General features: G+C 49.8%; 45 protein-coding genes (1 of these 45 running past the window's edge). 23 read left to right on the plus strand and 22 right to left on the minus strand.

Going from position 1 to position 57671, the window contains the following annotated elements:
* The coding region (locus L4C36_RS10995) for a phosphoribosyltransferase (RefSeq protein WP_428477844.1) at positions 1-891 on the plus strand (891 nt) is incomplete at its 5' end.
* Between the two features lie 168 nt (positions 892-1059).
* On the opposite strand, the gene L4C36_RS11000 is transcribed toward L4C36_RS10995, so the two are convergent.
* Entirely contained in the window at positions 1060-1485 is a 426-nt protein-coding gene (locus L4C36_RS11000; RefSeq protein WP_428477845.1) for a hypothetical protein, read from the minus strand.
* Positions 1486-2099: 614 nt separating this feature from the next.
* Between L4C36_RS11000 and L4C36_RS11005 the strand changes: the two genes are divergently transcribed.
* From L4C36_RS11005 to L4C36_RS11020, 4 genes are read left to right on the plus strand one after another with little or no spacing between them, the layout of a single operon-like run.
* Positions 2100-3596: a TolC family protein gene (locus L4C36_RS11005; protein ID WP_428477846.1), complete on the plus strand. Its 1497-nt coding sequence runs from the start codon at positions 2100-2102 to the stop codon at positions 3594-3596.
* Positions 3593-4585, plus strand: a complete 993-nt coding sequence (locus L4C36_RS11010) for an HlyD family secretion protein (RefSeq protein ID WP_428477847.1) — start codon at positions 3593-3595, stop codon at positions 4583-4585. The genes L4C36_RS11005 and L4C36_RS11010 overlap by 4 nt, the downstream gene beginning before the upstream one ends.
* Entirely contained in the window at positions 4582-5910 is a 1329-nt protein-coding gene (locus tag L4C36_RS11015; protein WP_428477848.1) for an ABC transporter permease, read from the plus strand. The genes L4C36_RS11010 and L4C36_RS11015 overlap by 4 nt, the downstream gene beginning before the upstream one ends.
* The gene (locus tag L4C36_RS11020) at positions 5907-7067 is read left to right on the plus strand and encodes an ABC transporter permease (RefSeq protein WP_428477849.1); all 1161 of its coding nucleotides are present in this window, start codon (positions 5907-5909) and stop codon (positions 7065-7067) included. The genes L4C36_RS11015 and L4C36_RS11020 overlap by 4 nt, the downstream gene beginning before the upstream one ends.
* 123 nt (positions 7068-7190) lie before the next feature.
* Here L4C36_RS11020 and exaC read toward each other — a convergent pair whose 3' ends face one another.
* Entirely contained in the window at positions 7191-8711 is a 1521-nt protein-coding gene (exaC, locus tag L4C36_RS11025) for an acetaldehyde dehydrogenase ExaC (RefSeq protein ID WP_428477850.1), read from the minus strand.
* 255 nt (positions 8712-8966) lie between these two features.
* On the opposite strand from exaC, the gene L4C36_RS11030 reads away from it, so the two are divergent.
* The gene (locus L4C36_RS11030; protein ID WP_428477851.1) at positions 8967-9872 is read left to right on the plus strand and encodes an AraC family transcriptional regulator; all 906 of its coding nucleotides are present in this window, start codon (positions 8967-8969) and stop codon (positions 9870-9872) included.
* 68 nt (positions 9873-9940) lie between these two features.
* On the opposite strand, the gene L4C36_RS11035 is transcribed toward L4C36_RS11030, so the two are convergent.
* The 11 genes from L4C36_RS11035 to L4C36_RS11085 all read right to left on the minus strand — a co-directional run bounded on the left by L4C36_RS11035 (position 9941) and on the right by L4C36_RS11085 (position 22214).
* A complete protein-coding gene (locus L4C36_RS11035; RefSeq protein ID WP_428477852.1) occupies positions 9941-10420 on the minus strand; it encodes a CreA family protein in 480 nt (159 codons plus the stop codon).
* Between the two features lie 82 nt (positions 10421-10502).
* On the minus strand, positions 10503-11591 hold the full coding sequence (locus L4C36_RS11040) for a hypothetical protein (protein WP_428477853.1): 1089 nt from the start codon (positions 11589-11591) through the stop codon (positions 10503-10505).
* 66 nt (positions 11592-11657) lie between these two features.
* Positions 11658-12110: an META domain-containing protein gene (locus L4C36_RS11045; RefSeq protein WP_428477854.1), complete on the minus strand. Its 453-nt coding sequence runs from the start codon at positions 12108-12110 to the stop codon at positions 11658-11660.
* Positions 12111-12254: 144 nt separating this feature from the next.
* Positions 12255-12602 (minus strand): hypothetical protein, encoded by a 348-nt coding sequence (locus L4C36_RS11050; protein WP_428477855.1) that lies wholly within the window; start codon positions 12600-12602, stop codon positions 12255-12257.
* Positions 12603-12658: 56 nt separating this feature from the next.
* A complete protein-coding gene (locus tag L4C36_RS11055) occupies positions 12659-12964 on the minus strand; it encodes a DUF1289 domain-containing protein (RefSeq protein ID WP_428477856.1) in 306 nt (101 codons plus the stop codon).
* A gap of 94 nt (positions 12965-13058) precedes the next feature.
* Entirely contained in the window at positions 13059-15200 is a 2142-nt protein-coding gene (locus L4C36_RS11060; protein WP_428477857.1) for an ATP-binding cassette domain-containing protein, read from the minus strand.
* Positions 15197-16819 carry an ATP-binding cassette domain-containing protein gene (locus L4C36_RS11065; protein ID WP_428477858.1) on the minus strand — a complete coding sequence of 541 codons (1623 nt, stop codon included), beginning with the start codon at positions 16817-16819 and terminating at the stop codon, positions 15197-15199. Before L4C36_RS11065 ends, L4C36_RS11060 begins: the two co-directional genes overlap by 4 nt.
* A gap of 12 nt (positions 16820-16831) precedes the next feature.
* Positions 16832-18193 (minus strand): TolC family protein, encoded by a 1362-nt coding sequence (locus L4C36_RS11070; RefSeq protein ID WP_428477859.1) that lies wholly within the window; start codon positions 18191-18193, stop codon positions 16832-16834.
* 46 nt (positions 18194-18239) lie between these two features.
* Entirely contained in the window at positions 18240-20498 is a 2259-nt protein-coding gene (locus L4C36_RS11075; RefSeq protein WP_428477860.1) for an ATP-binding response regulator, read from the minus strand.
* 16 nt (positions 20499-20514) lie between these two features.
* Complete coding sequence (locus L4C36_RS11080; protein WP_428477861.1) at positions 20515-21852, minus strand: HlyD family type I secretion periplasmic adaptor subunit; 1338 nt, start codon at positions 21850-21852, stop codon at positions 20515-20517.
* A gap of 29 nt (positions 21853-21881) precedes the next feature.
* Positions 21882-22214 carry an Hpt domain-containing protein gene (locus L4C36_RS11085; protein ID WP_428477862.1) on the minus strand — a complete coding sequence of 111 codons (333 nt, stop codon included), beginning with the start codon at positions 22212-22214 and terminating at the stop codon, positions 21882-21884.
* Positions 22215-22616: 402 nt separating this feature from the next.
* Between L4C36_RS11085 and L4C36_RS11090 the strand changes: the two genes are divergently transcribed.
* Positions 22617-31421, plus strand: coding sequence for a tandem-95 repeat protein (locus L4C36_RS11090; protein ID WP_428477863.1), 8805 nt, complete (start codon positions 22617-22619; stop codon positions 31419-31421).
* A gap of 150 nt (positions 31422-31571) precedes the next feature.
* Here the strand turns inward: L4C36_RS11090 and ovoA are convergent, their stop codons facing one another.
* Positions 31572-33686, minus strand: coding sequence for a 5-histidylcysteine sulfoxide synthase (gene ovoA / locus L4C36_RS11095; RefSeq protein WP_428477864.1), 2115 nt, complete (start codon positions 33684-33686; stop codon positions 31572-31574).
* Between the two features lie 189 nt (positions 33687-33875).
* On the opposite strand from ovoA, the gene L4C36_RS11100 reads away from it, so the two are divergent.
* Positions 33876-34463 carry a hypothetical protein gene (locus tag L4C36_RS11100; RefSeq protein ID WP_428477865.1) on the plus strand — a complete coding sequence of 196 codons (588 nt, stop codon included), beginning with the start codon at positions 33876-33878 and terminating at the stop codon, positions 34461-34463.
* Between the two features lie 98 nt (positions 34464-34561).
* Here the strand turns inward: L4C36_RS11100 and L4C36_RS11105 are convergent, their stop codons facing one another.
* From L4C36_RS11105 to L4C36_RS11120, 4 genes are all read right to left on the minus strand, one after another.
* Positions 34562-34870 (minus strand): hypothetical protein, encoded by a 309-nt coding sequence (locus L4C36_RS11105; protein WP_428477866.1) that lies wholly within the window; start codon positions 34868-34870, stop codon positions 34562-34564.
* A 502-nt stretch (positions 34871-35372) separates the two neighbouring features.
* Complete coding sequence (locus L4C36_RS11110) at positions 35373-35945, minus strand: GNAT family N-acetyltransferase (protein ID WP_428477867.1); 573 nt, start codon at positions 35943-35945, stop codon at positions 35373-35375.
* Between the two features lie 146 nt (positions 35946-36091).
* The gene (locus L4C36_RS11115; protein ID WP_428477868.1) at positions 36092-36544 is read right to left on the minus strand and encodes an SRPBCC family protein; all 453 of its coding nucleotides are present in this window, start codon (positions 36542-36544) and stop codon (positions 36092-36094) included.
* A gap of 915 nt (positions 36545-37459) precedes the next feature.
* Entirely contained in the window at positions 37460-37999 is a 540-nt protein-coding gene (locus L4C36_RS11120) for a hypothetical protein (protein ID WP_428477869.1), read from the minus strand.
* Between the two features lie 220 nt (positions 38000-38219).
* Here L4C36_RS11120 and L4C36_RS11125 point away from each other — a divergent pair, with 220 nt between their 5' ends.
* The 4 genes from L4C36_RS11125 to L4C36_RS11140 all read left to right on the plus strand — a co-directional run bounded on the left by L4C36_RS11125 (position 38220) and on the right by L4C36_RS11140 (position 43015).
* A complete protein-coding gene (locus L4C36_RS11125) occupies positions 38220-38603 on the plus strand; it encodes a hypothetical protein (RefSeq protein WP_428477870.1) in 384 nt (127 codons plus the stop codon).
* A gap of 102 nt (positions 38604-38705) precedes the next feature.
* Positions 38706-39329: an NAD(P)H-dependent oxidoreductase gene (locus L4C36_RS11130; RefSeq protein ID WP_428477871.1), complete on the plus strand. Its 624-nt coding sequence runs from the start codon at positions 38706-38708 to the stop codon at positions 39327-39329.
* Positions 39326-41278, plus strand: coding sequence for a monovalent cation:proton antiporter-2 (CPA2) family protein (locus L4C36_RS11135; protein WP_428477872.1), 1953 nt, complete (start codon positions 39326-39328; stop codon positions 41276-41278). Before L4C36_RS11130 ends, L4C36_RS11135 begins: the two co-directional genes overlap by 4 nt.
* A gap of 528 nt (positions 41279-41806) precedes the next feature.
* A complete protein-coding gene (locus L4C36_RS11140; protein WP_428477873.1) occupies positions 41807-43015 on the plus strand; it encodes a NupC/NupG family nucleoside CNT transporter in 1209 nt (402 codons plus the stop codon).
* A gap of 116 nt (positions 43016-43131) precedes the next feature.
* Here L4C36_RS11140 and L4C36_RS11145 read toward each other — a convergent pair whose 3' ends face one another.
* Positions 43132-44013 (minus strand): NAD(P)-dependent oxidoreductase, encoded by an 882-nt coding sequence (locus tag L4C36_RS11145; protein WP_428477874.1) that lies wholly within the window; start codon positions 44011-44013, stop codon positions 43132-43134.
* Between the two features lie 233 nt (positions 44014-44246).
* On the opposite strand from L4C36_RS11145, the gene L4C36_RS11150 reads away from it, so the two are divergent.
* From L4C36_RS11150 to L4C36_RS11165, 4 genes are all read left to right on the plus strand, one after another.
* Positions 44247-44846: a hypothetical protein gene (locus tag L4C36_RS11150; RefSeq protein ID WP_428477875.1), complete on the plus strand. Its 600-nt coding sequence runs from the start codon at positions 44247-44249 to the stop codon at positions 44844-44846.
* A 217-nt stretch (positions 44847-45063) separates the two neighbouring features.
* Entirely contained in the window at positions 45064-46878 is a 1815-nt protein-coding gene (secD, locus tag L4C36_RS11155; protein ID WP_428477876.1) for a protein translocase subunit SecD, read from the plus strand.
* Position 46879: 1 nt separating this feature from the next.
* A complete protein-coding gene (secF, locus tag L4C36_RS11160) occupies positions 46880-47776 on the plus strand; it encodes a protein translocase subunit SecF (RefSeq protein ID WP_428477877.1) in 897 nt (298 codons plus the stop codon).
* A gap of 156 nt (positions 47777-47932) precedes the next feature.
* Positions 47933-49126 (plus strand): cystathionine beta-lyase, encoded by a 1194-nt coding sequence (locus L4C36_RS11165; protein ID WP_428477878.1) that lies wholly within the window; start codon positions 47933-47935, stop codon positions 49124-49126.
* A gap of 91 nt (positions 49127-49217) precedes the next feature.
* Here the strand turns inward: L4C36_RS11165 and L4C36_RS11170 are convergent, their stop codons facing one another.
* Entirely contained in the window at positions 49218-49886 is a 669-nt protein-coding gene (locus L4C36_RS11170) for an HD domain-containing protein (protein ID WP_428477879.1), read from the minus strand.
* Between the two features lie 64 nt (positions 49887-49950).
* Between L4C36_RS11170 and L4C36_RS11175 the strand changes: the two genes are divergently transcribed.
* Positions 49951-50388 (plus strand): hypothetical protein, encoded by a 438-nt coding sequence (locus tag L4C36_RS11175; protein WP_428477880.1) that lies wholly within the window; start codon positions 49951-49953, stop codon positions 50386-50388.
* 198 nt (positions 50389-50586) lie between these two features.
* Here L4C36_RS11175 and L4C36_RS11180 read toward each other — a convergent pair whose 3' ends face one another.
* Positions 50587-50871 (minus strand): hypothetical protein, encoded by a 285-nt coding sequence (locus L4C36_RS11180; protein WP_428477881.1) that lies wholly within the window; start codon positions 50869-50871, stop codon positions 50587-50589.
* A 382-nt stretch (positions 50872-51253) separates the two neighbouring features.
* Between L4C36_RS11180 and L4C36_RS11185 the strand changes: the two genes are divergently transcribed.
* The 6 genes from L4C36_RS11185 to L4C36_RS11210 all read left to right on the plus strand — a co-directional run bounded on the left by L4C36_RS11185 (position 51254) and on the right by L4C36_RS11210 (position 57013).
* Positions 51254-51850 (plus strand): DNA-3-methyladenine glycosylase I, encoded by a 597-nt coding sequence (locus tag L4C36_RS11185; RefSeq protein WP_428477882.1) that lies wholly within the window; start codon positions 51254-51256, stop codon positions 51848-51850.
* 90 nt (positions 51851-51940) lie between these two features.
* The gene (locus tag L4C36_RS11190; protein ID WP_428477883.1) at positions 51941-52864 is read left to right on the plus strand and encodes a cation diffusion facilitator family transporter; all 924 of its coding nucleotides are present in this window, start codon (positions 51941-51943) and stop codon (positions 52862-52864) included.
* A gap of 206 nt (positions 52865-53070) precedes the next feature.
* Positions 53071-54231 carry a chemotaxis protein gene (locus tag L4C36_RS11195; protein WP_428477884.1) on the plus strand — a complete coding sequence of 387 codons (1161 nt, stop codon included), beginning with the start codon at positions 53071-53073 and terminating at the stop codon, positions 54229-54231.
* Positions 54232-54430: 199 nt separating this feature from the next.
* Entirely contained in the window at positions 54431-54811 is a 381-nt protein-coding gene (locus L4C36_RS11200; protein WP_428477885.1) for a hypothetical protein, read from the plus strand.
* A gap of 274 nt (positions 54812-55085) precedes the next feature.
* Complete coding sequence (gene astB / locus L4C36_RS11205) at positions 55086-56420, plus strand: N-succinylarginine dihydrolase (RefSeq protein ID WP_428477886.1); 1335 nt, start codon at positions 55086-55088, stop codon at positions 56418-56420.
* A 71-nt stretch (positions 56421-56491) separates the two neighbouring features.
* On the plus strand, positions 56492-57013 hold the full coding sequence (locus L4C36_RS11210) for a DUF2058 domain-containing protein (RefSeq protein WP_428477887.1): 522 nt from the start codon (positions 56492-56494) through the stop codon (positions 57011-57013).
* A gap of 112 nt (positions 57014-57125) precedes the next feature.
* Here the strand turns inward: L4C36_RS11210 and L4C36_RS11215 are convergent, their stop codons facing one another.
* Positions 57126-57671: the 3' portion of an alpha/beta hydrolase gene (locus L4C36_RS11215; RefSeq protein WP_428477888.1), read on the minus strand. 567 nt of this gene lie beyond the right edge of the window; only the last 546 of its 1113 coding nucleotides appear in the window; its start codon lies off the right edge, out of view; it ends in the stop codon at positions 57126-57128.

A 57671-nucleotide genomic window follows, 5' to 3' on the forward strand; every position in this document is an offset into this window, starting at 1 on the left:
CTGTATAATGATAAAGAATTACACATATATTCATTTTTTGATGGGCATATGTATGTTGATAATATTGAGAATGGAAACCGGATTAATGCTATGGCTACTGAAAACCGTTCAGTTAGCGATGGATTAATATTCCTAAATGCTTCATCATTTCAAATTAACAAGAACATTACTAAAGACAACCTGACTAAAACTCGTTGTCGAGACTTGAAAAGCAGAAAAAAGCTTAAAGAACTCTCTGAAATTGAGTTTCAAGCAGCGGAAGATTATTGCTTAAAACACAATCTTCATTTTGGTTATTTAAACTCTACCGATGAAAATGGTGAATTTGTAAGTAAGCGGTTCTCTGATGTTACGTTTTTGAATAGCTATTTATTACCTCAAAACAATGAGTTAAGAGATAAATACAGAGCCCAATTTAATTTCGACCTAAAACCTTCAAACCTGAGAGATCGTCACCTTGATATTGGTCGTCTAATTGAAAACGCTTTCCACTCTAAGGTAAATATTAGTAAAGAGAACTACCAAGTAATTTCTATGGATAGGTCTGGTAACTTCATAGCAAATGGCTTTGTCCATAACTTCGATGGTCAATACTCAACATATCACCAAGATTGTAGTGGCATCGATTTGATTTCCATGGATAAGGATGTTGTTATCATCGACTCAGTTATTGATACTGGTGCAACGATTGAAGACATTGTTGGGAAAATGCCAAGTAATTACAACAAACATATTCACGTTATCTGTCTATGTATCAATATCAAATCACTTTCTAAACTGAAAACTTTATGCGGCAAAATTACTTTCCATTGTTTAGGCTTTTCTAACAAGGAAGACCGACCAACTGGAAGAAAAGATATGGGAGCTCGTCTCTATGGTACTATGAACTAAATACATTACTTTCTTAATGTTAGTGTGCTCTGATCCCGCTTACACGATCTCGTCATGGCTAGCCACAAGCGAATAGGTAAGGTCGAGTATGGGATATGACATGTTATCCGCGCAGATCTGACGCTCACAATACACTGTGAGCGTCAGGTTCAGAATGTCAGCGCGTGCTTACATCACACATTCTTTAGCGGCTTGTGCCTTTTCAACGCCCTGTTCGATCAAGGTTTTGGTTTCTGGGTTACCGATGGCTTCCATCACTTTCGCCATCATCTTTTCTGCGGTCGATTCAGACGACACATCTACCAAACACTTGTACGCGTTGGCGATGTGGTCTTGCGCGTCAATCAACATGTCAGGATCGCTGAAATCCGCATTCAGGGCCTCATCAACCGCTTCCACCAGTGCTTGTGCTGATTTTGATGCATCGCCCAGTGTATCCAGTTTCAGTTCGCTTAAATCGACCGAATCCATTTTTTCTTGCATCGTGTCTACCGCGCTGTTCGCGGCATCTTGTGCTTTATCAATCGCTTGGTTGGCTTCTTCACAACCGGTCAATGCTGCTACCAGCATCAGTAATGAGAGGGTCTTTTTCATCATTCTTCTTTTCTACAGCCGATAAGGAATGGCGGGGCAGGTCACTACGTGAGCAATGTCTGTATCACCCTCGTTCGGCTCACCCCCACCTGTTGCGGTGGCATTATCATGCCGTACCGCGAATAGTCGCTATGCTATTTCACTCTTATTCATCACACAATCAGTAAAATGTAACTTATTGGCAAAAGTGCATAGTTGTTCTCGATCGCTCATCGGGTTTTCACGCTCGTCAGGCGTTCTGAGGGGAAAATGTTTTGAGTACGATGGATTCGTCGCTATGTATGTGATCAGCTTCACACTTATTATACCGTCGCTTGTTCTGTATATGTGTGCTTGTTACGCTTCGTCCTGTAATGATTCTCCGCAACAAGGACGTTGCACTACTTTTCTTTTATTTTCTTAGCGGCGGGCTGATAACAGCCCGCTTTTTTTACGTTTTTATACCCGTCTCCATACTGCCCACAGATTTCCCCTTAAAATGCCCATAAATCCTTTCGTACTCACAGTTTTTTATTTCATGAGTTAGGATTATTTTAGCTTGTATGTTGAGTTTTAGAGTTAATACTCTAGAATTGGGCTATCTGGCCAATACCTCATGGCTTAAAGGGTTCATAATGAAAATAAAACCAGTCGCAGCACTCATAGGCTGCATGATGATATGGGCGCCGCTCGTCAGCCACGCGGCGACGATGTCTATGTCTTCCCCTGTGCATGATCCTGCGCCTTCCCCTGTATTGAGCTCTGATGCTGCGGTGACCGCGGCCAGCCATCCCGTGAGTTTTGTTGATGCCTGGCAAGCCGTGGTGACCGGTAACGATGGCCTCGCCGCAGATCGTGCCAATGTGGATCGTTACCGCCATATGCAAGATGCCGCCAGCGATCTCTACCTGCCGAACATCAGCGCCACCGCCAAATACACCCGTTTTGATCAAGCGGTGGAAGTGAAACCGACCGATTTGATTGAGAGCATGCCCGCTGGCGATGCTATTGCCAATTTGGCGGCCGCATTAGGGGTTAATGGCTCCAACCTTGATGCGCTGTTTACCTCGCAACTGACCGACCGCGATGTGTTCACCAGTTCTATTCGTGCTATTTGGCCGATTTTTACCGGTGGCCGTATTAATGCGGTGCAAGATATTGCGCAAGGCCAAACCGAAGAAGCCCAGTACCAGCTCGCCATGAAGCAGCAGGGCACCTTTGAAGATCTCGCTAAATTTTATTTCGGTGTGGCGTTAACCCAGAAAGTGCTTGATACCCGTATTGAGGTGGAGCAAGGCTTGAAGAAACATTTCCACCATGCGCAGCAATTAGAGCAGCAAGGGCAAATTGCCAAAGTGGAACGCTTGCAAGCGCAAGTCGCTTACGATAAAGCCCGCGTTGAACGCCAAAAAGCCCAGCGTGAAATGGAAATTGCCCAAGTGGCACTGACCAAGCTGTTGCAGCTGGATACCCCAGCAGTGCCGTCAACCGCGTTATTCATTAACCCGTCGTTGCCACCGATGAGCGCCTTCATTGACAAGACGCTGGTGGATTACCCAGGCTTGCACATTCTTGATGCCAAGAAGAAACAAGCCTCCGGCATGATGACGGCCGAGAAAGGCAAATATTACCCAGAGGTGTACCTGTACGGTAACTATAGCCTGCACGAAGATGACACCTTAGCGGCGAAAACTGCGCCAGATTGGGCGGTGGGCGTGGGGGTGAACATTCCACTACTGGATAACTCGGGCCGTTCGGGCAAGGTAAAAGCCGCGCACAGTGCGATGAAGCAGGTCGATTATTTGCGTGCACAGGCGGAGCAAGATCTGACGGTATTGGTGGAAAAAACCTACCGTGAAGCGATGCAGGCACTGGAAGAGTACAACGGTCTGGCGTCGAGCTTGTCGTTGGCCAGTGAAAATGTCTTATTGCGCGAAAAAGCGTTCAACCAAGGCTTGTCGACCTCGTTAGATGTGGTCGATGCCGAGCTGTATCTGGCGAGCGTGAAAACACAACGCGTGGTTGCCGCTTATCAATATGTGATCTCCCTGACGCGCTTGTTGGCCATCAGTGGCGAAATTAATCAGTTCCATCACTATCAGCAATTCCAAGGTATAGAGGTACAGTCATGAGTCAGTTAACGTCAAAAGCCGCTAAGTTAGCCGTTATTGTGCCTGTCGCCGTGGTGGGGTGGTTGGGTTATCACTTCTGGCAGGCGTACCAGCCAGAGCCCGTGCGTTTGCAGGGACAAATTGACGCGCAGCAATACAGCGTGTCGTCGAAAGTGTCGGGACGGATTGATCAGGTATGGGTACGTAAAGGCGATCAGGTTGAAAAAGGCGATTTGATTTTCTCGCTACTGAGCCCGGAAATTGATGCCAAGTTAGAGCAGGCTAAAGCCGGTGAACAAGCGGCGGATGCGTTAGCGGAACAAGCTGAGAAAGGCGCGCGCAGTCAGGAAATTGCGGCGGCACATGATCAGTGGCAAAAAGCCAAGGCGGCGGCACGTTTAATGAATAAAACCTATAAGCGCGTCGATAACCTGTATAAAGACGGTGTGATGGCTGAGCAAAAACGCGATGAAGCCTTTACCCAGTGGCAAGCGGCACAGTACACCGAACAAGCGGCGTATCAGATGTATGCGATGGCTAAAGAAGGGGCACGGGTAGAAACCAAACGTGCCGCGCAAGAGAAAGCCCGTATGGCGGCCGGTGCCGTGGCAGAAGTGGAAGCGTACGCCGCGGATACTAAAATTGTGAGCTGGTTTGAGGGTGAAGTGTCACAGGTGTTGTTGCATGCGGGCGAATTAGCACCGCAAGGCTTCCCGGTGGTGAGCGTGATGGACATGAATGACGCGTGGGCGGTGTTCAATGTGCGTGAAGATGCGCTGAAAAGCTACTCAGTGGGCACCACGTTTAATGCCGTGATCCCGGCGTTGGGTGAGGCGGAACATGCCTTTACCGTGACCCATGTGGCCGTGATGGGCGACTTTGCTACGTGGCGCACGACCGATCCGGCGCAAGGGTTTGACATGCGTACCTTTGAAGTGGAAGCGCACCCGGTTGAGCCGATTGCCGGTTTGCGTGTGGGCATGAGTGTGTTGGTTGAGTCTGCACAATGAGTCAGACGCCCATACGAGAGTCATTGCCTGAGCCGGACTCAAGCCCTGCCGCTTCACACGCCGCGCTGACGCGGGGTGTGTGGGGCAACGCATGGCGGGAATGGCGGTTACTGTGGCGAGATCGCTGGATAGCCGCCATGGTGTCGTGGTTGCCGATCCTGTTGTTTGTTTTGATGTGGGGCGTTTTCTCGGCGGGGATCGCCCGCGACTTACCGATTGGGGTGGTCGATTTGGATCACAGCGCCCTGTCGCGGCAGTTAGCGCGTGATTATGATGCCAGCCCGACATTGGCGGTGACCGCGTCTTATGCATCGGTGGCACAGGGCAGTGACGCGCTGCGTGGCGGGGACATTTACGCGCTGGTGGTGATCCCGACACAACTGGAAACGCAGACCTTGCGCGGGATGGCACCGACGGTGACAGCGTTTTATAACAGCCAATTTGTGTTGATTGGGAAACTGATCAATTCCGCGGTACAGCAAGCGCAAGGGACGCTCAACGCGAAGATCAATACCTTGCAAAACATGGCATCTGGTGTGGATGTGCCGCTGCAAGCCCTTGGCCAAGCGGTGCCGGTGCAATCGCAAATTACCCCGCTGTATAACAGTAACAGCCATTACGGCCAGTTTCTGGTGCCTGTGGCGATCCCGGCCATTTGGCAAATTGCCATTGTGATCACCACCATTTTGGCGCTCTCGGCAGAACAACGTCGTGGTCATGGCGTGGGCACAACGGGAGGCAAGAGTGGGATCCGTGGCATCACGGAATGGCTAGGCTGTACGCCGGTCCGTGCGCTGGTGGGGAAACTGCTGCCGTATACCGGCCTGTTCATGTTGCAAGGCGCGCTCTTTTTGTGGGCCTTGTATGTGTGGCTGGGCTGGCCGATGCACGGTCACTGGGGCATCTTGTTACTGGCGCAGTGCTTGATGGTACTGGCGTGTCAGGGCGTGGCGTGTTTACTGTTCCTGTTCCCGTTAGATGCCACCAAAGCCATGAGCTTTGCGGCGGGCTTAACCGCGCCAGCGTTTGCCTTTGTCGGGGTCACATTTCCTGCGACAGACATGCCGGACTTTGCGCTGTTCTGGCGTGCCTTGTTACCTGCCACGCACTATGTGGATGTGCAACTCCATCAGGTGAACCATGGTCAGGATTGGTCTCAAGCCTTGCCACAATTGGCCGCTTTGTTGGTGTTTGGCGTTACTTTGATCATTGCGATGTACCGCGTGAAGCAACTGGCACACGATAACGGGCCAGCACAAGGCCTTGCAAAAGGTCAGACAGAAGAACAAGAGAACAGCCCAACCCCGAAGGAGAATAATGCATGACATGGGGAACCTTGTGGCGTGATGAATTACGCGCGATTTTCACCAACACCTCGCTGTTATTTACCGTGTTTGGTGGGGTCCTGATTTACTCCTTTCTTTACCCCATGCCGTACTTGCATCAATTGCCGCGTGAGCAAGCTATTGTGGTGGTCAATCTGGATCATTCCACATTGAGCCGTGATTTGGTGCGCATGGTGGATGCGACACCGCAAGTGCGCGTGGCCCAACAGGCGGGCAGTTTAACAGCGGCCAAAGCACTGATCACCGCAGGGCAGGTAGAGGGCTTGTTGCTGATCCCTGAGCATTTCAACCGTGATGTGTTGTTGGGTAAAAGCCCGACCTTGGCCTATGCCGGTGACGCGGCGTATTTCTTGGTATACGGCACCATTGTGGAAGGCTTGGCGAGTGCAGGCGGTACCTTGGGCGCACAGATCAAAGTGGCGCGGATGGTGATGTCGGGTGACAGCATGGTGCTGGCGGCGGATCAATACACGCCGATAAAGCTGAATGCGCAGCCGGTGTTCAACCCGACCATGGGTTACGTGAATTATGTGGTACCGGCGGTGTTTGTGCTGATCTTGCATCAAACCTTGTTAATCGCGGTAGCGTTGCTGGGGGGCGGGCAAAATACCAGCCGCTTGGCGGGAGAAACGGGGTATTGGTTGCAGCAACCCGCATGGCGAGTGTGGCTGGTGCGCACCACTATTTTTGCCCTGATGTACGTGCCGTTGGTGATGTATTACTTTGGCTTTAGCTTTACGTACTACCAGATCAGCCGGTTAGCGACGATCCCGGATTTGCTGTTTGTCACCGTGCCGTTTTTACTGGCGGTGATTAGCTTGGGGATGATTCTGGGTCAGCTGATCACGCGCCGTGAACTGGCGACCGTGGTGGTGTTGCTTAGCTCGTTGCCGTTGGTGTTTTCTGTCGGCTTTATCTGGCCGGTGGAAGCGCTACCGACAGCGATTTATGCGCTGTCGCAATTGGCACCGTCGACCCCTGCGATTAACGCCTTTTTGCGTTTGAACCAGATGGGAGCGGATCTGTCGCAAGTGATGGACTATGTTGGTTTGCTTTGGCTGCAAGCGGTGGGTTACGGCTTGATAGCGTATTGGCTCATGGCGAGACAGACGATTCACCATCCCAAAACCGTGTAAGAAAAAGCGCCATCAGGCGGAAACCTGATGGCGCTTTTTGTTGAGTGTTTAGCTTCGCCTAGTGAGTTTGATTTTGCCGAGTTAGCGAGGCTCGATTAGCTGGCTGAGCTGAGCAGGGGCGCGTTAAAAGAAACCCAGCGCATCATCACTGTAACTGACCAAGAGGTTCTTGGTTTGCTGGTAGTGATCCAACATCATCTTATGGGTCTCACGCCCCACGCCGGATTTTTTATACCCCCCAAAGGCCGCGTGTGCCGGATATTGGTGGTAGCAGTTAGTCCAAATGCGCCCCGCTTCAATCGCTCGCCCCATGCGATAGGCCAAATTCATGTCTCGTGTCCACACCCCCGCACCTAACCCAAACTCCGTATCGTTGGCAATCGCCACGGCTTCTGCTTCGTCTTTGAACGTCGTTACTGCGACGACAGGGCCAAATATTTCTTCTTGGAAAACGCGCATGCCGTTGTGGCCTTTAAGCAGGGTGGGCTGAATATAATAGCCCGCTTCTGGCGAGCCGTTCCCCACATCCACGCCGCCGCCAATTAACACTTCTGCGCCTTCTTCTCGGCCGATTTTTAAGTAATCCAAAATCTTATTGAATTGCTGCTCTGATGCCTGCGCCCCCACCATGGTGTCGGTATCCAGCGGGTTGCCACGTTGAATTTGCTCGATGCGACCAATCACACGGGCAATGAAGGCATCGTAAATGACTTCTTGGATCAATAAGCGCGAGGGACAGGTACACACTTCCCCTTGGTTGAAGAAAGCCAGCACCGCGCCTTCCACACATTTGTCGATGTAGGCTTCGTCGTGATCCATCACATCCGAGAAGTAAATGTTCGGGGATTTCCCGCCCAGCTCGACGGTGGAAGGAATGATGTTCTCAGCGGCGGCTTGCAAAATTTTCGCGCCAGTTGGCGTCGAGCCGGTAAAGGCAATTTTGGCAATACGGGTGCTGGTGGCCAAGGCTTGTCCTGCTTCTGCCCCTAACCCATTTACCACATTGAGCACGCCCGGTGGTAGTAAATCACCGATCACTTCCACCAGTTTGAGGATAGACGCGGGGGTTTGCTCCGCCGGTTTTAAGATCACGCAGTTACCTGCGACCAGTGCCGGTGCTAACTTCCATGCCGCCATTAAGAGCGGGAAGTTCCACGGGATAATTTGGCCAACCACACCCAGCGGTTCATGGAAATGGTAAGCGACCGTGTGCTGATCTATTTCCCCAATCGAGCCTTCCTGCGCACGGATACACCCCGCGTAGTAACGAAAATGGTCGACGCAGAGGGGCAAATCGGCGGCCAGTGTTTCACGTACCGCTTTGCCGTTATCCCACGTTTCGGCCACGGCCAGCATGGCCAGATTGGCCTCAATGCGGTCAGCGATTTTCAGCATCAGATTCGAGCGTTCAGTGACCGACGTTTTGGCCCAAGCCGCTTTGGCGTTGTGCGCGGCGTCTAACGCCATATCGATGTCTTTGGCGCAAGAACGCGGGATTTCACAAATCACTTCCCCATTGACCGGGCTGATATTGTTGAAGTACTGGCCTTCAATGGGGGCGATCCAAGCACCGTTGATGTAGTTACCGTAACGGCTGTTGAATTCGACAATGCTACCTTCCTGACCGGGACATGCGTAAATCATCGTTTCTTTCTCCTTGCTCGACGTATTGGATAAGCGAACCGCGCACGGTGTGCCTATAAACCGCGTTGTCTTTCGACGTATTGTTATAAAAAGAGGGCTTACTGACGCTGCTGTTTCTGTGTTGTTTGTGTTGCGTGGTGTAAATGTAGTGTTAATTTTGTGGGCGTTCTTTCATCTGTGTACAGAATGTTTGACTGAGCGTACAGAATTTCCCAGTATGGAGAGATGCGTAATTAACAAGTGGTTAACAGCACGATGACGACATTGCTATCCGGTTTACCGAAAACCTTGGTGGAACACCGTACTGCCGTGACAGGGGAGCAGGCGCAGGTCTGCCGCTATGATACGTATTTGCCAGAAGACGCGGTGAGGTTCTCTGTGAGTGAGTTGACGGTGTGTGCCATGCTGACGGGTACCAAAGTCATGCACCACGGTGACAGTGCGCAGGCGCGGGTGTTTCAACCGGGCGAGTCCTTCGTGTTGGCGGGCGGGGAGTCAGTGAAAATTGATTTTCCGGATGCCCGTTTAGCCCAGCCAACACAATGTTTAACGGTGGAGATTGCGCGGGAAAAAGTCCAACAGGTTGCGCAGCAGCTTTGCATGCAGGATGTGACCCACGCGTATGCGAGTGAATATTTGCCCGCCACCTTGCATACGGCTAATGCCCCGCAAACCCAGGCGTTAATTGCGAAAATGAGCCTGATTTTCGATGAGCATGTGCGTGATCAAATGCTGATGGCTGATCTTACGGTTACCGAATTGGTGTTGCGTTTATTGCGGCAAAATACCGCGCAGTTTGTCTTGCGTCACAGTCAGGCGCAACCGGATGCCAATGGCGTAAATGCCGCTATTGCCTTGATCCGCGAAAACATCACCCAATCGATAGAGATAGAAGCGTTGTGTAAAGCGGCGTGCATGAGCCGAACCAATTTGTATCAGAAATTCAAACAGCTGCTCGATTGCACACCCGCGGAATTTATCATCAATACCAAATTAGACGCAGCCACGCGGTTATTTGCCGAAGGCCGCACGATCACGGATGTGAGTTATACGCTCGGTTTTCGTCACCCAAGCCATTTTACCCGTCGATTTAAGCAGAAGTTTGGGGTGAGTCCGCGTCAGTATGTGCAGGCGACGTCGGTCGGGGAGCGGTTGCGATAAGGGCAGAATAGCGCGTCATTCATCGCCTTGTGAGAGAAGGCGATGAATGGACGAGCAAGCAGCGGGGATTATTTCTGTTCGGGCGCTGGCATAGTATAGGCTTTGGTGCCCCACAATGGCACGGTCGACAAGCTGTGCTTGAAGCTGCCTTCGGTTTCTTTGGTAGTGTATGACAAATAAAGCAGCGTCTGATCTTTTGGATCGTAAATACGTCGTACTTTCATGCTTTTGAAGAAGATGCTTTTTGATTGCTTGAAGACCACTTCCCCTGACGCACTTTTGTCGATTTTCGCAATCATGTCGGGGGTGATGTCACCGGTTTGGCGACAAGAAATCGAGCTGTCGCTAGGATCAGACAGGCTCAAATTCGCTTCAATGGAAGCAATGTGACAGGTCACGCCGGTGACTTCTTCATCTTGCAGTGATGAAATTTTGATGTCTTTAAGCGTAAACATACCTAATGATACGTCACCCACTTCGTTGTCTGAACACCCGGTGAGCAGGGTGGTAGCGGCGAGTGCGCCGGCCAGTAATAACGTTGATTTCATTCTTTTTCTCCCTGATTTTCCATCATGATAACAGTAATCCTACATATTGAGGTAGTGGGGTTATCGTGCCTGATGGGGTCCGTTAATCGTTGTCTTTTTCCGTGGTGCTTTTGTTCGTCGTGTTTTTTTCCGTCGCCGCTTTGTTCGCCTGTTGCTGCGTCAGTTGCCATAACTGCTCGGCGCGCGATCCAATGAACCAGAAACTGAGGGCCAATAAGGCAAAAAACACGGTTTTATGCAGGCTGTCCCAGAAGTATTCAAAAAAGCGCGTGTACAAGTTAAGCAGCAAAAAGATCATACCGAAGCTGCGGGCGACCGTATCATCCTGACGAATACCGTAGCCAATCGCCCCGAGGCAGATCACCCCTGACAGTACTGCCCAATGGATAAAATTGAACTGTGAGACGTTCGCCCACGCGGCGGCGCTGGTGTAGTTGCCGATGATGGAAATTAACCATAGCGCACTTAATAGGTATAACCAACCCATAAAGCGGGTCGCGTCTTTTAAGTAGAGCGGCAGCGCATGGCGCGTGGTGGCACCTAATACGAGTGCGCCGATAATGGCCAAACGCCAAGCCATGTTCAGGCCCAGAAAGTACCCGTTGGGATCGGCCCAGAAATCGGTCAGCTCAATGCCCCAACCTGCCAGACTGAGCAGGGCAAATAACCAGATCAGTAAGCTATTTAGGCGTAAGCCGACCGCCCCGTAGACGAGCATCAGTAAGCCTAAAAAGAAGGAGAGATGGAAGCCATCAAACCACGCGGTTTCACGCAAGAAACCGATGGAGACCGCGCTCATAAGCACGCCGAAGAAATATACCGCTTCATTGCTAAAGCGTTTTTCTGGGTGTTTGAGGCGGCGCTTGGCCCCGAAATAATAGGCGAGGGCAGCAATACCTGCACTGATCACGGCTAAGACGCTGGCTGGCGTATCAATCAGTTTTGCCAGCAGTTGCATCAAGTAATCATCAGCCAACAGCACGCCGACAGAGATCACGCAGCAAGTAATGGCAATCCAGAAGGAATAGACAGCCAGCAGTTTCCAATCAAACCCGACCACCACGACACTGTCGCGCAGGGATTGGGCGTTGTCGTGACTGAGCAATTGTTGCTTCTCCCAGTCATCAATAGCGTGATAGACGGTTTTTGCTTGGCGTTTGGTGATTTTCATGGCGGCATCTTTCTTAAACAAAATACGCAGCCAGAGGCTGCGTATTGGGAGAGCTTCTTTGCCTGATTAAGGCTGTTTTGGTGTGTCTTCGGCAATGGCTTCTGGCACAAAGGTCAGAATATGTTGCTCAGAGGTCAAGGTTAAGATGTTGTTTTCCAACGCTGCGTTGTTCCACACTTGCAACGATTGAGTCATCACTGATTCCACGGTCGCTTGATCGTCCTGAATACAGGCCATTTTGGTCGAGCCCATGTTGGTGACGCGGAACTTGTTTTTGTCTGCGACTTCGGCTTGGCCAAAGAAACGGTTACAGCCGCCAAAACCAGAGACTTTCAGATTGGCATCAATCGCCATGCCCGGCACGGTGCGCGGTTCGCTGATTGAAATGTCTTTACCGTCGACTTTGGTTAATACCCAGCTTTGCTGAATGTTTTTGGCGGAAAAGCCGGTGTTTGTCTCGGCCTCACAGCCGGTCAATAAGAGGGTTGCGGTGGATAATGCGATAAGCCACTTTTTCATGAATGTCACCTTAAACCGGTTAGGCATTGTTCGATATGTCAGCCTTGTCGAGGCTGGATTCTGGCTATAATAGTAGCACTTTGTAGGTGTTATCATAACCTTAACTTGTTTTTGGGGGCGGTTATGCGGGGGGCAGGACGGCCGTTACAACATACTGCGCCCAAAATAGTTAATTTCGCCTTTCTTTAGCTGGCGAACATTTTCTTCAGCAGGGTTCATCGACAGTAAGGCGGTGCGCGCTTCGCAATAGCTGCTGTTTTTATTGAAGGCACGGCGGCTCACATCAATGGCACGCTCGGCCAAACGGCGCACTTCCGGTTTGGTTTGGCTATCACTAAAAATCATTTGTTGCTGACTCAGGAGGACTTCCATGTCCTTCATGCATTTTCTTTCATCCGCAGCGGCGGCGGTGGCACTTGCGACAGGGAGGAAGCACGCAAGCCACAACGGCATCAGACGGGAAAGCACGCAACGCGAAGGACGAATTAACATGTAACAATCACTACTTCAGGTAAAAATGCGAACGAATGAATGGATAAAACAAGGCGTTATAATAATGGCAGTTTTTCTAAGCATTGGCGGCAGAGGCACGTGCCTGCGGCCAAGCCCGACGTATCGCGCTTGTCTAATTCAAAACACCAGCAGGTGCTGCGTCCGGCACTGATCTCACAAAAGGCCGGTTGACCGCATTGGCTGCATGTGTGGGTAGACGTCTGGCCACGAATCTCATCAATACGTTGTTGCTGCTGATCGTCAGACATCGCAGACCATGTGGTGAGCTCATGCAGGGTGCGGTGGCAGCCGCTGCAAATGCCGTTGTTATTTTTACATTTTCCAACGCAAGGGGTTTTCACGACAGGCTCCAGATAGGAACAATAAATACCATACGACAGGTACGGCACGGTAGAAAGCCGTACAGTACCACAGTCGTGTCATGCTGTCTTGACGTTAGCGGTTGAGGGTTTGAATCACCTTATCGGGGAAGCCAAAGTATTTCTGATTGCCATCAGGGTCGAGCAGCAAGCAATTGCTCGAGGCCGCAATGTAGGATGTATCGTTGGTGGTAAATATCACGGTGGCGTTGGCGAGCTTTTCCGTAAACAGTTTGTTGATGTATTTGACGTGTTCTTTTTCACAGCCAACAAACGGTTCATCAATGATGATGATGTCTTGATCAGGGCACCCTAGCCCAAGGGCGATGCGCAGGCGCTGTTGTACTCCATTGGGCAGTTGCGACACAAAGTCATTCGACATGGTGGTTTGCAGGCCTTCGGGTAGCCACGGGTGAAGGTCGAAGAAATCGATGAGTTCCTCCATTTGCGCAGGGGCAATCACACCGTCGTGAATAATAAAATTCGATGCGAGCGTGCCTTCAAAGATGTGCAATTCAAAAGGAATGTAATTAATGGCTTTGCGAAAACGGTAGTTATTGAACTGCTTAATGTTGTATCCATCAAACAGCACGTTGCCTTGATAGCGTTCTTCTAAGCCCGCCAGAATACTCAATAAGGTGGTTTTGCCCGAACCGGAAACGCCAGAGATCGAGATCTTATCGCCCGCTTGAGCAGAAAACGCCAAGTTTGTGAGCCCGACAGGCGAGCCTTGATAACGGTGCGTGAGGCCACTGACGGCCACCTTACCGTTAAATTGGCGAATCGGTGGGCTGCTTTCAATGCTGTGGCGGTCGTCATTGAGTGACATGAGGGCATTGATTTGTGCGCTGGCGGCTTTGATGGTTTTAAATTTCGTGATGGCGTTATAAATCCCCATAATGGGCCCTAAGGCTTTCCATACCAAAATAATGATCGCGAGCATGGCGCCTGCGTCAGTGGTGCCGGCCATGACCCCGAGTACGGCTGTCACAATACTGGCGGTGCCGATGGCTTGGATCAGGCCTTGTCCCATCGCTTGAATTTTCCCGTTGGTCATCGACACCCCTTGCGCATCCTCAAGGCTTTGATCGTGTGCCGCATGAAAACGTGAGCGGATCACCCGTAACAAGGGCAAGCCTTGAATACTGCTGATACTGCGCAGTAATTCATTCCATTGGTAAGACACCATGGCGTTGGCGCGTGAGCTTTTGGCGGTGGCTTGGGTGTAGATGTAACGGGAATACACACAGAACACGAGCATCAGCACGATGCCGCCTAACACGGTCAGCGCTGCCGTGCCGGATATCAGGGTGATGGCGACAATGAATATCACGATAAATGGCATATCAAAATAACTAAGGGTGGATTCCGCCGTGACCAATTTGCGCAGTTGATCAATGTCTTTCAGGCGGGCGAGCTGTGACGAGACCCCGGCGGACGATGTCATGGCGTAGGGAAGCCATAACAGTTTGCTGATCACATTCTGGGAAATATGGGTGGCCAAATCTTTGCCTGATGTCGCGAGTATGTTCATGCGCAGGTGTTTGAAGCCATATTCGGCTACCGCGAGAAAGAGCGCAAAACTGGTTAACCAGAATAGGGTGGTTTCGGAGCCAGATGTCAGGGCGAAACTGTAGACCCCCATAATGAAGAACGGTTGCATGGCCCCCAGCAGGTTGATGATGAAGCTGAGGATCATCAGACTTTTGATTTCGTTGTTATAGCGATAAAAGGCGTATTTGATCCAATTGGATTTATCTTGTGATTCAGGGGGCGGCTCGCGGAAAATTTTGGAGTATTCCGAGATCTCACACACGTAACAAGTATCGTCACTGAGCGGATGCTCAACCAGTACATTGTTGCGGTAATCAAACAGCTTGGCGTTGCCATCGTTGATGCCTAAAAAGATGGTACAGACATTATCAAATTCGACAAAAGCGGGGACGCTAATCGTACGGAGTTGATGCATGCTGGTAAGCGTGTGCTTTTTACACGTATAGTCGAGCCGTGTCAGGGTACTGGCAAAGCTGTCAATGTCGTGCGCTTCTGGCATGAAGGCATCGGATAAGATGGCCGGCGTGCCTTCCCATTGTAGGGTGATCAAGGTATAGGCGATCCCTAGCAAGCTTGGGGAGTCCTGATAACGTTGCTTAAAGGTCGCGGAACCGAAGTCGCCCAGTCTTTCTTCGGTATTGCTAAAATCAATCAATACACTCATGCGGCAACCTTCTTCTCAAATTTATGTGTCATCAAGCGGTTATCTAATTGCCCAAGCTGGTTACTGACGATGATGCAGATAAAGTTATTGGCTTTGGGGGCAATACACGCCAGTAAGAGTCGGCCAAATTGCGCGTCATACACCCGATCAATATCATCGATCATCAAGACCGATTTATTGCTTAACAGCGCGCGGACAATGAGCAGGGCAAACAAGACTTGGCGGGAAAAAGGCAGCTGGCTATGGCTGGAGAGTTTGGTGTAAAAACCGTTTTTGAGTCCGTCGATTTTATCTTTGATCGCCAAGTTCTCGCACAACGAAAACGCGGCACTATTCAGGTGCGGTTGAAAACACGTCAGGTTATCAATGATGCTACCTTCGACAAGTGAGGCGTTTTTATCGACCTTGATAATGCTGTTTCGCCAGGTTCGGTAATCAATGTGGTGATCGGGCTGACCGTTGATCTGAATAACATGATCGTCGGCATGGCTGTCGCGGGTGACACAGCGTAAAAGGTGGCTTTTCCCACTGCCACTTTGGCCGGTAAACAGGTGTATATGGCCTTTCGACAGGTCGTATTGTGCTTGTGGCGTGGTGACGGTGAGCGTATCAATCTGCACTTTTTGTTCAGACGCAGGCTGTTTGTTAGCTGTTTTCGCAGGCGTAGCTGACGAAGATGAAGACTGCAGCGCCAGTACTTCAGCTATGCGTTCGATATTAAGTTTATTGACCCGCCAACGACTCAGGGTGCGCATAACCTGCTGGTAAGGGGCAAAGTACCGGTTAGTCAGCAGGATCACGGCGGCCATTACCCCTTGGCTGATGGATAAATCAATCACGGATTGGGCGCAAAGTACAACAACAACGGCGACGGACAGTTGCTGGATAAGACTCAGGGTTAAATTGAACGAGGATTCTAAACGTTCATACGCAATGCTCTGGGTTTCACGTTCTCGGATCATTTCCACCATGACGCTTTCAATGCGGTATTCCATGGTGCGACTTTTGATGTCGAGTGGGTTGGCGACAATCTCGATAATTTTCGAGTTGGTTAAGCCTTCAATGTCGGCGCGTTGAGATAATACGTCGACCCGCTTTTGCGCCAAAAAATGGGCAGTGATCAGCAAAATACCGGAGGCCACGATCAGCGCCAACCCGGCCCAGGTATTAATAAGGAAGATGATCAAGACAGTGATAAGACTGGTGCCCGCGTTGATCATGGCTTTGATCGATTCCCCACCAAAGAACTGCTTAATGTCTGGAATGGCGGCGATGCGTTCCAGATATTCGCCCATTTCTCGCTGGTTAAACCGCTCGATATTCGCCGCACAAATGGCCAGAAACACGTTATTGGTCAACTGGCTTTCAAAGCGTTTCATGATGACGGAGACTAAATGCTCTTCTTGGCGTTTTAATTGATAGTCAAACACGATAGCCGTCAGGATGATGCCAAACAGCAGCATGAGCGACGGGGTTGATTGATTGGGTAAAATCCGGTCAAAAATAATTAAAATAGAAAAAGGTAACACCAAGCCCAGCAAGGTGGTCATCAGGGTAGAAAAGACTAAATACACTTTATCTAATCGGCTGATTTTTCGGGTGAATAAAGGATTTTTCATAATTCGCCCCTGTTACTGCGTGAGCACGTGTAGTGGGATAGGCGAGTCGGCGTTTTTATCACTCATGGGTGACATTTGCTCCGCAATCTTGCCAATCGTGTTTTTATTCAGGTTACCAATGAGTTCATTGAGTTGAACCAAGGCAATGATGTAGTCATAGCGGGCACTTTCATAATCCCGAATGCTACTAAACAGTTTGCTTTCCGCAGACAGTAAATCGGTAATGGTGCGGGTGCCGAGTTTGTGCGCCTTTTGAATGCCGATATAGGACGCGTAATTGGCCTGAATAATGGTGGTCAGGCTTTGCAATGAAGCAGAGAAATCGTTGATGTCATAAATGAAGGTATCAAATTGTTGCTGGCTACGTTGTTTGCTGTCTTGCAGGTCGATTTCACTTTGGGTGATGTTGACTTTGTTCTGTTGATAGCGGTAATAGTCGCGGCCACCATCGACCAGTGGAATATCGAGGGTGAGGGTATAAACGGTTTCCTCGGTGGTGCCGTTATCCGGAAAAAGGGTCGCGGTGGCCTCGTTGGAATTGTTGTAGGAATAGCCGATGCTGCCTTTGAGTGACGGCGCAAAGTCGGCGCCGGTTTCTTTTAACGTTTGTCGGCGTTGATTGACCGTTTGCTGGGCAATGCGCAGATCGAAACCGGAGCGGTAAAGAATGTCATTTAAGGTGCGTTGCCGGTCTGTCGATATTGCGTGAAATTGCAGGCTCGATTGTAAGTCGAAATCGGGCACGAGGCGTTGCTGCACAATATTTTCCAGTTGCGAGAGGATCACTCGGCGGTCTTTATTCAGCGTACGCAGGGTATTGGCGGTGCGTTCTTTTTGCGCGAGGACTTCGTAGCGTTCCGTTCCGGCGACATTCCCGAGCTCAATATTGCGATTAATCAGCGTTAAGCGGGAAACGGAGGAGTCAAACTCAGCTTGTGTTGCGCGAATTTTCGCCCCGTTTTTTAGGTATTCAAAGTAGGTGGTGGAGGCTTCACGAATAATCCGCTGCCGTGTTTGCTCTGTTTTGAGCGTTTCAATATCCACCCCAATATGGGCATTCCCCTGAGAATAGAGATCGCCCAGATCAAACAAGGTTTGAGACAGTGTGATATTGATGCCGTGATCGTTATAGCGGTTACTGACATCCCCACCTTGCTCTTTATGTGTGAGGCCGTCATTCCAGTTTGTATTGGCACTGACCCCCAGTGAGGGCAGAAACTTCGCGCGGTTCACATCCACATCATACTGTGAAGCGCGCAGCCCCGTTTCAGCGCTACTGAGCGTCAGGTTTTGAGCCAAGGCGGCATCGACAACGTGTAATAAGTCGGCCGCCAATACAGGGGCGGATAACGTACCGCTTACCCCGTACAGCACTCCAAAAATCAGCCCATAACCTGTGTGTTTGATGGGGTGACTGGACTTAACAGATTTTTTTAATGGCCATGTATTTTTTAATGACCTTGATAATCTCATCATTTTTGTACGGCTTACTGATGACATAGTCCATCCCTGCTTCAATACATAACTTGTGTTCACTGGCACTGGTGAGTGCGGTTGCGCCAATAATGGTGGCCGGTTGATGAATATCCTGTTCAATCTCCCGCTGGCGGATCAGTTTGGTGGCTTCGATCCCCCCCATGCCGGGCATGATGCAGTCCATAAAGACGATATCGGCCCCGTGTTCTTTCATGTAGTCCACGGCTTGTGAGCCATCGCTGACGGTGTGTGCGTCATACCCCTGTTTACTCAGCAGCTGCTTGAGTAGGAACTGCTGAACCCGGTCATCTTCGACGATCAAGAAAGTATTTTGGGTTTGCACATCCGCCACTTCCGTTGCCTGCATCGCGTCAGTCAGGTTGGGGATCAACTCATGGGGAATAAAGGGGGTATAGAAGACTTTGTCCACATACTGGTGCGTGTCCTGAACCGTACTGGATTCCGACGCGGCTAAGAATAGCTTGGTTTTGCCGGCTTTTTTCAGGCGTGAATGCAAGGTTTTACAGAAGGATTTGAGTTGAATCCCTTTGATAGTGTCAGTGATGATAACGGCATCAAAGCGTTGCATGGTCGGGAGCGCTTTGAAGATGTCATTGGCGGCACGCACAATTTGTACGGTGGCGCCATATTGCGTCAGCATGCGTGACATCAGATCAATTTGCAGCGGGGAGTCGGTGCAGATCATCACGTGTTTTTTCTCAAGCGTGCGGTCGATGCGGTAAAAACGCTTCGGTGTTATATCAATTTCAATGYGCAGTTTTTGCAGCCAAAGCGGTGTCTCTGCGGAATCTGCCTCTGTGTGACTGAGCTCAGCGTGTGACCATGTCGATTTAAAGCGATCAACATGAGATAAAATGGCTCTAGACCACTCGTCGTTGATACCACTTTTTTCATCAACGTGTTGCCAATGGGCACACTGAATCGCGGTCAAATCAAGGCGGTTGGTCGGTAAAAAGATCGCCTCAAAAATCAAACGGGTTTGTTCAACTTCATCGGCGGCTTCCGTGTAAATATTAAACAGGGTGTGGTTTTCATTTTGTGCGGAAATGGCGTTAGACAGCTGTAAAAATAACACCCAGAACAGGCTGGTGGAGTTGCCTTCAATCACCTCGGGCAAGTTATCGTCCAAATGGCAATCAAAGCGACGTTGGGTGTGTTGTGTTTTTGCGGTTAGGTGCACCACCAACTCAGACAGCAGCGGCAAAAATGCGACGTTACCGGTGGGGGCGTTGTTCCCCCCAGAGATAAGCCGATTATAGTTGTCAGCCAGATCAGAGAGGGTATTGGTGGCAAGGGTAATATCGCGTGCCATGACGGCGCCATTTTCTCCGGCATCTTGGGCGATAAGCCGCACGCCCCCTTGAATCGTATTGGTCATGCCGCGAATTTCGTAACCGATTAAGGCGTAAAGCTGACGGTAGAGATCGGCATGGCGTTTTTGAAATTCAACGTCTTGATAAATCGAGGCCAGATTAGCATAAATGCGGCGTTCTGCGGGCGATGTGCTGAGATCATTGAGCAGAGAGTGGATACGGTTAGCATCCATGTTTTCAAGCTGGGTCGCGAGGTGTTCAATGTCATTTTGGTTGGGATGCGCAGGGTGTCCGGTATTGCGCGTGCCTTTTTTACTTAGCCAGAATAACAATGCCATGATCCCGCCAAAAATGACAAAGACCGACATAATTTTCATCAACAGTTGCTGCTGTGCATGTTGATGTTGCGCAGTGAGGGTACGGATAAGGGCTTGGTGGGTGCGTTGCCCGTTTGAAAGGCTGGCTAACAAGGCTTGCTGAAAGGGCGCGATCTCTTGGGTGGCACTGAATCGGCTCAGGGCAACCTGCACCATTGGATAAGTCGGATCGCCGACTAAGCTGATGTGTGATTTTTCTTGTGACGCACTGTGTTGAAAATCCGTGATGGCCACTTTAAGCGCTGAGATTAAAGGCGCCATGGGATCTTGCGTTGTCTGACAATCGCTGGCGTGACAAGTGAGGGTCGCTTGCAACAGTTGCTCTGTGTGTGTCAGTACCGCTTGCGAACGCTGAACCATGTCAGCGTTGAGGGCCGTTTCATGGTTTTCCTGCAAACGGAGCCATTGCCCGCCAAGCCCAGCTTGTACCACCAGTGCGAACGCGATGCACCCCAGTGTGATACGGGTGAATGTCTTCCTTGATATTTTCACTGTACTTTTCACTGTACTACCTCTCATCAAAGGCGTCTTCCATTGCACTCATAACGGGTTTCAGTGCGTAGTCAATGGCATAACGGGAACCGGTTTTAATGTCTGCGGTAAATTCCATATAGGGTGACAGGGTGTACTGGGCGCCCGATTTTTCCAGAAAATCACGTTCAATCGCAATTTTCGCAATATAGAATTCTTCCTCTTCTTCTTGATAGGAAGAGCGGCTAATGGAGGCGATTTTTCCTGAAATGAAGCCATATTTTGCGAAGTTGTAGGTGTCGAATTTGAGCTTCACGTTCTGGCCCACTTCAATGAACCCCATGTCTTTTTTGGCAATCTTCGCCTCCCCATGCAGGGTGTTCTGCACCGGTGAAATGTCCACAAGGCTCTCATTGGGAGGGATCACCGCCGACTTAAAGTTGAAATGGACTTTATCGACAATGCCATCAACCGGCGAGTAGACCGTCAGGCGATCCACTTTGTCGGCATGCTGGGGAAGTTGCGCTTGTTTGAGCGAGCGATCTTTTTCCAGTTGATTGATTTGCGCTTGATAGCCCGCATTGCGGGTCGCAATCGTGTCGTTCCGTTGTGTGTCTAATCGGGCGGCCTGAAACGTTTCATTCATTACCGCTTCGTTGAGGTTTTCAATTTCTCTTAGCATGTTCGTTTCTTGAACCTGCATATTGAGCACGTCGATATATGACGCCATTTCTTCTTTGTAGAGCGTCTGCTTAATATTGAGCTGTTTGCGGATGAGTCCGAGCTGTTTTTGTGAGCTGCGAATCCGTTTTTTCATGGATTGAATCAGCTGCTGTTTATGCTCAATGTCGAGGGTGATCAGGGCAATGTTAGAGGTGTTTTTCTGAAACTCGGTCTGCCAGGCATCCGTGAATTGTGCGACTAAATCCGGATAATGGCTGTACGAGGAAAAATCCGGTGGGGTGCCGTCAATGAATGCTGTGTAGCGAGCGATATCCATTTCTAGGCTAACAATATCCAGCGTGGCTGAGGTAAATTGCGTGTTTCTATCGACGGATTTTAATCGGGCGATAGGCTGACCCGCGTAGACATAGTCACCGGCTTTGACCAGCATGGTATCGAGAATGCCGCCTTCGAGGTGCGGCACCCGTTCGACATCGGAATCAAGGAGCACTTCACCGCGGGATGACACGACAATATCGATTTGTGCCTGTGAAGCCAGCGCAATGAAAAGGAGTAGGGCAATAAATAAAAACAGTAGGGATTTGTGCACACTGGTCATGGCACTTTGAATATAAATCCCCTGTTCAAGCTCAGGATCTTGGGGGTGTTTGGCTTCTATCAATGCCTGTTTAATATGCTTTTCTATGCCCATCGCATTCACTCCTTAAGGCTATGTCTGTGTTAATTTGCGATTGGCAATGTCGCCACTTGATCGTTGATATTTTTGATCTCGTTATACATTTCCGTCATGACATTAGGGGCGGGTTTTTCGCCTCGCTTGCACAATACTTCAATGGCTTCGAGTTGTTGGGTAGCGGTTTCTTCACATAAAGTGAGGAGTACTCCTTTTAATGAATGCACCGTCATGAATAAGTCTTCGAGTGCATCGTTGGCATAAAGCGTTTTCATCTTTTCAACATCATCACCATGTTCGACGGTATAGAGTTCGATAAGCATCGATATCATGTCATCGTCACCTTCCATGGCGTCACTGAATGCGGCGAAGTTAATCATCGGTTTGGTCCTTTGTTTTAAATTCATGGTTCAGAAGCCGCTATGTCATCGCTATTTCGTAAACGGTGACATGCGAATCTCGGTGGGGTGAAACCCCTTTAGTAATATGTTTTTCACGCATAGCTTCCTAACGTTAAGGTATGGTTCAGTTATGACTGGAATACAAGGCATGCCTACTCAGCAATGTTTGGTTTGTTGATCCATCTCTCATTGCATGGTGTGTTGCTTTTTACATTGTGTGTTGTGTTGCATTTTTGGTTGTAAGTGTGCGTAAGGTCTCTATTTTTTTCATTGGCACGTAAATTGTTTTCGATCTGTTTGCCAATTACTCAGTGCTGCACTTTTCTATATGAAGAGAAAATCTTTTTTGTATGTAAAAGCTGACAAGGTACGGAGGCGAAAATGGCACGTAATACGCATCAAGGGCGAGAAAATGAAAAAGACAGTACGCTGAATAATGCGGTGGAACATCAAGCCACGCCAGATAAAGGAACAGACGAACACCGTGCCGCTGAAAGGGATAATCAGCAAAGTACCTTAGCTGCCACCACCGCGACGGGGGCGGAATCCGCTGACCAAAATACCCATGCCAATCGTGTGAGTGATTCAGACCCCGCCCCTGAAGATCCAACGCAACAAGGGAATCAACGTCAGGTCGAGGAAAGCACCGATGCCCAAGATGCATCGCAGAGCAATCGAGCATCAGAGGTCGATGAAACGCAGCCAGTCAATAATGGCCGTGACGAGACAGAATACGGTGGCCCTGTGGGCGGGCAGGCGGTGGGCGGTAATGCCCCCGCGCGATCGGCTTCTCAGGATACGGATGATAATGGGCGTGGCGAGAATGTGGCTTCATCGGGTGACACCGATTCGGCTAGCGCGGGAACCTCCGGTGGGGTTGCCTCTGGACAACAGAGTGAAGCCGTTGATACGGCCACTACGTCTGAAACGTTTGAAGTTGATGTCGCAAATGCGGTAACCAAAGAGGCCATTGAAGACGAATTCGACACCGCGACGATGTCTGAAACGTTTGAAATTCAAATCGATGATGTGAATGATGATGTGGTGATTGATACCGATGCGCCAGCAATTTCAATCAGTGGTGTTGAAGACAATCAGGTGGTGATTACTGAGGCAGAATTACTCGCCAATGCCAGCGATGTGGATGGTGACACGTTAACGGTCACGACGTTGACGATAGACAATGCAACGGTGGAAACGCGTGTTGATCCGGAAACCGGCGACAAGTCATTTGTGGTGACGCCCGATGCCGATGTGAATGGCCCCTTGGAGATGCAGTATACCGTCTCCGATCAACAAGGCAGTGAAGTAGCCTCAACCGCTACGCTGGATGTTACAGCGGTCAATGACGCGGCTGTGATGGCACAAGACACCGAGGTGACAGGCACCGAAGATACCGATGTTGTCTTCACCCAGGCTATGTTGCTTGAACATGCTACCGATATCGACAGCGATAATCTAACCGCTGAAAACCTCACTATCGCGCCAGAATACGGCGAGGTGGTGGATAACGGCGACGGCACGTTCACTTTTACTCCCGCACAAGATTTCAACGGCGATGTGCCATTTACGTTTGATGTGAACGACAACGACGGTGCTATCACACCGGCTTCGGGCAATGTGGATTTAGCGGCTGCCAACGATGCCCCTGTATTGGCGGAGACATCATTCACGCTCAATGAAGATGGTGCTATCACCATAGATCCTGCTGCGCTGTTGGAAAATGCCACTGACATTGATGGTGATGTGCTGTCTATTTCCAATATCACTTCTGATGCCAATGGCTCTGTCACGCAAAACGATCAGGGTGAGTGGGTTTACACCCCTAATGAAGATTACAGCGGTGAGGCGGAACTGACGATCACCGTGTTTGATGGCACGGCGCATACGGATTTCACTGCCCCTGTGACTGTTACGCCAGATGCGGATGTGCCGTCATTAACGGTATCACTGACAGATACCTCCCCGGATGCAGGCGGTGGTCAGCCGACGATCCAGATTTTCAATGTGAATCAGCAAATCCAGCCCGTATCACCGGCGAATACCTTTGATGAAGATACGCCCGTGCCGCTCAATATTACCGCCGCTGTGACGGATACCGATGGGTCGGAGTCCATACAGTCACTGGTGCTGGATGATGTGCCAAATGGTGCGACGTTAACCGATGGTACACACACGTTTACCGCTGAAGAGGGCAGTAATAGCGTAGATATCACCGATTGGGATGTGGCACAGATCACTTTCCAAGGCGAGGATAATTTCCACGGTTCTGTGTCACTGTCACTGACGGCAACGTCACAAGAAGACAGCACACTATTGGGGGATACCCCAGAGACTGCTTCAACGACCACAACCATCGATTTTGATATCGTTCCGGTGAATGATGAGGTGGAAATTGATGGCAATGAAAGCCTCGATTTTGCCACCCAAGAAGATACGGCGATTGTGATCACCGAAGCCGAATTGTTGGCGAATGCCAGCGATGTCGACGGTGATAGCTTGATGGCCACGAACGTGACGATGGACAACGGTAGCGCTCAGTTGGTGGTGGATCCGGACAGCGGGGAGCGGTCTTTTGTCATCACGCCGGATCAGAATGTGAACGGTGACTTCACTTTGCATTTTGATGTGTCAGATGGCAATGGCAGTGTGGTGGCATCAAATGCACAATTGACGGTATCACCAGAAAACGATGCGGCAGTGGTGGCGCAAGATACAGACGTGACTGGCACCGAAGACACCGATGTTGTCTTCACCCAAGCCATGTTGCTTGAACACGCGACCGATATCGACAGTGATAATCTGACCGCTGAAAACCTCACTATCGCGCCAGAATACGGCGAGGTGGTGGATAACGGCGACGGCACCTTTACCTTTACCCCCGCTCAAGATTTCAACGGTGATGTCCCGTTTACCTTTGATGTGAACGACAACGATGGGGCGATTACCCCAGCGTCTGGCAACATTGATCTTGCTGCATCGAACGATGCGGCAGTGGTGGCGCAAGATACAGACGTGACTGGCAGCGAAGACACCGATGTTGTCTTTACGCAGGAAATGCTGCTTGAACATGCGACCGATATCGACAGTGATAACCTGACGGCTGAAAACCTGTCTATCGCACCAGAATACGGCGAGGTGGTGGATAACGGCGACGGCACCTTTACCTTCACGCCAACCGCGGACTATAACGGTGATGTGCCATTCACCTTTGATGTGAACGACAACGATGGGGCAATCACGCCCGCGTCTGGCAACATTGATCTTGCTGCATCGAACGATGCAGCAGTGGTGGCGCAAGACACAGACGTGACCGGCACCGAAGATACCGGCGTGGTCTTCACGCAGGAAATGTTGCTTGAACACGCGACGGATATCGATAGTGACAACTTGACCGCCGAGAATCTGCAAATTGCACCGGAATACGGCGAGGTGGTGGATAACGGTGATGGCACCTTTACCTTCACGCCCGCTCAAGATTTCAACGGCGATGTCCCGTTCACCTTCGATGTGAACGACAACGACGGCGCGATCACACCTGCGTCAGGCTCGCTGGATGTGGCATCGGAAAACGATGCCGTGGTGATTGACACCGATGCGCCTGTTTCAGTCAGTGGCGTGGAAGACAATCAGGTGGTGATCACCGAGGCGGAGTTGCTCGCCAATGCCAGCGATGCGGATGGGGATGACTTATCGGTTTCTGATCTGACCATTGACAATGCCACCGTCGAAACACGGGTTGATCCAGAAACCGGTGACAAGACATTCGTGGTCACGCCCGATGCCGATGTGAACGGCCCACTGGAGATGCAGTTTACTGTCTCCGATCAACAAGGCAGCGAAGTGGCGTCAACCGCCACGCTGGATGTGGCAGCCGTGAATGATGCGGCCGTCGTCGCCCAAGACACTGACGTGAGTGGCACCGAAGATACCGATGTTGTCTTCACCCAAGCCATGTTGCTTGAACATGCTACCGATATCGACAGTGATAATCTGACCGCTGAAAACCTGCAAATTGCACCAGAATACGGCGAGGTGGTGGATAACGGCGACGGCACCTTTACCTTCACGCCCGCTCAAGATTTCAATGGCGATGTCCCGTTCACCTTTGATGTGAACGACAATGACGGGGCAATCACGCCCGCGTCTGGCAACCTTGATCTTGCTGCAGCAAACGATGCAGCAGTGGTCGCGCAAGACACCGACGTGACCGGCACCGAAGACACTGATGTGGTCTTCACCCAAGCCATGTTGCTTGAACATGCTACCGATATCGACAGTGATAATTTGACCGCTGAAAATCTGCACATTGCACCGGAATACGGTGAGGTGGTGGATAACGGTGATGGCACCTTTACCTTCACGCCCGCTCAAGATTTCAATGGCGATGTGCCGTTCACCTTTGATGTGAACGACAACGATGGGGCAATCACCCCAGCGTCTGGCAACCTTGATCTCGCTGCAGCAAACGATGCAGCAGTGGTCGCGCAAGACACGGATGTTACTGGCAGCGAAGATACCGATGTCATTTTCACGCAGGAAATGTTGCTTGAACATGCGACCGATATCGACAGTGATAATCTGACCGCTGAAAACCTGCAAATTGCACCAGAATACGGCGAGGTGGTGGATAACGGCGACGGCACCTTTACCTTTACGCCTGCTCAAGATTACAACGGCGATGTGCCATTTACCTTTGATGTGAACGACAACGATGGCGCGATTACCCCAGCGTCTGGCAACTTGGAACTGGCGGCGGTGAACGATGCCGCGGTGGTGGCGCAAGACACAGACGTGACCGGCACCGAAGATACCGATGTTGTCTTTACGCAGGAAATGCTGCTTGAACATGCGACGGATATCGACAGTGATAACCTGACGGCTGAAAACCTCACTATCGCGCCAGAATACGGCGAGGTGGTGGATAACGGCGATGGCACCTTTACCTTCACGCCCGCTCAAGATTTCAACGGCGATGTCCCGTTCACCTTCGATGTGAACGACAACGATGGGGCAATCACGCCCGCGTCTGGCAACATTGATCTTGCTGCAGCGAACGATGCGGCAGTGGTGGCGCAAGACACAGACGTGACTGGCAGCGAAGATACCGATGTTGTCTTCACGCAGGAAATGTTGTTAGAACATGCGACCGATATCGACAGTGATAATCTCACCGCGGAAAACCTCACTATCGCGCCAGAGTACGGCGAGGTGGTGGATAACGGCGACGGCACCTTTACCTTTACGCCCGCTCAAGATTTTAATGGCGATGTGCCATTTACGTTTGATGTGAACGACAATGACGGCGCGATCACCCCCGCGTCTGGCAACTTGGAACTGGCGGCGGTGAATGATGCCGCGGTGGTGGCGCAAGACACGGATGTTACTGGCAGCGAAGATACCGATGTTGTCTTCACCCAAGCCATGTTGCTTGAACATGCTACCGATATCGACAGTGATAATCTCACCGCGGAAAACCTCACTATCGCGCCAAAATACGGCGAGGTGGTGGATAACGGTGATGGCACCTTTACCTTTACGCCCGCTCAAGATTTTAACGGCGATGTGCCTTTCACCTTCGATGTGAACGACAACGACGGCGCGATCACCCCAGCGTCCGGCTCGCTGGATGTGGCAGCAGTGAATGATGAAGTGATTGCCGCTGATGATAGTCGTCTCGATGGGGAGACCCCGATGATTCGCCTTGAGGCGGTGCCGACACATGGCTCGGTACAATGCTTGGATCAGGACGGGGAATGGGCGGACATGCAAGTCGGGGTGGAATACCCGGCGAATACTCAAGTGCAATTTGTGCCGGATGCGGAAGATGTACAAGCAGGAACGCGTGATATTCGCGTTGGCAGCTTTGACAGCGATACCTCAACCCAAATATTTGATGGCACTGCGAAAGTTGAAGATTGGGGGGAGGTCGACGGGAACACTGTCGTTTATAAAGAAGACGGCGTGACGATCACCACTGAAGTCAATACCGGTGAGTTGGCCGCATGGAATGGTGCGGGCAGCCATATGGGGGCGGGGATCGGTAACGAAAGCCGTAATGGGCTAGACACCAATGAAATGCTCACGGTGACGGTCGAAGGGGAAGACGTTAATCAGATCACCTTCCAATTAGATGGCTTGGGTGGGTATTTTGATGAAACCAGCCGTAATGCGACGGAAGTGTTGATCACGGCCTATGACGAAGATGGAAACTTGATTGATGCGCAGGGTGGCTATCGTGAATCCGGTGAATATCAAGACAGTTATGTGTTTACCACGGATGTGCCCGTGCACCACTTTACCCTCGGCACGACAGGCAGTAATGGCACCTATGTTGTACAAAACATGACAGTGTCACGGACGATGTCTGATGAAATTCAGATGACGACCATTCAACCGGATGGTAGCGAAGTGCTCAATGCCGTGTCGTTGGATTTGAACCACAGCGCGGCCAATGATCCTATTGATGTGACAGAGCAACTGGTGGATGTGGATCATAGCATTACGTCTCGCCCGATTGAGGTGGAAGAAGACGGGCAACTGATCATCAACCCTGCGGAGTTACTGAAAAATGACACGGATGCTGACGGTGATGTGCTAACGATTGTTGGCGTTGAGGCGACCGATGACACGCATGGTGAGGTGTCACTCGATGACGACGGCAATGTGGTCTTTACGCCAGAGGCGGATTATAACGGGCCAGCATCGTTCACATATATCGTGTCTGATGGCAATGGCTCTACGGATACCGCGACCGTGACGGTCGATGTGACGCCTGTGGATGATGAACCGGTGGCGCCAACCGTGATGATGAGCGGTGATGAAGATCAAGTACTGGTTATTGATCCCGCTTATATCCTCAAACAAGCCTCTGATGCCGACGGCGATCAACTCAGCCTTGAAAGTTTGTCACTGAAACAGCCACCGACGGGCCAGTTACAACTGCAGCAAGATGGTATGTATCACCTGATCACACCGCCGGACTTTAATGGCTTGATTGAACTGGATTATCAAGTCTCGGATGGCGATAACATTGTTGATGGCAGCATGAAAGTGGATGTGGTGCCTGTCAATGATGCGCCTTTCCATGGCGGCAACGCACAGTTAACGACCTATGAAGATGGCGCTTTCACCTTCAACGCTGACGATATGCTGGACTTGTTCGGCGATATTGACGGTGACGACCTTGTGGTATCAAAAGTGATCACCACGGACGGCGAAGAAGGGGGCGAAGTCACCCAGAATGAAGACGGCACTTGGACATTCACCCCGGCTGAAAACTATGCGGGTACCGCAGAACTACAGGTCGAGGTCAGTGATCCGAGCGGCGCGACCACACTGCTTGAAATGCCCGTATTTATTCGCCCGGTTGCCGATGGCGCGGTGATCACCACCGATCATGATGGTCCCTTGGTGTTTGATGAAGATACGACCGGCTTGCTGGGCTTGAATGTCGACATGGTCGACACGTCAGAGCAACTGAGCCACTTAGTGATCACCGGTTTCCCAGTGGGCTTTGAAGTGTCTGATGGGGTGAACAGCATAGTGATCACCGAACCGGGCCAAGTGGTGGACATTACCGAGTGGAGCTTTAATGATTTAGCCCTGACGCCGCCGGAAAATTTCAGCGGGAATTTCTTTGTCACGGTGTCTGCAACCACCGCGGATTACGGTGAAGAATCGTCCAGCCAACTGTCTGAGCCAACCGACGGGTATGCTGATTTCAGTACGGCGCAAGATGACACCTTGTTGCTGACGGTTGATGATTTACTGGACATGGCGGATGGCATTGACACCCAGGACTCGGATAGCGTTCAGGGTGTGCATTTGATTGACCGAAGCCAAGGTGAACTCACTGATAATGGTGATGGCACGTGGTCATTTGTGCCGAGTGACGGATTCACGGGCGATGTGGATTTTGCTTATCAAGTGCAGCAAGGTGAGTCGTTGGTCGATGTGCAAAGCAGCATATCAGTTGATGACACGCCGGATCCTGATGCTAACCAAGCCCCCACGGTGGATCAGATTGTGACGACCGATTTGGGGGCGGGCAATACGTTAACGTTTACGCCGCAAGACATGTTAGCGCAGCTCTCTGATAGTGAGGGCGAGACACTGAGTATCGAATCGGTACAGTTAATCAGTGGGCAAGGGGTGCTCGAAACACAAGCGGACGGTAGTTACAGCTTTACGCCTGCCGAAGGGTACAGCGGTGAAGCGCAAATCGCTTTTGTTGCAACAGACGGTGAAGCAAGTGTGCGAAGTCACTTTAATGTTGATGTGGCAGAAGCCGAATCGAGCGGTGATTTTATGCTCGATGATATGGGGGCGTTGATACTGACCGCTGCGGATATGCGTGAGTCGTTGGGGTTAGACGATGCAGTGGCAGTCACGCAAGTGGATTATCACGGTGAAGCAGGCACCTTGCTTGAAGAGGGGGATAGCCAGTGGGTATTTTGGAGTGATGATGACTTTGCCGGTCAGTTGGATGTGGAAGTAACGACGCAGGAAGGTGATATGTCGTCAGTCCATGAGCTGAGCCTGACAGTGGATGAGTATCAAGAACTGGGTGCACAGCAGCAAGCCTTTAGCGCCAACCGTGCTGAGGATCCAGACGGTGCAGACAACGCGCCAGCGGATGTGGACACTGAGACGGTGGCCGAAGACGGCGCACAAGACGAACCCGCCGGGGCAGATGTCACCGCGGCACCGGGGAGTGAGGTGCGTTTGTCATTGCCGGATGAGATCACAGACAATGCTGATGTACAGCAAGTTGAGATTTCAAACTTACCGGATGGCGCCAGTTTGAATACCGGTATTGCGGATGGCGAAGGGGCGTACACCATCAGCGGTGATTTATCCCAGCCGATCACGATGACATTGCCTAAAGAGGGTGAAGGCACCACGACCATTCACCTTGAAGGGCAGACCGAGATTGGTACGCCAGTTGATGGTGCAGAAAGCAGTATCACGATTGAAGTGGATGAGGCATATGCGATGCAGTCTGGCGCACGTCCATCAGAATCACCACAAGGCATACAAGATGACACCGCGCAAGGTGATTGGACACAGGGGGACAACACCAATCAAGGTGTGGATGTGATGGATGACAGCGCGTCTTACGATAACGACAATGCAGGTGGTCAGCAGGAAGAGGCGGGCATGATGGATGATAGTTATCAGTAAGGGCTATCAATAAGGACTATCAATAAGGGGGGCAAGACGATCGCCCCCAGAACGCAATAAGCACTCGACGGTTTAAGACTGAGAGGCAGATGCTGATAAAAACATGATAAGCAGGCCACGCATAAGGTTGCGTGGCCTGCTTTTTTTCCGCTAGCGTTTCCGCCAAATGGTCATTTCTGACAAAGTATGCTGGAATTTACGCTTCGTCTCGCGGATCACAAACGGGATGGCTTTCACCGCAACCAGTTCAAATTGCGGAATCAAGGTTTCCGTTAAACCGTCGAGCGTGGTGAAGTTCTCCCCGTTGACTTTAATCCCCCCCAGCCAGTGCTGTTTGGGGGTGTATTCATCCAGCCAGGTGTACGGTGAGGCAATCACCAAATAGCCCCCCGGTTGGATACGCTGGTGGATGGTGGTCAGGAAGCGTTTTGGATCGCCCAAGCGATCGATCAGGTTTGAAGCATACACCAAGTCATAACCGGTAAATTGAGGTTTGAGGTTGCAGGCATCCCCTTGCGAAAAATACACCTTTTCAGCGGCATGTTGATAGCCTAACTCGGTCAGCGTGACGCTTTTGAATTCCACCAATTCGCCTTCCGTTTTGATGGTGTAGCGTTTTTCGCCTTGTTCGATCAGCGAATAGGCTTGTTGAATAAAGCGGGCGGAAAAGTCGATGCCATCGACATGATCAAAGGTGTTGGCCAGTTCCAGCGTGGCGCGTCCGACAGAACAGCCAATGTCTAACGCTTTACGGTGATGAGGCAATTGCACTTCTTGCAGGCATTGTTTGACCCCGTTTAAGCAGAAGTTCGGTACCGAGAAGTATTCCGCCCCGTAATGAAACTCCAAGTATTGTGAAATCACTTCATCAGTTTCATAGATATTCAGGCGCGTCATGGATTCAGGATCTTGCTGCGACTCAATATAACGAAACCCCGCATGCTGATAAAAGTGGCGGCGAAATGCATAGCGTGAGAGCTGTGTGGCTTCGTTGCCCGTCGAAATCCACGAACCGCCTTTGATCAGGGTGTGTTTGCCGTCAAAGGTAGGGGTAGAAAAGTCATCGTATAATGGGTGCACGGCAAAGCCTTGAAAGCCATCTATGGCGGTTTCTGTCCACTGCCAAACGTTACCCACTATGTCACCAAATCCTTCATGCACAAAGCGATCGACCGGGCAGGAAGACGCATAATAGTGCAGTTCTATATTGCCTGGGGGTTCATCCCAATCGGGCGAATCGAGTTCGATATTCTGCCGCAACAGATACCATTCGGCTTCGGTGGGTAACCGTATTGGCCGTTGTAGCTGCTCTGCTTTCCAGTGACAAAAGGCTTTGGCTTCCAGTTGATTGACTTCCACAGGCCAGTTACGTGGCAGCGGGATCTCTTCTGTCAGGTTGCGCTGAAACCATTGTTGATCCCGATAGCGCCAGAAACGGGGCATGGTGGCTTGGGTAAAGGCTAACCACGCCTTGCCTTCTTCATTCCAAAAACGCGGGTGCCGGTAACCGTCGGCTTGTACAAAGGCGAGAAATTCTTCATTGGAGACCAAATACTGGCTGGCCTGAAAATCCTCCACCTGGCAGGGCTGTTCGCCGTACTCATTGTCCCAGCCATACGTGTCTGAGTCACTGGCTTTCCCTAACGTAATGTGTCCACCGGAAACGGACAATAACGCGTTATTTGGCGCTGTGCCGGTGTCGAGACAGGCAGACCAGCGAGGATGGGGTGAAACCTCTGACAGCGGAAGTTGGCGAATGATCACCGAGGACGTTTCAAGGTGGATCCGCTCATGTTCGATCCCCATTAAAATCACCCATGCTGGGGAATCTTGCGTAATAGGCAGTGACAAAGGCAGGGTATCAATGAACATCAGAACGGCAGAGTGTACCGCCTGCCGGTATTGTTTGACGGCCTCGACGCTGGGCCAGTCATAGTGGTTGTCATCAAGATCATCCCATGACATTTCATCCACCCCGATGGCAAACATGGATTCAAAGCGGGGGTTAATACGGTGCTCGAGGTATTTGCCGAGTTTGAGCTTATTGATATAAAAGGTCGCCGTATGGCCGAAATAAAAGATGAGTGGATGGCGAAGGGGTTCCGCTTTGAAGTAAAAGCCTTCCTCTGAAGTGATGACGTCAAATAGAGACTCATACAGGGCCCACGTTTGGGAGAAAGCCTGTTTCAGTTGTTGGCGTTTTTGTTCGGGATCATCGCCCGACAAGCGCACCGTACGTGTAGCATGAAGCATAGCGTTATCCATTGAAAAGCATTCCTTTTTTGAAGTCACAACGTTTAAAGCGTACTTATAAAGGTAGACAGGTAGAGGGCAATCTACCAAAGCAATGTCCCCGTTACGGTGTTGCAAGGAGGCTATTCACACCAATAATAAGGTGCATTTGCCATACTGAAGGTTATTGCAGCGTAAAGCGGAAGGAGTAGCAGGGAGGCGATGGATGATGATCAAACCAAACAGACCGGTCAGCGTGCGTTTACGATCAGAGATGGGTTGCCAACATGGGTCGTGGTGGGGCTGGGATTATTGCTGAATATCGTGTCGGCATTGATGACCAATTTTTACATTGATGATGCGACCCAACAGGCGAACGTGTTGGTACAAGAACAGCAAAGCAATGACAAGTTGATCCGTCTGGTGTGGCAACAGGTCGAAACCTTGTCGCGTAAGCGAGAGCACATTATGACCGTTTTAACCGTGAGTGAGGTGTCAGGTCAGAAGATACCGGCGGCGATAGACCGTGAAATAGTGAAAGCATTAGATGATTGGCTTCCCCAAGCGCCAGAAACGATCAGTGTGGCGACATTACCGAGCATGATGGATCAATTGGATGAGGCACAGCGTGAATTGCGAGACAACGTTGATCGACTATATTTGGATAACTTACGTTTGATTGCTGAACACGCCCAGAAAATGGAAGACATTTCTCAAATGCGTAATTTGGCGCTGTTCCTACAGATGATCGGACTGGCATTGGTATTGGCGCGGGATCTGAATCGGCGTGATTATGCGTCTCATACGTAATCAAGAAGGCACCTATCTAGGTGCCTTCTTGTTAGGTGCCTTGTTGATGATAAACAAGTTATCAAACAAGCGGTTAAAAATGGAATTCGTTGATTTTATTATTTGTTTGTAGAGTGGAAAGCAAAGCGAGATGACGTTTTACCGTCTTTGGTGGTGGCTTTGTATTTGATTGAGCGTGAATTCTCTAAGGTGAGTGGAATAAACACGCGGCCATTTTCGTCAGTTTGGTAGGTTTGGCGTTGCTGTGGCACGTTAGCCACACTTACAGATGCATTCGCAGCGGGTTGACCGTTATTGGTCACTGTTACCCATGCCCCATTGTGGGTGTCAGCCACACGAATGTCTGCGAAAGCAGAAGAGGACATCAGGATAACGGCTGCTGTTGTTAATACTTTTAAGTTCAACATAATCTACACCTCATTGCTTGTTATGTGTCGCTTTAATCAGCGTTTCTATCGTTTTCCGTTGTAAAGGCTTACTGTCATATTCACAACATATGACCTGCCTTGAATGGGTATCTTTCACCGAATCACGCATTTTTCACGGAATGCTGTACATTCAAACGTTTACCAATCACACGTCATGAAGAGCTAGCGGTTACCCCCAAGTCATGATGGGAATTGTGTGATACTCGTTTATCGACATGCCTGAAAGATACGTCAGGTTCCCTTAAAGTGATCATTGTTAGTATAGCTATTGGCTGATTAAGGGCAGGGCAAAATACACAAAAATATGAAGCGTTATTGTCAATGTTATTGAATGTGAAATAAAAATCTTGTTTTGCGATGCTGAGAATGTATCAGTATGAAGATCGGTTCGGGTGAGCTATGCGTGTCGAAAAAGCAGGAGATGACCAATATCAGTGGGTGGCGGAGCATGATGATCATCAAGGGGCAGGGTTTCCCCTGCTCATGACAGAGCAGGGATAGGTTCAGGCTGTTTCATTTCTTCCGGACATTTCATTTCGTAATATTCCAAATCGACAGACAGGCGATCAACGCGCAGGGCGTCGGTTTTGGTCATGACATGACGCATGCCGATTTTTTGCATCACTTTTCCGGGCTGTGTTTCTTGGCTGTAGTGTTGACCGTAAAGGGTATCGAGTTGAAGGCGCTTGAAGCCAAATTCAGTAATACGCTCTGCCGCTTCGGTGCAATAGCCTTGTCCCCAAAATGGGACACCAATCCAATAACCCAACTGGGCTTTGCCATCAGCAATATTATGCAGACCGACACAGCCAATGAGTCGATAGGACGATTTGAGAGTAATTGCGTAAATCGCAGAGTGCCCACGGTGCCAATCCGCCAGCAGTTTACCAATCCATTGACCTGCCACACCGTCCGTGTAGGGGTGGGGGATGTTGATGGTGCCATTGGCGATTTGTTCTTCGCCCGCTAATTGTTGCACCTTATGCGCATCGGAAAGCTGGAAAGGACGAAGTATCAAGCGCGAGGTGGTCAATAACGGCTGATGTTGCATCATAGAAAATCCTTAAACAATGAATAGAGATTCATAGTAAAGAGCGATAGGCCCTGTTGGCTATCGACTGGATCAAATTACACGCCGAATTTTATATTCACGTTACAGTATGGCTAACAGACGGATGAGGCAGATTGGCCCCAAGAGAGCTATGGAGAAGGCGATTGCCAGGTTAACTCACTGTAGGCGGCAAGGTTTAGCAGGGCTTTTTTGATTCGGTGTTTAAAAAAGCATCCAACCAGCCAGCCTGTGCCGCGTATTTTTGGGCTGAAAATAATACGATAGTGGATCAGACTGTGTTCCGCGCTGAGGCTCTGGAGTTTGATCCAGCCGCCGTGTTCTTTGACTGGCCCCCCTTGGATGATCTTGTATTGCAGATGTTCATTTTCTTTGTAAGCGATCACTTGTTCTTGAGTGGAAAACCAGCCATCAGAGACCTGACGAATCGCCCCAATGCCATTGGTGTCCGGTTTGCCCGCGCGGATCAGGGTATAGCGCCCACTAAAAAAGCGGTCCAAATTGTCGTGATCGGCGAGCAGTTGGAACAAGACCGTTTTAGGGACGTTGGCGGTTTGCTCTAACGTGATCGAATACATGCCCATGACAGTGACCTTTTATGGGTTCATCTGTAAGGCTAACAGGTGAGGGCAGGGTGTCAATGCAAGGTGAGAAGCGGTGTTTTTCGTGTTTTTCCCCTCAATCACCCGATTAGCACGCTGACCGCGTGATTTTTTTATGTTTATTTTGAATACGATGCCATTATCGTAAATGGGTATATTTTCAACGTGATAGCAGTGCGTTAAGGGGTATTTGAGTGAAATAAATGATGATAATCACAAAAAAAGGTAAAAAGAGTATTGCAAAAAACACAGTGGACTTTTATATTAAAGTTTGTTGATTGCAAAAAACAGAGGTGAAATTCTTCCTGCTGGAACCCTTAACTCATAACTTAAGGTCATTTCAATTTCTCCCTCAATGCTTATCACAGTTCTTTAACTCCTGAATGTTCATCGAACCTCATCGCTCTGAAAGCGTCGTGTCGTTGTTTTATCCAGTGAGTAATGACATTTTATATTTATCTGTTTGTCATACGGACGTCACAACTTAACAGGTAAAGTAGAATGGTATGGAAGAGTAAGAACGGTATTAATTATTGAAATATCAACCTTACTCGTTTTGGAAAAATGAGAGGTATATTATGGCTAATCGTAACCGTCGACAGTGGTTCTATCATCAGTCGCAGACTACTAGTCTAAAAAACAAATCGAAGTAATCTTACTTAGAAGAAGCAAAGACGCTATCTTTATGATTTGTAATCTGTAAAAATGTAAATTGTAACAAAGTCGGCCAGAAACATGCAGTGATCCTATGTTTCTGGCAATATCTTTTTTCCCCGCCTTAATTTTTATCCCGTTTTATCTTCTTGTTAATAACGCTAATTCTATTTGTATTTTATCTTGACGCAAACGTTTCCCTTTTTTATTTGATACTTTACATGATTATTTTATTTTCTGGGCTCAACGATATATATTTCCATTGACTTCTACGCTGTCAGGAATGGACGTTACCGGTGCACCGCCAAGGAAAACATTGCCATTAACCACTAAATAAGTGGGCAGAGTCGTGATACCGGTATTGGCAAGATAGAGATTTCCTCCAATGTAAAGGTACGGCGGCAAGGTCGTTATTTTTGTGCCCATCAAACTTAAATCCCCTTTCACTTGTAACCCGTTATTCAGCGCGGTGATTTTTGAATGCGCGGCATTGATGTAACCTTCAACGTGGATCATCAAGGGCAGCGTGGTGACATCGCTGTATGCTAAATTCACATTCCCTTTGACCGTGAGGGATTTCGGGAGCTGCGTAATACGGCTGTTTTCAAGATTGAGGTTACCTGCCACCGTCAGGGGATCCGGCAAACGGATATCGCCCATGTTACGCAACGTGATGTTGCCGTAACTGTCGGTGAAGTTAAGTAACTTCTGTTCCGTAAGATGCCATGCGGCGTAGGATGCGTGACTGGCGAACAGTAACCCTAGCGATATCAGTGATAACACCCCCACTGTTATGGGGGAGGCGGTTAAAACACGCCGTGAGGAGATAGGCCGTGTGACGGAATGAGATTTCATGGAGGCTGAGCGATGCGACATAATTATTAATGTTAACTGTATCAATAGTTCACCGCCAACCTACCTCAATGCGCACCGATTCGCGAGCAATAATTCGGGCTTTTCTCAACTACACTTGATTTAATTGAAGTGATCGGAGAGAAGCTGAATGTCAACGTGTCTGCACGGCGGCATGCGTCGCTTGAAGTATCTGCGAATCTGTTTGTATCTCTTGATTGGCGGGGTATGCAGTAGCGTGTGGTCGGTACATGCCGATACCATGGATGTGCGCTGCGATATCTATCCCCATGGTGCCAGTGAGCCGGCTGGTCAGTATTTTTGTGTGTTTTCACAACGACAGGGACACGTCACGTTAGATCGATCTGATGGGGTGAATTATGACTTCATCCCTGTCGGCAATACCCCCGGTAACTACCAAGATAACCACGGTCAACCGGTGTATCGCCAGTCGGGTTTGGGAAACGATGGCCTGATATTTAAGCTCAAAGAGGAATCGGTCTATGTGTATTGGGATACATCGGGCTTAGAGTGATGCAGATACGCACCATGAGTAAATTTGAATAACAGCATAAAAATCTTTAATCTAACGTCTTGTTTTCTCAATTAGATGGCAATGTTGCGCTAAAGGAAGATTATGTCAGGGATAAAAAATAAAATACTAATCCTGTTTGCCCACCCTTCACCCGCTCGCTCCGAAGTTAATTTTCCACTGCTTCAGGCCTCTCAGCAGCTTGAAGGAATCACGGTGGTGGATTTGTACCATGAATACCCCACCTTCAGGATCAATATTGACCGTGAGCAGCAGAGGCTGCGTGAGCACGATGTGATTATCTTTATGTTTCCCCTCTACTGGTATTCCACACCGTCCATTTTAAAAGAATGGCAAGATTTGGTGCTGGAGTATGGGTTTGCGTATGGCTCGGAAGGCACGGCATTGCACGGTAAAACCTTCTTTTGTGCCTTAACGGCTGGTGGACCGGAATCGGCCTATTGCGCAGAGGGGTATAACCACTACACCTTAAAAGAACTGCTGCAACCGTTGGAGCAAACGGCCATTTTGACCGGGATGGAGTTTTGGGCACCGTTTGCGTTGTTTAACGCGCGCATGGCCGTGGAAGAGCAGCGGGTTTCACCGCATGTGGCGGATTGGCTGCGTTTATTACGAGCGATTAAAACCGATCGGATTGACCGTGAAGCGGCTTGCCGTATGGCCATTTTAAATAAGGATCTTGATGCGGTGATCAGGGAGGCGCAATGACCAGTTATTTTATTCAGGCTTTTATCTATTTATGTGCGGCGGTGATTGCCGTGCCGATTGCCAAACGGTTAGGGCTCGGCTCTGTGCTGGGTTACTTGATTGCCGGTGTGGTGATTGGCCCTGTGGTGGGGCTAGTTGGGGCGGAAACGCTGGCCATTCAGCATTTCGCCGAATTCGGTGTCGTTATGATGCTGTTTTTGGTCGGGCTCGAACTGGAACCGCGCATGTTATGGGATATGCGCCACCGCCTGTTAGGGTTGGGCGGCCTGCAGGTCGGCTTGACCACCGCGATAGTGATGGGGATCGCCATTGCCTTTGGCGTCGGTTGGACCATTGCCTTGGCGGTCGGTCTGATTTTTTCCCTGTCCTCCACCGCGATTGTGTTGCAAACGTTCAATGAAAAAGGGTTGTCAAAAACCGAAGGGGGACGCAATGCGTTCTCCGTGTTGCTGTTTCAAGATATTGCCGTGATCCCCATGCTGGCATTGATCCCCTTGCTGGCTTTGCCCGAATTAGTGGAGCAGGCGCAGCAATTGATGCAACAAGCCGCGGAACATCATGAAGACCTGAGTTTAGTTGCGGGCTTGCCGGGCTGGGGGTACACCCTAGTGGTGATTGCGGCGATTGCCAGTGTGGTGGTGGGTGGGCATTACCTCAGTCGTCCATTGTTTCGGTTTGTGGCGGCATCGGGGGTGCGAGAAATCTTTACCGCGACCGCGTTAATGTTGGTGATCGGCATTGCGGCGTTAATGAGTTTGGTGGGGTTATCACCCGCGTTGGGGACGTTTCTGGCGGGTGTCGTACTCGCCAACAGTGAGTTCCGCCATGAGTTAGAGTCCAATATCGAACCCTTCAAAGGGCTATTATTGGGGCTGTTCTTCATCACGGTCGGTGCCGGCATTGATTTCTCGGTGCTGTTTAGCCAGTTGTTCTTGGTACTTGGGCTGACGCTGGGTGTCATGCTGGTCAAAGCGACCGTGTTGTTTGCATTAGCACTGATTTTCCGTGTGAAAGGATCGGATCGTTATTTGCTGACCTTGAGCTTGGCACAAGCCGGTGAGTTTGGTTTTGTGTTGCTCAGTTACTCGTCTCAGAACCATGTTATACCGGCGGATATCGCCCAAGTCTTGGCCTTGGTGGTGGCGATCTCCATGTTCTTAACCCCTGGCTTGTTTATTTTCTTCGATAAAGTGGTACTGCCACGTTTTGAAGATCAAGCCAATGATCGTGAAGCGGATACCATTGATGAAACCGGCTCGGTGATCATCGCGGGTATTGGGCGTTTCGGTCAGATCGTGAACCGCTTGCTGGTGGCTAATGGGGTAAAAACGGTGGTGCTTGACCATGAAGCTGGCCAAATAGATAACATGCGTGCGATACGCATCAAAAGTTATTTCGGCGATGCAACGCGGCCTGATCTGCTGCATACCGCCGGCATTGAAGACGCCAAGTTGTTGGTAGTGGCAATTGATGATCCGGAGCGGGCGGTGGAGTTGGTGCATTACGTTAAACATACCTATCCCAAGGTGCGTATATTGGCGCGTGCGTATGATCGCGGCCATCATTATGCGCTGCGTCACGCGGGTGCGGATTATATGATCAGCGAAACGTACCATTCGGCACTGACGTTAGGGACGCAAGCGTTAAAAGATTTGGGTATCCACCCATTCCGTGCTGAGCAATTGCGGGAAACCTTCGTTGAAACAGAAACACGCAGTAAAGAAATGCTGTACCAAGCATGGAAAGACAATACCGAAGACAGCAAGTTTAATGCGACTTACCGCGATCTGTTTATTCAGCTAGAAGAAGCTTTGAGTGAAGAGATGAAAGCGGAACGTCACAGTAAACAGGCTTCATCAGAGCGTGGCTGGACACCGCCACCGAAAGGGTATGCAGATGTGATAGAGGTGCTACAACAAGATACCGATGATCCTATGCCTAATGGATAAATGCACGGTGTGATTCGCGAGATGACGTTGAAAAACGCAACCTTTTGGTTGCGTTTTTTATGTCAGCAAAGAAAACGTTTGCGTGCAAGAGGATGAATGAAATTAATGGATGATACGGGTGGAAGGCAACGGAGTTGACAGATGGAAACATTTTCTTACATTTGATGGATATTTGTTCAGTTGAATGCGCATCACAAAAAAAACGGTTTTTGGGGTTGTTAATGTGACATGAGTCTCTATATACTCCGCATCCGGCCAGAACCATAGAGTTCAGCCACCTGAGTTACAAGCTGTCACCATGGAGATGTGAACGACCCACGGAGTTGGACCGGCATTACTTTAGCTTGTTAATTAGGTGACTTGTATGTTGTACAGTTGGGCGGACAAATCCACACTTTCCGAGCGTCTTTGTTTGGAACCTACCTATTTTGCTTTTTCCCCAAAAGCGATGTTCCCCGTTGTATGGCACGCAGTAACACCTTCATTTTTCGACACCCCAACACATAGACAAAGCAACAGGACGAAATAATGCAGTTGTTAATTAGTTTGGCCGGTATTTTGGTACTGGTATTGTGCGCGTACGCGCTATCTGAAAATCGTAAAGCCATTAACTGGCGTACGGTGGGTGGGGCGTTGTTCTTGCAAGCCAGTTTTGCTGCTTTGGTGCTTTATTTCCCATTGGGACAGAAGATGCTAGGCGCAATGAGTAGTGGCGTTGCTAGCGTTCTCGGTTTTGCTGATGAAGGGATCAAATTCCTGTTTGGCGACCTAGCGACGACAGGTTTTATCTTCGCTGTTCGTGTTCTTCCCCTCGTTATTTTCATTAGTGCACTTATCTCTCTTCTTTATTACCTCGGCGTGATGCAATGGATCATCAAAGTGATCGGTGGTGGCATCCAAAAAGCGTTGGGTACAAGCCGTGCAGAATCGTTAGTGGCAACCGGTAACATCTTCCTGTCTCAAGGTGAGTCACCACTGTTGGTAAAACCGTTTTTGGCACAAATGACCCGTTCTGAGCTGTTCGCCGTCATGGTCGGTGGTATGGCATCAGTTGCTGGTAGTGTGCTAGGTGGTTACGCCGGTCTGGGTGTGGATCTGAAATACCTGATCGCAGCGAGCTTCATGGCGGCACCAGGTAGCCTATTGATGGCAAAACTGCTTGTGCCTGAGCAGAGTGTTGCCGTTGAGCAAACAGACATCGAAATGTCAAAGAGTGACCACAGTAATGCGATTGATGCGTTGGCTGCGGGTGCGATGAACGGCATGAAAGTGGCCGTGGCTATCGGTACCATGCTGATTGCATTCGTGAGTGTGATTGCAATGGCTAACGCCGGTCTAGGATCTTTGGGTGAGTTGGTAGGCTTCCAGAACCTGACGCTACAAGGCATGCTGGGCTACTTGTTCTCGCCATTGGCCTTCATCATTGGTGTTCCGGCGAATGAAATGCTCCAAGCAGGCGCATTCATTGGTCAGAAAGTGATCCTGAACGAATTCGTTGCGTTCCTTGATTTCGTGAGCGTGAAAGAGACCTTGTCTGCACACAGCCAAGTCATCATCACGTTTGCCTTGTGTGGTTTTGCTAACATTGGTTCTATCGCGATTCAAATCGGCTCTATCGGTGTGATGGCACCAGAGCGCCGTGGTGACGTGGCAACCCTTGGCTTTAAAGCTGTGATTGCTGCTACCCTTGCGAACCTGATGAGTGCAGCACTAGCGGGTATCTTCATCAGCCTATAAGACGAAGACACGCGTTGTGTTCTATACATGAGTGCATGCACTCGGACACACAAATAAAAAAACCGCCAGCTTGGCGGTTTTTTTGTGTCTACTATCTTGCCTTAAAGCAGTCTGACTTAACGTGACTTGTCATCAAACTGTTTGATCAGCACCGAGGTATCGGCACGGCTGTAGCCACGCTGCTGTAGCTCGGCGTACTTCTCATCCACTTGTTTAGCAAGCGGCAGTGCGATGTTGCGCTTCTCGGCGGCATCAAAACAGATGCCGAGATCTTTACGCATCCAATCAATGGCAAAACCAAAATCAAACGCGTTATTGGCCATGGTCGCGGCACGGTTTTCCAACTGCCATGAGCCCGCGGCACCGTGTTTTAGCACCTCGATCATCTTTTCAATGTCGAGGCCAGAGGCTTTCGCCAGAGAGATCGCTTCCGACAACCCTTGCAGTACGCCCGCAATGCATAGCTGGTTGGCCATTTTGGTGATTTGGCCATAGCCAGTGTCACCCATCAGGGTGGTGGCTTTAGCGAAGCAATCCATGACCGGTTTCGCGCGCTCAAAGGTCGGGTTATCGCCCCCCACCATGACCGTCAGGCAGCCGTTGACCGCACCGGCTTCACCGCCCGAAACCGGTGCATCCAAGAAATGCCCCCCATTTTCGGCCGCTAATGCTGCCAGTTCGCGGGCAATTTCTGCCGACGCGGTGGTGTTATCTACCAAGACAGTACCGGCGGTGACGCTCGATAAAATCCCGTTTTCACCACAGTACACATGGCGAAGATCGTCATCATTACCGACACACGTAAACACAAAGTCCGCGCCTTTGGCGGCATCAGCTGGTGTTAGTGCCATGTGCCCAGTGTACGTTTGCGTCCACTGTTCCGCTTTGGCCGTGGTGCGGTTATAAACGGTGACATTGTGACCAGCGGCAGCTAAATGCCCGGCCATGGGAAAGCCCATCGTGCCAAGACCAATAAACGCGATACGGTAAGTTGTCATGTTTGCTTCCTTGTCGGTTGTTGAGCGTGTTTTTCGCTGTAATACGTTGAGATAACAAGCATATTGTTGTTATGAAAAGGGACACTATATACCCAAGCCTGCGAAATATGTAGGCGCGAAGGGAAAATGCTTCACAGAAAGGAGTGAAGAGCGGGGAGATGGGTGTAAAGAATCACTTGACTATCAGGGGGCTTAGTCCTATTTTGCGTGAAGTCATAATAAGTGGTTTTGATATGTTCGCTGCATTTTTACGCGTTTTTCTGCTGATACTGTGTATTGGGGGTGCTGGCATTAGCCAAGCAAGCCTGGATACGCCTGTGTCTGGCGCGACGCCCAATGCCCCCTACAGCGCAACATTAGCCACAGTATTACCGTCACCGGCCACGGTGTCGTTGCACCTCGCTGAATCGGCCTCTTTTGACCGTTTTTATGCGCAATCGCACCGTGATACGACCCAAACACCGGATCTCTCCGACTACGCAGAGTTGGTGTGGGATTTTGGCAATCAAGTGTCGATGCGCTATGCCACGCAAGAGCAATCCCAAAGCAATCAGCATTCCACGGAAACGCGCAGTTTAGATCCGCTGTTAACCGGCGCATCGCGCATGGCGACCTTATTCCGCCATGACAGCGATGAAGCCGAGCCGCTGTATTCACTGGCTATCGAGCTACCGATTGCCCCTGCGCCAAGTTTCGAGAAAGACTACCGTATTGACTTCCATCCGAATGTGGACTGGATGCTCAATGTCGAGCCTGCCAGCAACCGCCTTGCGGGTTGGAAGGACAGCAACCTCCTTTATAAGCGCCATCTCTCCCCTTCTTCTCTCGTTTAACTCCAGCTATTCATCGTATTTTTTATTGGTTCAATGTGACGCTGCAAGGTGGTTACGCGCTTATTTGTAACGCGTTTCACCCGTGATCCATTGCCCCTATTGACCGTACAGCCCATAGCGGCAGAGACGGTCTGATTTTGATATCGGGAAACCGCGGTTTTTCGATCGCCGTGAGGGCGCATAGCCTGCGCTCACCGGCATAATTTGGCGTTAAATCATGAGAAAACAACAACCTCATCGACTGCTTAACCATTATTCTGCATGGAAATATGTCGTCTTAGTTATCACACTGGCTGTGATGATGCTCAGTGCTATTCCAACTTGGTATGGTGAAGATGCAGCCGTACAAATTGCGGCAAAAGGCGTGACAACGCCAGATGTCGTCACACTGCAAAAAGCCCTGACTGATCAGGGGATCGACGTAAAGCGTATTGAGCAGCAACCCCATAAAACCGTCGTGATCCTGACTAACGAAGCGCAGCAAACGAAAGCGCGCTCAGTGTTAATGAACCTAATGGGCCCGAAAAGTGAATCTCAACTGACGTTGGCGATGGCGCCAGCGTCACCGGTTTGGCTGCAAGACATGGGTTTTTCGTCGATCAAACTGGGTTTGGATTTACGAGGCGGGGTTCAGTTCTTGCTTGATGTCGACGTCGATCAAGTCTTCAATGCGCAAACCACACAGCTGCAAGATGAACTGCGTCAAGCCTTCCGTAAAGAAGGGATCCGCGGTGGTCGCGTGACAAAAGATGGCGACGACGCGTTATCGGTTCGCTTACCGGATGATGAAGCGAATAGCAAAATTCGCCATTACATGAAAGAGCAATATCCGCAGTGGCAGGTGACCAACGGTAGCGGCAGCGGTTTGAACATCGTGTTGAAAGAAGACGAGAAAACCGAACTGCGTAACATGACGGTACAGCAAAACTTGCAAACCATGCGCAGCCGTATTGAAGAGTTGGGCATTACTGAAGCCTTGGTACAGCGTCAAGGTGCAAACCGTATCCGTATTGAATTGCCAGGGGTACAAGATCCAGCAGCGGCGAAAAACGTGATTGGTGCGACGGCGAGTTTGGCATTTTATCCGGTGAAAGAGGTCGGTTTGACCATGGTATTGCCCGATGAAAATGGTCAGCCAGTACGTGTTGCCCGTAAGCCGATTCTGGGCGGCGACCATATTATTGATGCCCGTGCGAGCTTCGGTGAAATGGGGCAGGCAGAGGTGAACATTAATCTGGACACCACGGGGGGTCAGATCATGTCTGACTTCTCTGGCCGCAATATTGGTAAGCCAATGGCGACCGCGTTCAGTGAATACAGCCGCAACGCCGCCGGTAAAACGGTGAAAGAAAGCAAAATCATCAGTGTGGCGACCATTCAAAGCCAGTTGGGTAACCGCTTCCGCATTACCGGTGCCGGTTCAATGGAGGATGCTCAAGAGCTGGCATTGCTACTGCGCGCTGGTTCTTTAACGGCGCCTGTGACCATTGTTGAAGAGCGTACGATTGGCCCAACACTGGGTGCGGAAAACATCAGTAACGGTTTTGCTGCGCTGGGCTTAGGCATGGGTTTGACCTTGCTGTTTATGGCTGTTTGGTACCGCCGTTTAGGCTGGGTGGCCAACGTGGCACTGATTTTCAACATGATCATGCTGTTCGGTTTGTTGGCAATGATCCCTGGTGCGGTATTGACCCTACCCGGTATCGCCGGTTTGGTATTGACCGTCGGTATGGCGGTGGATACCAACGTGCTGATCTTTGAACGTATCCGCGACAAATTAAAAGAAGGGCGCAGTATGGCCCAAGCCATTGATCGCGGCTTTAGCAGTGCGGTCAGTACCATTTTCGATGCTAACTTCACCACCATGATCACTGCCGTCGTGTTGTACGCGATTGGTAATGGCCCGATTCAAGGGTTTGCGTTGACGTTAGGTTTAGGTCTGTTGACCAGTATGTTTACCGGTATTTTTGCTTCCCGTGCCATTATCAATGTGGTCTGGGGCCGTGATGCACGTCGTGAGGTGCGAATTTAAGATGTTTATTACTATGAAAAATGCCACGAAGTGGCGCCACTTCACCAGTTATGTGTCTGTTGCATTGATGGTGCTGTCGATTGGGACCATTGCGGTGAAAGGCTTGAACTGGGGGCTGGACTTTACCGGCGGTATCGTGACAGAAGTGCAGATGAACGCCAGCGTGCCGAGTCATGACATTGATGGCCTCATGGATAAGGCACTGAAGCAAGATGTGAGTGTGATCGCAGCAGGGGAACCGGGGCGTTGGGTATTGCGCTATGCGATTCCAACCCAAGGCGAAGCACCGAATATCGGCCATATCCTGCAACCGTTAGACGGACAATTACACGTGCTGAACACGAGCATTGTAGGTCCACAAGTGGGTCAGGAATTGGCGGATCAAGGCGGTTTGGCCTTGTTGGTATCTGTACTGTGTATTCTGGGTTACCTGAGCTACCGCTTTGAATGGCGTTTGGCTTCAGGCTCCGTGTTTGCTTTGGCACACGATGTGATCTTCATTCTGGGTTTCTTTGCTGCGACCCAGATGGAATTCAACCTGACGGTATTGGCCGCGGTACTGGCGATTATGGGTTATTCCTTGAATGACTCCATCATCATTGCTGACCGTATTCGTGAAGTACTGATCTCCAAGCCGGAGAAATCGATTGAAGAAGTGAACAACGAAGCCATTGCGGCCACGTTCTCTCGTACCATGATCACATCGGGGACGACCTTGATCACGGTAGGGGCCTTGTGGCTATTGGGCGGTGGCCCGCTGGAAGGGTTCTCGATTGCGATGTTTATCGGTATTTTGACCGGTACTTGGTCATCGATTTCGATAGGCACATCGTTGCCAGAACTGTTTGGTTTGAATAGTTCACACTACATGCCAAAACCGATCACCGACGAGCCGTAATCACGGTGTTTGACTTGCTAGAGGGGCCGCATTGCGGCCCTTTTTTTATGTGCGCTTTTTCTGCGTGGCGGTATCCATTCTTTCTGTAACTGTGTTAACGTCAAGGGAATAGGAACGTCATGAGACAATAATAATACAAAAGGAATTTGGGTAAGCATGGGTAAAAAAGCGTTAGAAACCAAAATTGTGACGGCCGGCCGTTCTTCTCAGTGGACACAGTCCTTGGTCAATCCTCCGGTCAGTCGCGCCTCGACGATCGTGTTTGATTCTGTGGCAGAGATGAAACATGCGACGGCCAATCGCGCGAATAAGGCGCTTTTCTACGGCCGCCGAGGCACGAATACGCATTTTGCGTTTCAGGATGCCATGGTAGAGCTGGAAGGCGGGGTGGGGTGTGCCTTGTACCCGTGTGGTACTGCGGCCATCACCAATGCGATTTTGGCGTTCGTGAAAGCCGGTGATCATATCTTGATGGTGGATGGGGTCTACGAGCCAACGCGCAACTTCTGTGACAGCATTCTCGATAAAATGGGTGTCGAAACCACTTATTATGATCCCATGATCGGGGAAGGGATCCGCGATTTGATCCGGCCGAACACCAGCATTTTGTTCCTTGAATCACCGTGTTCGATCACGATGGAAGTGCAGGATGTACCGACGTTAGCGGCCATTGCACACGAACAAGATATTACCGTGATGCTGGATAACACCTGGGCTTCACCGATTAATTTCCAACCGTTTGAACACGGGGTGGATATCTCTATTCAGGCGGCGACCAAATACATTGTGGGTCATTCCGATGTCATGCTCGGTACCGCGGTGGCGAACGAGAAATGTTGGGCGCAGTTGCGTGAGAGCAGCTATTTGATGGGGCAATGTACGTCCCCTGATGACGTGTACTTGGCCATGCGCGGTGTGCGTACCTTGGGTGTACGCATGAAGCAACATCAGGAAAACAGCCTGAAAGTAGCCGCTTGGCTCGCACAACGCCCTGAAGTGGATCGTGTGTTGCATCCGGCTTTTGAAAGCTGTGATGGCCATGAATTTTTCAAGCGCGATTTCACCGGTTGTAATGGCTTGTTTTCGGTGGTCTTAAACCGTGGCAGCAGTGACGCACTGACGGCGATGCTCGACGGTATGTCGCATTTCAGTATGGGCTTTTCATGGGGCGGGTTTGAGAGTTTGATCCTTGCTAATGAGAACATTAACAGCCTGCGCACGGCGACGAAAAAAACCTATGCGGGTCCATTATTGCGTCTGCACATTGGGTTAGAAAATGCGGATGATTTGATTGCCGATCTTGAACGTGGTTTTGAACGTTTAAACGCGGCACTGGCGACATCGGTGTAAGCGTCACACGATAAAAAAGGCGAACACCGCAACACGGTGTTCGCCTTTTTTGTGCGTTTTTTCTGTCCCAAAACCCAAAACCTAAGACCTGCTATTCGGGAAATAGCTCGCCAATTTCATGGCCTAGTTGGCGTAAGAACCCTTTCATGTACGCGGTGCGGCGTTGTGCTTCTTCACGGGCAGCAGCGGTGTTCATGGTGTTGGCCAAGGTAAACAGTTTGGTGTAAAAGTGGTCAATACAGTAGGCTTTGTCATCGCGTGGACGGGTGCACCCGAAGGGATCGTCTGTCGCGTAGAGCGCTGATTGAAAGCCTGTGCTCACTTGAATGCAGCGGGCAATGCCGATAGCGCCTAAGGCATCAATGCGATCCGCATCTTGTACAATGGCCGCTTCACGGCTGGTGATAGGGATATTGGCACTGAAGCTGTGCGCTTCAATCGCATGGTATATCGCGGGAAAATAGTGCTCAGGGTAAGCAATGCTGCTGAGAAAACGTATCGCAGCTTGTGCCGCCAGTGCTGAGGCTTGATGCCGGTTCGGATCGTTTTTCGCCAAGGTGACGCAATCGTGCAGCCATGCGGCGGGGATCACCACCGCCAGATCAGCCTGTTCGTGTTGGGCAAACTGCTTGGCGGCAGCCACGACCCGCTTGATGTGGTCAATATCATGGGCGGCATCCGTGGCAGGGCTGGATTGCAGAAAGTCAGCGCATTGCGCTTCCAGCGTGGTGAGGCAAGGAACAGGCGGGTGTGTCTTCATAGTAATCCGCTCAAAAAGGCGTCCGTTGTCTACGCTTTAGTAAACGCATACTAAAGGGGATACAATGAAAAAGACAGTGTATTTGGCTGGCGTGGGCGGGTTGGTATTCGGGTTGTTAGGCTGCTCAAGTGCGGAGTGGGAAAACGAGTGGGATCGGTATCAGTTGCTGCCTGATGACTACACCTATAATGTCCCTTTCGATAGTATTTACCACTATGGGTACAATCAGGGCTGTGAAACGGCATTGAGTGTATTGGGGGTGACGGACACCGAATACCAGAAAGATGTCACACTGGAAAACAGTGACACCGATTACGACCAAGGTTGGGAAGACGGTAAGCAAGCCTGTGAGCAAGGTGTCAGAAATGTGATGCCAACATCGCGGATTGTGCCCGGGCCGATAGTTCCCAGTACCGTGACATCTGACAGTGTCGCATCGAGTGCGCCGTCTGCATCTAAACCGTCTTACTCTGAGACTGATACACCGACAACGACATACTAAAACCATAAACGATGCACGTACTGCGGCATGTACCGAGAGGCAGTGTGACAGGCTGGCGACGCATGACGGGATGGTAAGGAACAGACATAAAAAAACAGACCTTAGTAGGTCTGTTTTTTATTGCTGTGCTGACAACGATGAAAGCGATAAACCTAGCCTAGTTTTATACTTGATCATTGTTCGTTGTGTCACACGGCCTTACTGAGTGGGTCTTGTCATTGATTGTACCTGACCGTTTTGAAATAAAACGGGTACAACGGCATGCACTTCTGGGAGTAATAAATATGCATCCTTGCTTGAGTCATTATTCATCTCTACGACGATCTGAAGGTGTTGATTCAATGCTCGCTGTAGAGCGGGAGTGCGAATTTTTTTCCCTTGCTTACCGAACTGACTATATTGACCCTGGCTGGCGTAAACCCAAATATTAAATGAGTCATTACCATTCTCAAGCTGCTCGATAAAATCGGTGATATGTCTCATAAAAGTCCTTTTATAAATCAATATCTCTGTATTGACCGTCCTATTATGGAAGGAAGGTGGTATTTTTCAATTCCATTTACACACCCGCCTTCTGTTTGTGTGAAGTGCTTTGCATAAAGCTGCAAAGTCGGGTGGTAGGTGTAATATAACCGCAACAAACGTAAGTAATCAACCTGTTTACTCGATGGATTACGGCGTAATGTGACACAAAAATAAAGCGGGTAAACTGAAACGTATATTTATGATCATTAATGCTTTTTGGAGTTGCGTCACAACTCCGTGATGGTCGTTTGAGTCGTCTATTGCTTTACAGGTTTTCCTGTTATGGCGAGACGAACCCTATCATGGGTGTAATAAAAACAGCGTTATGAGTGAGGTCAGGATGGAAAATACAGTGTGCGCATGGGCGATGAAAAACCCGATTGAACGGATTTACCATGATGAGGAATGGGGGCGAATTAATAACAATGATACGTATTTATTTGAATTTTTGACGCTAGAAGGTGCGCAGGCGGGGTTAAGTTGGTACACGGTATTAAAACGGCGAGATGCGTACAAATTAGCCTTTGAGGGGTATTGTTTAACGCGATTAGCGCAATACGATGCAGAAAAAGTTGAGGAAATAATAGAAAAATTTGATGTCATAAAACATCGCGGTAAAATTCAATCTGTATTTAGTAATGCGAGAGCGGCAAATAAACTTATCGAAGAATATGGCAGCTTATCAGCGGCATTATGGCAATTTGTTGACCATCAACCTGTGACCAATTATTGGACAGATAAAGAGGCGGTACCCACCTCGACCCCGGCATCAAAAGCAATGAGCCGTTTTTTAAAGAAAAAGGGCTTTCTTTTTGTCGGTGAAACGATTTGTTATGCATTTATGCAAGCGGTAGGGATGGTGAATGACCACCTGGTATCTTGTCCTTGTCATCAGCGCATTCAGCAAATTGCTATACAAACAAAACGTGGACAGTAAGGGTGTGTTGAAGTGGTGATGACACCCATTCATGCGTATTATAGGCGCCTCAACGTCTTGCACGATTCTAAAGGATAAAGTTGGTCATTCATGTCTGATACAGCGATAAAAACGATACGTCGAGCCACGTGGGTAGGGTCAATCATCAACATTGTACTCGCCGCAGTGAAAATCACGGTGGGTAAAATTACAGGCAGCCAAGCCTTGGTGGCCGATGGTATTCACAGTTTGTCTGATTTGGTGACTGATACCGCGATTTTGATTGGTTCTCGTTATTGGACGGCACCTGCGGATAAAGAGCACCCTTACGGCCATGGGCGGTTTGAGACCCTGACCAATATTTTTATTGGTGTGCTGTTGGCGGTCGTCGGGATTGGGATTGGCTGGGATTCGCTGAGTGCGATTGGTCATGAAGCGACAAACTCGCCGGGTATGCTTGCCTTTGTGGCGGCTGTCGCATCAATAGTGGCAAAAGAAATTTTGTACCGCTGGACGGTGGTACAAGCAAAACGTATTAATAGCCGTTCGCTGCATGCTAACGCGTGGCATCACCGCTCGGATGCACTGAGTTCGTTGCCGGTGGCCGTGGCCGTTGTGGCCAATTGGTTGGCGCCAGGTTTGCATTATTTGGATCAAATTGCGGCACTGTTGGTCACGGCGATGATTTTGAAAGCGGCATTCGATATTCTGTGGCCTGCCATTCAGGAGCTGACAGATGCGGAAGCGGACACGGACATTGAAGCCAAGATCCAGCACTATGCCGATCAGGATCCGCAGATCAAAGAAGTGCACGCGATTCGAAATCGCCGTACCGGCAGTACCATTTTGTTAGATTTCCATTTGCTGGTGGAGCCTGAGATGAGTGTGGATAAAGCCCATGCCATCAGTGAAAATTTTAAAAGCTATATTCTGGATCAATTAGATGAAGTGGTGGATGTGATCATCCACATTGAGCCCTACACGTGCGCTGAGCGTGTTATTAACCCCTGTTGTGAAGATAAGCACTGTAAATAACGCAGGGCGTTATGACGACAAACATACGGCATAGTGACAAGCTCGTGCTTTAGCCGCTACCGCATCGTATCTGCACTAAAAAGAGAAGCACGCTGTTCTAGGACAGCGTGCTTTTTTGTGTCATTTTTTTGATGTCGATAATCCTATCAATATCGTATCATTGACGCTTCTTCTTACCTCCTTCTGTTGTATTTGTAGGTTCCTTCATGTCCATTCGACATTTTCGTTTTCTCTTGACGGCATTATTTGCCGTCATGCTGTCCGGCTGTTCCTTACTTGAGGTTAAAATTGATAGCCAGACCGTGCCACTCACCCAGCAAGAACTGGCTATGCGCATCATGACGCGTGAATACGCGCAACAATTTTTTGCCCAAGTGGAACAAGCGGCCGATGTGCTGCACAGCCGTTATCCATCGCGTGACAGCGTGAACCAGTCAGCCGTGTTGCTGTGGAAAATTAATGCGGAAGAAGGGTTGCAGTCTGCCGCCTACCAAGTTTCACCCATGGCGTCCTTGATTGATACGTGGGTATTTGCTCAGCAGATGGTCCAGTTTTATGCGACAGGGCCTGGCCATGATCTGTTTGTGACCACGGAAGCCCAAAGCGTGTCGGCCCATTTGGCGAAAGAAGTGGAGCAATTGGCACAAACGATACTGAAGAAAGGCGTGTTCACCCAAACGCAGCAGTTCGTGGCTGATTTTGTCGCGCAGTATCCGTTTGCTGATGTTAGCATGATCCGTACACCGGCATACCGAGCGTGGTTACGCGCCAATCAGATCAGCGCTGAAGATGCAGTGACGACGTTAGGTACGATGCCAGAAGCCATCGGCGATGTATCGGATCGCTTGAGTTTGGCCTCTGAGCAAACACCGAAGATCATGACGTGGAAAGCGCAACTACTCGCCTTAAACAGTACCGCCAGTATCGAACAGGTGAATACGGCCTTAAACAGCCTGAAAGTGTCATCAGACGCGTTTAAAGATTTTATTGATAATAATCCTGAATACATGCGTGACTTGGCGGCACAAATGGCCATTGAGCTTCAGCCGTTAGTGAATGATATTGATGCAAAAACCGCACAGCGTTTAGTGCAATTGAGTGTTGAACGTCAGGCACTAGAAACCATGGTGGCCCGGGAGCGGCAGGCAATTGCGCACATCATCAGCCATGAGCGGACGCAGTTTGCGCAAGATATCAACCACACTTCGCAAGCGGTGGTGGATCTTGCGCTGACTAAGCTGATTGAGGTGATCAAAAGTACCATTCTTTACTTTGTGCTGTTTATTGTGGTGATTTTCTTTGCCCCATTGGGGCTGGGTTATTGCTTGGGTAAACGTTCGGCGGTCCGTGCGGCTGCTGTGAAGTGATTGTTCTGCCCTAAATGGTGTATTTTTTTGTTCTCTCAATTGTGAGATACGCAACGGCACACTGATCCCGCTATCTTTACTCCATAAGTCGATACTGTGTATGCGGTATCGGCTGAAACGTTACTTTTGATTCCAAATGCTAGATGCCAGAGTCCAGGAAATCACGGCGAACAGTATGGGTAAGTGCAAGGAGGAAAAGATGCCATTAGTGAGAATTAAGTCGCTACCTTTTGCGCAAGAAGTGAACATTCCCCGAGTGCTGAATTTACTGTCACATGCACTGTCAGAAGCTAATGAGATTGAGCTGAATCATGTGATGGCAACGTGGGATTACCTCATACCGCATCATTATGCTCATGGCGGTAAACATGTTGAACATCAGCCAGAATTTACACACCCGATCTTGGTGCATTTTTTCGCGCCTAATTTCAACTCCGAGGAGGAGATTGCGGCGATGCTGGAATTGATCGCCAGCACGCTGGTTGAGCAGTTGCCGGTCGATAAACGCAATGTATTTATTAACTATTCCCCCGCGTACAGCGACGGTGTGTTCGATGAAGGACATATCGTTGAGTGGTAATTGTTTCGTTTAAAGGCAGGTGCTTCACTATCGCGAAAGCACCGTCGTCGCGATCCAGCACACAAAACCAGTAAAAGCCAATCGTGATGCGGTTGGCTTTTTTTGTGCATAGATATGATGAAATGACGACCATTAACGCCATTTTATGACTAAGCATGCGATTGAAAGGCTGAAATCGCAGTGAGAAGGAAAGGAAAAACAATTTACGGCATAAACGCGAAATGTAACTATTTTGTTGTGGAATGTTATGGCGGATACAGCAGGGAGTAGGGGTATGACAGCGCGTGAAGCAAATTTTGATGGGTTGGTGGGGCCGACACATAACTACGGTGGATTATCGTTTGGCAATGTGGCATCCGCCAAGCACCAAGCCCAGCCTTCGAATCCGAAATTGGCGGCCAAACAGGGATTAGCCAAAATGAAAACCCTGTCGGACTGGGGCTTGGTGCAGGGGGTACTTGCTCCTCAGGCACGTCCGGATATTGCGACGTTGCGTCGCTTAGGCTTTACGGGGAGTGATCAAGGAGTGATCACCCAAGCCGCGCAACAAGCACCGCAGATCTTTGCTGCCTGCTGTTCGGCATCGAGCATGTGGACGGCCAATGCGGCCACTGTGTCGCCTTCTGGGGATACGGCTGACAGCAAAGTGCATTTCACTCCAGCCAATCTGGTCAATAAATTCCACCGCTCGATTGAACATGACGTGACGGGGCGAATTTTGCAGGCCACATTTGCTGACGATGCCCATTTTGTTCATCATGCCGCACTGCCAATGTCGGAACATTTTGGTGATGAAGGGGCGGCCAATCACACCCGTTTTTGCCATGAATACGGCGAGCAAGGGGTCGAGTTCTTTGTCTATGGGCGGCATGCTTTTGATGGCCGTTTTCCCGCGCCTGCGGTTTTTCCGGCACGTCAAACCTTTGAAGCCAGTGACGCGGTCGCGCGTTTGCATCAGTTAAAGGCCGATCACGTGGTGTTTGCGCAGCAAAATCCCGCGATCATTGATCACGGTGTGTTTCATAATGATGTGATTGCGGTGGGGAATAAAAACCTGTTGTTTTGCCATGAACTTGCCTTTTTAGACCCACAAACGGTGTATGCCACGTTGACCGAACGCATGGGGGATGAGTTTACGATTATCGAAGTGCCGGTAGATGCCGTCCCTGTACACGATGCAGTGTCAAGTTACCTGTTTAATTCACAATTGCTCACGCTGCCCAATGGCGAGACGGTGTTGGTGCTGCCGCAAGAGTGCCGTGAAAATCCCATGGTTTGGGACTATGTAACGTATTTGCTGGTGGAAGAGCGCGGTATTGATCGGGTGCAATTCTTTGATTTAAAACAGAGTATGGCTAATGGTGGTGGCCCGGCTTGCTTGCGATTGCGCGTGGTGTTGACCGATGATGAACTGGCCGCGGTGAACCCGAAGACGATCATGAATGCGGCGTTATTTCAGCAGCTCAACACGTGGGTAGATAAACATTATCGGGATCGCTTAACGGAACATGATTTGGCGGACCCGCAATTATGGGAGGAATCTCGTACGGCGCTGGATGCCTTAACCCAGATTATGGGACTGGGGGCGATATATCCGTTTCAGCGCTAGTTCCCGAGAGGGGGGAGCTTTTGGTATAATGGGAAATATTGATATTAATCTGTGCCCGTGACGGAGTCTCCATGGCCAAGCTATCCCTTCAAGAGCAGCTATTACAAGCTGGTCTTATTGATAAGAAAAAACTAAAAAAAGCGGGTAAATCCTCGAAAAAATCCCGTACCTTGCGTAAAGAAGCGAAAGCTGCAGTTGAAGAAAACAAAGCATCGCAACTGGCGCAAGATCAGGAATTGAACCGTCAGAAGCAAGCCGAAGCAGACAAAAAAGCGATTGCCTCTCAGGTTAAGCAGCTGATTGAGATGAACAAGGTCGAGAAAACCGACGGCGATATTGGTTATAACTTTACCGATGGTTCGTTGGTGAAAAAGCTACATGTGAACAAACAAACGCATGCACAGTTAGTGAACGGACGTTTAGCGATTGCTCGTACGGGTGAAAGCTACATGATCATTCCGGGTGTTGTGGCCGATAAAATCAGTCAGCGTGATGAGACGAGTGTGATCGTGAACAACGTGGTATCGGAAGACGTGATGGATGAAGACGATCCGTACGCAGCGTTCCAGATCCCTGATGATCTGATGTGGTAATACCCATCACAGTCAGTGATCATACATAGCGCAGGAAATAGCGCAGGAAAAAGCCCACCGTCATCGACGTGGGCTTTTTTTATGGCTGTTATGTTTTCAAGCGTCTAGGTATTTAGACGTTTGCTTTATTGCCGTTTTTATTTATTACATGCCTATTTATGGCGCCCTTGTTTATCCCCTTTTGGGGTTTCACTTCAGCTTTTCCCTCGGTATCCCTTTCCGCTTTCATTGCCTGTGCCTGTGCCTGTGCCTGCTCTGCTTCTGGCTCTATCTCATGTCCTTTTGGAGCTAAATAAGCGGCGATAGCTTGGTAAGTGTGCTCGCAGGCATCTGGGGCCAAGGCGTCCAAATTCAAGTAAGCATGGATCATGTCTTCCATATGCAGGTGTTCACAGGCAATGTGGTGCTGGGTTAGTCGGTCGGCGTAGCGACGTCCTTCATCGCGTAGCGGGTCAAAGCCGGCGGTGATGATCATCGTAGAGGGGTGATTCGCGTTCAGCGGCCGAAACAGGGGGGAGGCTTGCTGGCGATCTTCCCCGCGCTGAAAATAGTGGTCGAAATACCAAAGCACTTTGCTGCTTTCGAGTAAGTAGCCTTGCTGCAATTGGGTGATGGAGGGGCTCGATAGCGTGTAATCCAAACTGGGATAGATCAGCAC

Origin of the sequence: Photobacterium japonica (assembly GCF_050337005.1) — a bacterium.
Classification (GTDB): domain Bacteria; phylum Pseudomonadota; class Gammaproteobacteria; order Enterobacterales; family Vibrionaceae; genus Photobacterium; species Photobacterium japonica.

Coding starts and splice junctions, on each gene's coding strand:
- L4C36_RS11000 (WP_428477845.1), bottom strand. CDS start 1,485: ATGAAAAAGACCCTCTCATTACTGATGCTGGTAGCAGCATTGACCGGT.
- L4C36_RS11005 (WP_428477846.1), top strand. CDS start 2,100: ATGAAAATAAAACCAGTCGCAGCACTCATAGGCTGCATGATGATATGG.
- L4C36_RS11010 (WP_428477847.1), top strand. CDS start 3,593: ATGAGTCAGTTAACGTCAAAAGCCGCTAAGTTAGCCGTTATTGTGCCT.
- L4C36_RS11015 (WP_428477848.1), top strand. CDS start 4,582: ATGAGTCAGACGCCCATACGAGAGTCATTGCCTGAGCCGGACTCAAGC.
- L4C36_RS11020 (WP_428477849.1), top strand. CDS start 5,907: ATGACATGGGGAACCTTGTGGCGTGATGAATTACGCGCGATTTTCACC.
- exaC (WP_428477850.1), bottom strand. CDS start 8,711: ATGATTTACGCATGTCCCGGTCAGGAAGGTAGCATTGTCGAATTCAAC.
- L4C36_RS11030 (WP_428477851.1), top strand. CDS start 8,967: ATGACGACATTGCTATCCGGTTTACCGAAAACCTTGGTGGAACACCGT.
- L4C36_RS11035 (WP_428477852.1), bottom strand. CDS start 10,420: ATGAAATCAACGTTATTACTGGCCGGCGCACTCGCCGCTACCACCCTG.
- L4C36_RS11040 (WP_428477853.1), bottom strand. CDS start 11,591: ATGAAAATCACCAAACGCCAAGCAAAAACCGTCTATCACGCTATTGAT.
- L4C36_RS11045 (WP_428477854.1), bottom strand. CDS start 12,110: ATGAAAAAGTGGCTTATCGCATTATCCACCGCAACCCTCTTATTGACC.
- L4C36_RS11050 (WP_428477855.1), bottom strand. CDS start 12,602: ATGTTAATTCGTCCTTCGCGTTGCGTGCTTTCCCGTCTGATGCCGTTG.
- L4C36_RS11060 (WP_428477857.1), bottom strand. CDS start 15,200: ATGAGTGTATTGATTGATTTTAGCAATACCGAAGAAAGACTGGGCGAC.
- L4C36_RS11065 (WP_428477858.1), bottom strand. CDS start 16,819: ATGAAAAATCCTTTATTCACCCGAAAAATCAGCCGATTAGATAAAGTG.
- L4C36_RS11080 (WP_428477861.1), bottom strand. CDS start 21,852: ATGGGCATAGAAAAGCATATTAAACAGGCATTGATAGAAGCCAAACAC.
- L4C36_RS11085 (WP_428477862.1), bottom strand. CDS start 22,214: ATGATTAACTTCGCCGCATTCAGTGACGCCATGGAAGGTGACGATGAC.
- L4C36_RS11090 (WP_428477863.1), top strand. CDS start 22,617: ATGGCACGTAATACGCATCAAGGGCGAGAAAATGAAAAAGACAGTACG.
- ovoA (WP_428477864.1), bottom strand. CDS start 33,686: ATGGATAACGCTATGCTTCATGCTACACGTACGGTGCGCTTGTCGGGC.
- L4C36_RS11100 (WP_428477865.1), top strand. CDS start 33,876: ATGGATGATGATCAAACCAAACAGACCGGTCAGCGTGCGTTTACGATC.
- L4C36_RS11105 (WP_428477866.1), bottom strand. CDS start 34,870: ATGTTGAACTTAAAAGTATTAACAACAGCAGCCGTTATCCTGATGTCC.
- L4C36_RS11110 (WP_428477867.1), bottom strand. CDS start 35,945: ATGATGCAACATCAGCCGTTATTGACCACCTCGCGCTTGATACTTCGT.
- L4C36_RS11115 (WP_428477868.1), bottom strand. CDS start 36,544: ATGGGCATGTATTCGATCACGTTAGAGCAAACCGCCAACGTCCCTAAA.
- L4C36_RS11125 (WP_428477870.1), top strand. CDS start 38,220: ATGTCAACGTGTCTGCACGGCGGCATGCGTCGCTTGAAGTATCTGCGA.
- L4C36_RS11130 (WP_428477871.1), top strand. CDS start 38,706: ATGTCAGGGATAAAAAATAAAATACTAATCCTGTTTGCCCACCCTTCA.
- L4C36_RS11135 (WP_428477872.1), top strand. CDS start 39,326: ATGACCAGTTATTTTATTCAGGCTTTTATCTATTTATGTGCGGCGGTG.
- L4C36_RS11140 (WP_428477873.1), top strand. CDS start 41,807: ATGCAGTTGTTAATTAGTTTGGCCGGTATTTTGGTACTGGTATTGTGC.
- L4C36_RS11145 (WP_428477874.1), bottom strand. CDS start 44,013: ATGACAACTTACCGTATCGCGTTTATTGGTCTTGGCACGATGGGCTTT.
- L4C36_RS11150 (WP_428477875.1), top strand. CDS start 44,247: ATGTTCGCTGCATTTTTACGCGTTTTTCTGCTGATACTGTGTATTGGG.
- secD (WP_428477876.1), top strand. CDS start 45,064: ATGAGAAAACAACAACCTCATCGACTGCTTAACCATTATTCTGCATGG.
- secF (WP_428477877.1), top strand. CDS start 46,880: ATGTTTATTACTATGAAAAATGCCACGAAGTGGCGCCACTTCACCAGT.
- L4C36_RS11165 (WP_428477878.1), top strand. CDS start 47,933: ATGGGTAAAAAAGCGTTAGAAACCAAAATTGTGACGGCCGGCCGTTCT.
- L4C36_RS11170 (WP_428477879.1), bottom strand. CDS start 49,886: ATGAAGACACACCCGCCTGTTCCTTGCCTCACCACGCTGGAAGCGCAA.
- L4C36_RS11175 (WP_428477880.1), top strand. CDS start 49,951: ATGAAAAAGACAGTGTATTTGGCTGGCGTGGGCGGGTTGGTATTCGGG.
- L4C36_RS11180 (WP_428477881.1), bottom strand. CDS start 50,871: ATGAGACATATCACCGATTTTATCGAGCAGCTTGAGAATGGTAATGAC.
- L4C36_RS11185 (WP_428477882.1), top strand. CDS start 51,254: ATGGAAAATACAGTGTGCGCATGGGCGATGAAAAACCCGATTGAACGG.
- L4C36_RS11190 (WP_428477883.1), top strand. CDS start 51,941: ATGTCTGATACAGCGATAAAAACGATACGTCGAGCCACGTGGGTAGGG.
- L4C36_RS11195 (WP_428477884.1), top strand. CDS start 53,071: ATGTCCATTCGACATTTTCGTTTTCTCTTGACGGCATTATTTGCCGTC.
- L4C36_RS11200 (WP_428477885.1), top strand. CDS start 54,431: ATGCCATTAGTGAGAATTAAGTCGCTACCTTTTGCGCAAGAAGTGAAC.
- astB (WP_428477886.1), top strand. CDS start 55,086: ATGACAGCGCGTGAAGCAAATTTTGATGGGTTGGTGGGGCCGACACAT.
- L4C36_RS11210 (WP_428477887.1), top strand. CDS start 56,492: ATGGCCAAGCTATCCCTTCAAGAGCAGCTATTACAAGCTGGTCTTATT.